The sequence below is a fragment of the Pseudoalteromonas sp. AOP31-A2-14 genome, assembly GCF_052378035.1.
Lineage (GTDB): Bacteria > Pseudomonadota > Gammaproteobacteria > Enterobacterales > Alteromonadaceae > Pseudoalteromonas.
Map to the genome: position 1 here is coordinate 115,343 of NZ_JBQSXI010000001.1, position 57,671 is coordinate 173,013.

Annotated in this window: 44 protein-coding genes, 2 pseudogenes and 1 riboswitch (2 of these 47 running past the window's edge); of the genes and pseudogenes, 23 read left to right on the forward strand and 23 right to left on the reverse strand. The window is 40.5% G+C overall.

From position 1 onward, the window contains the following. A protein-coding gene (locus ACT3S9_RS00510) for a UvrD-helicase domain-containing protein (RefSeq protein WP_444750629.1) crosses the window boundary here: on the reverse strand, positions 1–592 show its 5' end (the start). 821 nt of this gene lie to the left of the window's left edge; the window shows 592 of its 1,413 coding nt (coding positions 1–592); the start codon lies at positions 590–592; its stop codon lies off the left edge, out of view. 817 nt (positions 593–1,409) lie between these two features. Between ACT3S9_RS00510 and ACT3S9_RS00515 the strand changes: the two genes are divergently transcribed. Further along, positions 1,410–2,711 (forward strand): DEAD/DEAH box helicase, encoded by a 1,302-nt coding sequence (locus ACT3S9_RS00515; RefSeq protein WP_444750630.1) that lies wholly within the window; start codon positions 1,410–1,412, stop codon positions 2,709–2,711. A gap of 108 nt (positions 2,712–2,819) precedes the next feature. Here the strand turns inward: ACT3S9_RS00515 and ACT3S9_RS00520 are convergent, their stop codons facing one another. Beyond that, a complete protein-coding gene (locus ACT3S9_RS00520; protein WP_444750631.1) occupies positions 2,820–4,214 on the reverse strand; it encodes a 5-methyltetrahydrofolate--homocysteine methyltransferase in 1,395 nt (464 codons plus the stop codon). Between the two features lie 33 nt (positions 4,215–4,247). Next, the gene (locus ACT3S9_RS00525; RefSeq protein ID WP_444750632.1) at positions 4,248–6,641 is read right to left on the reverse strand and encodes a TonB-dependent receptor; all 2,394 of its coding nucleotides are present in this window, start codon (positions 6,639–6,641) and stop codon (positions 4,248–4,250) included. A gap of 88 nt (positions 6,642–6,729) precedes the next feature. Between ACT3S9_RS00525 and ACT3S9_RS00530 the strand changes: the two genes are divergently transcribed. From ACT3S9_RS00530 to ACT3S9_RS00555, 6 genes are read left to right on the forward strand one after another with little or no spacing between them, the layout of a single operon-like run. Then, positions 6,730–7,236 carry a ZrgA family zinc uptake protein gene (locus tag ACT3S9_RS00530; protein WP_444750633.1) on the forward strand — a complete coding sequence of 169 codons (507 nt, stop codon included), beginning with the start codon at positions 6,730–6,732 and terminating at the stop codon, positions 7,234–7,236. Beyond that, positions 7,233–7,688: a Fur family transcriptional regulator gene (locus ACT3S9_RS00535; RefSeq protein ID WP_444750634.1), complete on the forward strand. Its 456-nt coding sequence runs from the start codon at positions 7,233–7,235 to the stop codon at positions 7,686–7,688. Before ACT3S9_RS00530 ends, ACT3S9_RS00535 begins: the two co-directional genes overlap by 4 nt. Positions 7,689–7,724: 36 nt before the next feature. Then, positions 7,725–8,138, forward strand: coding sequence for a MerC domain-containing protein (locus ACT3S9_RS00540; RefSeq protein ID WP_444750635.1), 414 nt, complete (start codon positions 7,725–7,727; stop codon positions 8,136–8,138). Between the two features lie 11 nt (positions 8,139–8,149). Beyond that, positions 8,150–9,478: a dihydroorotase gene (locus tag ACT3S9_RS00545; protein ID WP_444750636.1), complete on the forward strand. Its 1,329-nt coding sequence runs from the start codon at positions 8,150–8,152 to the stop codon at positions 9,476–9,478. Positions 9,479–9,495: 17 nt separating this feature from the next. Continuing rightward, positions 9,496–10,410, forward strand: a complete 915-nt coding sequence (folE2, locus tag ACT3S9_RS00550) for a GTP cyclohydrolase FolE2 (protein ID WP_444751094.1) — start codon at positions 9,496–9,498, stop codon at positions 10,408–10,410. Between the two features lie 56 nt (positions 10,411–10,466). Then, positions 10,467–11,486: a CobW family GTP-binding protein gene (locus ACT3S9_RS00555; RefSeq protein WP_444750637.1), complete on the forward strand. Its 1,020-nt coding sequence runs from the start codon at positions 10,467–10,469 to the stop codon at positions 11,484–11,486. Positions 11,487–11,553: 67 nt separating this feature from the next. On the opposite strand, the gene ACT3S9_RS00560 is transcribed toward ACT3S9_RS00555, so the two are convergent. Together ACT3S9_RS00560 and ACT3S9_RS00565 are read right to left on the reverse strand one after the other, a co-directional pair. Beyond that, positions 11,554–11,766 carry a DUF3299 domain-containing protein gene (locus ACT3S9_RS00560; RefSeq protein ID WP_441834875.1) on the reverse strand — a complete coding sequence of 71 codons (213 nt, stop codon included), beginning with the start codon at positions 11,764–11,766 and terminating at the stop codon, positions 11,554–11,556. A 351-nt stretch (positions 11,767–12,117) separates the two neighbouring features. Further along, on the reverse strand, positions 12,118–12,363 hold the full coding sequence (locus ACT3S9_RS00565; protein WP_441834876.1) for a DUF3297 family protein: 246 nt from the start codon (positions 12,361–12,363) through the stop codon (positions 12,118–12,120). Positions 12,364–12,964: 601 nt separating this feature from the next. Between ACT3S9_RS00565 and ACT3S9_RS00570 the strand changes: the two genes are divergently transcribed. Further along, positions 12,965–15,043 (forward strand): TonB-dependent siderophore receptor, encoded by a 2,079-nt coding sequence (locus ACT3S9_RS00570; protein WP_444751095.1) that lies wholly within the window; start codon positions 12,965–12,967, stop codon positions 15,041–15,043. Continuing rightward, the gene (locus ACT3S9_RS00575) at positions 15,033–16,178 is read left to right on the forward strand and encodes a DUF1624 domain-containing protein (RefSeq protein WP_444750638.1); all 1,146 of its coding nucleotides are present in this window, start codon (positions 15,033–15,035) and stop codon (positions 16,176–16,178) included. The genes ACT3S9_RS00570 and ACT3S9_RS00575 overlap by 11 nt, the downstream gene beginning before the upstream one ends. Before the next feature lie 17 nt (positions 16,179–16,195). On the opposite strand, the gene nudB is transcribed toward ACT3S9_RS00575, so the two are convergent. The 11 genes and pseudogenes from nudB to ACT3S9_RS00630 form a co-directional block, all read right to left on the reverse strand. Beyond that, complete coding sequence (nudB, locus tag ACT3S9_RS00580) at positions 16,196–16,639, reverse strand: dihydroneopterin triphosphate diphosphatase (RefSeq protein WP_444750639.1); 444 nt, start codon at positions 16,637–16,639, stop codon at positions 16,196–16,198. Between the two features lie 130 nt (positions 16,640–16,769). After that, positions 16,770–18,620 carry a monovalent cation:proton antiporter-2 (CPA2) family protein gene (locus ACT3S9_RS00585; RefSeq protein WP_441834879.1) on the reverse strand — a complete coding sequence of 617 codons (1,851 nt, stop codon included), beginning with the start codon at positions 18,618–18,620 and terminating at the stop codon, positions 16,770–16,772. A 98-nt stretch (positions 18,621–18,718) separates the two neighbouring features. After that, entirely contained in the window at positions 18,719–19,687 is a 969-nt protein-coding gene (locus ACT3S9_RS00590) for an IS30 family transposase (protein WP_086959932.1), read from the reverse strand. Positions 19,688–19,776: 89 nt separating this feature from the next. Next, positions 19,777–20,715, reverse strand: coding sequence for a DUF4097 family beta strand repeat-containing protein (locus ACT3S9_RS00595; protein WP_441834880.1), 939 nt, complete (start codon positions 20,713–20,715; stop codon positions 19,777–19,779). Between the two features lie 207 nt (positions 20,716–20,922). Then, on the reverse strand, positions 20,923–23,451 hold the full coding sequence (locus tag ACT3S9_RS00600; RefSeq protein WP_441834881.1) for a TonB-dependent receptor plug domain-containing protein: 2,529 nt from the start codon (positions 23,449–23,451) through the stop codon (positions 20,923–20,925). 280 nt (positions 23,452–23,731) lie between these two features. Next, positions 23,732–24,577 (reverse strand): DUF4198 domain-containing protein, encoded by an 846-nt coding sequence (locus ACT3S9_RS00605; RefSeq protein WP_441834882.1) that lies wholly within the window; start codon positions 24,575–24,577, stop codon positions 23,732–23,734. Positions 24,578–24,611: 34 nt separating this feature from the next. Next, positions 24,612–25,115: a DUF2271 domain-containing protein gene (locus ACT3S9_RS00610; protein WP_441834883.1), complete on the reverse strand. Its 504-nt coding sequence runs from the start codon at positions 25,113–25,115 to the stop codon at positions 24,612–24,614. Then, positions 25,115–25,747, reverse strand: coding sequence for a PepSY-associated TM helix domain-containing protein (locus ACT3S9_RS00615; protein WP_441834884.1), 633 nt, complete (start codon positions 25,745–25,747; stop codon positions 25,115–25,117). The genes ACT3S9_RS00610 and ACT3S9_RS00615 overlap by 1 nt, the downstream gene beginning before the upstream one ends. A gap of 309 nt (positions 25,748–26,056) precedes the next feature. After that, positions 26,057–26,434, reverse strand: a pseudogene (locus tag ACT3S9_RS00620) (YbaN family protein); the annotation flags it as partial. Positions 26,435–26,840: 406 nt separating this feature from the next. Further along, on the reverse strand, positions 26,841–28,166 hold the full coding sequence (locus ACT3S9_RS00625) for a porin (protein WP_444750640.1): 1,326 nt from the start codon (positions 28,164–28,166) through the stop codon (positions 26,841–26,843). Between the two features lie 121 nt (positions 28,167–28,287). Then, the gene (locus ACT3S9_RS00630) at positions 28,288–28,785 is read right to left on the reverse strand and encodes a MarR family winged helix-turn-helix transcriptional regulator (RefSeq protein WP_441834886.1); all 498 of its coding nucleotides are present in this window, start codon (positions 28,783–28,785) and stop codon (positions 28,288–28,290) included. A 375-nt stretch (positions 28,786–29,160) separates the two neighbouring features. On the opposite strand from ACT3S9_RS00630, the gene ACT3S9_RS00635 reads away from it, so the two are divergent. Genes ACT3S9_RS00635 through ACT3S9_RS00645 form a run of 3 tightly spaced genes read left to right on the forward strand, consistent with a single transcriptional unit; the run spans position 29,161 to position 32,179 of the window. Further along, a complete protein-coding gene (locus ACT3S9_RS00635; RefSeq protein ID WP_444750641.1) occupies positions 29,161–30,015 on the forward strand; it encodes a D-hexose-6-phosphate mutarotase in 855 nt (284 codons plus the stop codon). Positions 30,016–30,069: 54 nt separating this feature from the next. After that, positions 30,070–30,654: a PH domain-containing protein gene (locus tag ACT3S9_RS00640; protein WP_441992826.1), complete on the forward strand. Its 585-nt coding sequence runs from the start codon at positions 30,070–30,072 to the stop codon at positions 30,652–30,654. Beyond that, complete coding sequence (locus ACT3S9_RS00645) at positions 30,647–32,179, forward strand: PH domain-containing protein (protein WP_444750642.1); 1,533 nt, start codon at positions 30,647–30,649, stop codon at positions 32,177–32,179. The genes ACT3S9_RS00640 and ACT3S9_RS00645 overlap by 8 nt, the downstream gene beginning before the upstream one ends. Before the next feature lie 323 nt (positions 32,180–32,502). Here the strand turns inward: ACT3S9_RS00645 and ACT3S9_RS00650 are convergent, their stop codons facing one another. Continuing rightward, on the reverse strand, positions 32,503–33,639 hold the full coding sequence (locus ACT3S9_RS00650) for a PepSY-associated TM helix domain-containing protein (RefSeq protein ID WP_444750643.1): 1,137 nt from the start codon (positions 33,637–33,639) through the stop codon (positions 32,503–32,505). A gap of 281 nt (positions 33,640–33,920) precedes the next feature. On the opposite strand from ACT3S9_RS00650, the gene ACT3S9_RS00655 reads away from it, so the two are divergent. The 5 genes from ACT3S9_RS00655 (at position 33,921) to ACT3S9_RS00675 (ending at position 42,672) form a co-directional block, all read left to right on the forward strand. Further along, complete coding sequence (locus tag ACT3S9_RS00655) at positions 33,921–34,535, forward strand: hypothetical protein (RefSeq protein ID WP_441834891.1); 615 nt, start codon at positions 33,921–33,923, stop codon at positions 34,533–34,535. 80 nt (positions 34,536–34,615) lie between these two features. Beyond that, a complete protein-coding gene (locus ACT3S9_RS00660) occupies positions 34,616–35,404 on the forward strand; it encodes a PhzF family phenazine biosynthesis protein (protein ID WP_444750644.1) in 789 nt (262 codons plus the stop codon). A gap of 330 nt (positions 35,405–35,734) precedes the next feature. After that, the gene (locus tag ACT3S9_RS00665) at positions 35,735–36,913 is read left to right on the forward strand and encodes an efflux RND transporter periplasmic adaptor subunit (RefSeq protein ID WP_444750645.1); all 1,179 of its coding nucleotides are present in this window, start codon (positions 35,735–35,737) and stop codon (positions 36,911–36,913) included. Between the two features lie 13 nt (positions 36,914–36,926). Then, the gene (locus ACT3S9_RS00670; RefSeq protein WP_444750646.1) at positions 36,927–40,109 is read left to right on the forward strand and encodes an efflux RND transporter permease subunit; all 3,183 of its coding nucleotides are present in this window, start codon (positions 36,927–36,929) and stop codon (positions 40,107–40,109) included. A 138-nt stretch (positions 40,110–40,247) separates the two neighbouring features. Then, positions 40,248–40,342, forward strand: a riboswitch (cyclic di-GMP riboswitch). Between the two features lie 254 nt (positions 40,343–40,596). Beyond that, positions 40,597–42,672, forward strand: coding sequence for a S9 family peptidase (locus ACT3S9_RS00675; RefSeq protein ID WP_441992820.1), 2,076 nt, complete (start codon positions 40,597–40,599; stop codon positions 42,670–42,672). Positions 42,673–42,757: 85 nt separating this feature from the next. On the opposite strand, the gene ACT3S9_RS00680 is transcribed toward ACT3S9_RS00675, so the two are convergent. Continuing rightward, a complete protein-coding gene (locus tag ACT3S9_RS00680; protein ID WP_441834896.1) occupies positions 42,758–43,231 on the reverse strand; it encodes a Dps family protein in 474 nt (157 codons plus the stop codon). Positions 43,232–43,545: 314 nt separating this feature from the next. Between ACT3S9_RS00680 and ACT3S9_RS00685 the strand changes: the two genes are divergently transcribed. After that, positions 43,546–44,514, forward strand: a complete 969-nt coding sequence (locus ACT3S9_RS00685) for an IS30 family transposase (RefSeq protein ID WP_086959932.1) — start codon at positions 43,546–43,548, stop codon at positions 44,512–44,514. A 66-nt stretch (positions 44,515–44,580) separates the two neighbouring features. On the opposite strand, the gene ACT3S9_RS00690 is transcribed toward ACT3S9_RS00685, so the two are convergent. The 3 genes from ACT3S9_RS00690 to ACT3S9_RS00700 form a co-directional block, all read right to left on the reverse strand. Continuing rightward, positions 44,581–45,183: a lipase family alpha/beta hydrolase gene (locus ACT3S9_RS00690; RefSeq protein WP_444750647.1), complete on the reverse strand. Its 603-nt coding sequence runs from the start codon at positions 45,181–45,183 to the stop codon at positions 44,581–44,583. 28 nt (positions 45,184–45,211) lie between these two features. Next, on the reverse strand, positions 45,212–45,748 hold the full coding sequence (locus ACT3S9_RS00695) for a YaeQ family protein (protein ID WP_444750648.1): 537 nt from the start codon (positions 45,746–45,748) through the stop codon (positions 45,212–45,214). A gap of 216 nt (positions 45,749–45,964) precedes the next feature. Then, the gene (locus tag ACT3S9_RS00700) at positions 45,965–46,339 is read right to left on the reverse strand and encodes a DUF4168 domain-containing protein (RefSeq protein ID WP_441836470.1); all 375 of its coding nucleotides are present in this window, start codon (positions 46,337–46,339) and stop codon (positions 45,965–45,967) included. Positions 46,340–46,507: 168 nt separating this feature from the next. On the opposite strand from ACT3S9_RS00700, the gene ACT3S9_RS00705 reads away from it, so the two are divergent. The 5 genes from ACT3S9_RS00705 to ACT3S9_RS00725 all read left to right on the forward strand — a co-directional run bounded on the left by ACT3S9_RS00705 (position 46,508) and on the right by ACT3S9_RS00725 (position 54,846). Then, positions 46,508–47,950 (forward strand): sensor histidine kinase, encoded by a 1,443-nt coding sequence (locus ACT3S9_RS00705; protein WP_444750649.1) that lies wholly within the window; start codon positions 46,508–46,510, stop codon positions 47,948–47,950. Continuing rightward, the gene (locus tag ACT3S9_RS00710; RefSeq protein WP_441993520.1) at positions 47,947–49,326 is read left to right on the forward strand and encodes a sigma-54-dependent transcriptional regulator; all 1,380 of its coding nucleotides are present in this window, start codon (positions 47,947–47,949) and stop codon (positions 49,324–49,326) included. The genes ACT3S9_RS00705 and ACT3S9_RS00710 overlap by 4 nt, the downstream gene beginning before the upstream one ends. 326 nt (positions 49,327–49,652) lie before the next feature. After that, positions 49,653–50,606: a ribosome biogenesis GTPase YlqF gene (ylqF, locus tag ACT3S9_RS00715; RefSeq protein WP_444750650.1), complete on the forward strand. Its 954-nt coding sequence runs from the start codon at positions 49,653–49,655 to the stop codon at positions 50,604–50,606. 1,122 nt (positions 50,607–51,728) lie between these two features. After that, the gene (gene fusA, locus ACT3S9_RS00720) at positions 51,729–53,813 is read left to right on the forward strand and encodes an elongation factor G (RefSeq protein ID WP_444750651.1); all 2,085 of its coding nucleotides are present in this window, start codon (positions 51,729–51,731) and stop codon (positions 53,811–53,813) included. A 271-nt stretch (positions 53,814–54,084) separates the two neighbouring features. After that, the gene (locus tag ACT3S9_RS00725; RefSeq protein ID WP_089367531.1) at positions 54,085–54,846 is read left to right on the forward strand and encodes an IS5 family transposase; all 762 of its coding nucleotides are present in this window, start codon (positions 54,085–54,087) and stop codon (positions 54,844–54,846) included. Between the two features lie 45 nt (positions 54,847–54,891). Here ACT3S9_RS00725 and ACT3S9_RS00730 read toward each other — a convergent pair. After that, a pseudogene (locus ACT3S9_RS00730) lies at positions 54,892–57,531 on the reverse strand (ExeM/NucH family extracellular endonuclease); the annotation flags it as partial. Positions 57,532–57,537: 6 nt separating this feature from the next. Beyond that, positions 57,538–57,671, reverse strand: the final stretch of a protein-coding gene (locus ACT3S9_RS00735) for an ISAs1 family transposase (RefSeq protein WP_008466968.1). Its footprint extends 1,003 nt past the window's final position; only the last 134 of its 1,137 coding nucleotides appear in the window; its start codon lies off the right edge, out of view; the stop codon is at positions 57,538–57,540.

The following is a 57,671-nucleotide window of genomic DNA, read 5'->3' on the forward strand; positions in this document are numbered from 1 at the left end:
CATCAAAATCAACCTTACCTTGCGCTAGCAACGCTTGATTATATTTTGTAAAAACTTCCCATATAGTTTCTCTATCTTTAGCTGTTACCCTATCCTTTGTGCCTCTTCCAGAGCGAACCGTTGAGATATATTCATCTTTAGAATCAATAAGCTTACCTTTCAACCATGAAATTTCATCCGTGAAAAAATCTAGGGATTTATTCAGAATTCGTGAATTTTCAGTGGTTTCAGGAATAGAACGGATTATTGGAGCCAATATTGACTGTATTTGATTATCGAAAAGTGTTTTCCCATACAAGTTTCTACCATTTTGGCGGATGAAAGCAAAAGCCCATTTATGAAAATTTATAATTTTCATACTAGAGTAATCATTTTTGTTAAGGCCGTGAGTTAGCGTAGACAAATAAGCTGATAGAGTCGTACCGAAAGTGAAAATAGCTACTTTACTAGGCTCAAACATGTCAGCATGGGTATCCATTAAATGGCATGCTCGGTAAACAGCTACTGTAGTTTTTCCACTACCCGCAGCCCCTTTAATTTGTATTGGGCCTTCGTGATTTAAAGTGAGAACTTTTCTTTGTTCACCAACCAATGTAATACGCTTTAACAATTTACCCTCCCCCCCTATTCTTAACCTGTTGATTATTATAAAGTATACAGTTCTAGTGTATAGTAACATCATTAGTTAACTATGTGATAAACTAATTTTTGGAACCCGCACCTTTAAATGATGCAAGCATCTGCTTTAAATAAATTATTCAGAACTTTCTCAAAATGGGCTCAACGGCAGCATCAATTTATAAGAGAAAGAACTCATTTATTTCGAATTTATAATCACCCTAGACTAAAACATAAAGATTAGGTTCTAAAATATAAAGAAAGGTAGGTAGTTTGCTAGTTTGCAAGAAAAATTTAATCTACTTTTTAAAGAGCAATTTGGATTTGTTTAAAAATATCAAACTTTATTATAATCATACACCTGTTAAAGATAAAAAGGCGCTTAATGCGCCTTTTTTAATGTTTGGTGATACTAATTAGCCAGAGAGCAGGTTTTAGCCTATAAAATCATCTTTCCGAGCATTATTATCCTTTTTTTTGAGCTTTGCTTCAGTATATTACTTTCTACCTTTTAAAAACTTTGTAACGGAATCTATCTCGGGAAATAATTTTGTTGTTGTAATACTAAAATTTCCATTTCAAATTCCTAAAATAGTCGGTGACTTAAAGTATACAGAGATTTTTGCGAACCTAATTATAAAAGAGCAGATGATTTACTCAAACTAGCTCGTAACTTTAGTTCTAACCGCGCAGCTGTTATCTAAACTACATTAAAATCACTAATCCCTACTTAACGGGCAATAAATACGCTAAAATTGCAGGCTATTTTTAGTAATGAGCCCGCACTTTTTATGACCTCAGCCGCAAACCCTAGCAATTTCAACGAACTTGGCCTTATTCCAGAGCTAATTGCTCGATTGTATGACCTTGAATACAAGCAACCTACCTCCATTCAGGCAAAAGCAATTCCAAGCATCTTGGCGGGCAGTGACTTAATTGCGGGGGCAAATACGGGCTCAGGTAAAACAGCGACGTTTGCGTTGCCTATGCTACAAAAGCTATTTGTAGAGCAAGGCGCTAAAAAAGCAGCGAGCAAAGGTAACTTTGTTTCAGGGCTTATTTTAGTGCCAACACGCGAGCTTGCTACGCAGGTAGCCGATAGCGTTAAATCGTATTCTGCTAACTTTAATGGCGCAATTAAAACGGTGGCGGTATTTGGTGGTGTGTCGGTTAATACACAAATGCAGGCTCTACGTGGCGGCGCGGATATTATCGTGGCAACGCCTGGGCGTTTGCTTGATTTAATCTCAAGTAATGCGATTAAGCTCAATAAAGTAAATACATTGGTGCTTGATGAAGCCGACCGACTATTGAGCCTTGGTTTTACTGAAGAACTTGCAGAGCTGTTAGCATTAATGCCTGCAAAAAAACAAACCATGTTGTTTTCAGCAACTTTCCCAGAGCAAGTTAAGCTATTAACACAAGATCTATTAAACGACCCTGTTGAAATACAAGTACAAAGTAAAGAGGAAAGTACTTTAGTACAGCGTGTATTTAGCGTAAATAAAGGCGAAAAGACCACCGTTTTAGCGCATTTAATTAAAGCGCATCAATGGCGCCAAGCGCTGATTTTTGTAAACGCTAAAAAAGACTGTGAGCACTTAGCTAGTAAGCTTGAAAAACGCGGTGTTAATGCACAAGTGTTCCATGGTGATAAAGGCCAAAGTGAGCGTACTCGCGTAATTGAAAAATTTAAAGCCGGCGAAATAGAAGTACTAATTGCCACCGATATTGCAGCCCGTGGTTTAGATATTGAAAAGTTGCCTGTGGTAATTAACTTTAACCTACCGCGCAGCCCTGCCGATTACATGCACCGCATTGGCCGAAGTGGCCGTGCTGGAGAAGTGGGCTTGGCATTATCACTCATTGATTATGATGACTTTCACCACTTTAAAATAATCGAGAAGAAAAACAAACTACGTTTAGAGCGTGAAGAAGTTAAGGGCTTTGCCGTAAACCAAGCAAACCTTGATGCAGCTGATGCGCTTAAAAACGATAAGCCAATGGCCAAGCCTGAAGGCACAGGTAAGAAAAAGAACAAGAAAAAAGCCAATCAAGAAGATGATGTATGGAGCGGCTGGCGCCGTAAATAGAGAGTCGCTAAAGCACAATAAAAACCCCGTAATTAGTTAAGCTAATTACGGGGTTTTTTCATTTTGTGGCGTTAGCCCAAAAAGTTAACAGTTAAACACGCTACGCGTTTAATGATCGTGTTCTTCTTCCTCTTCAGCAATACCTAACCAAGTGATAGCCGCTGGTGGGAATGTGAGTTCTAGTTCACCTTCAATCTCTAAGTCCTCGAGGTGTACTTGCACAACGTGTTGAGTAATTGGGTCGGCTACATAAGCAAACTGACCATTTTGTGCCACTGTCATACTAAAACTCATGCCTTCAGGCATCGTTGTTACGTCCTCTTCAGTGATGTCAACTTGACCTGCTAGTTCCCAATGTGTGTGCCCGTCATGCTCATGTGCTTCAAGTACGTTAAAAAAGCCTAGGCTGTCTAAAACTAAAAAGTGCTCGCCGTTGGCTGAGAAAGAGTAAGAAACAGCACTTGCGCCTTCGTCTAGTTGCCATTCCAGCTCTTCCATTTCAGCTTCCGCAGGGTTGATGCTTACGATTACCGCAGGGCCGCCACTGTGACCAGACGCAACACCAATAAAGGTTTCACTGTCTTCATGGCCATATAAAGTACCAATACGTAAGTCGCCAACTGCATCAATATTTGCTGCTTTTTCAGCGTGGTACTCGTCATCATGTTGGTGAGCTAAAAGTATGCCGTCACTACAACCAAAGGCAACATAGTCGTGGTTTTGTGCTGCGCCATGTAAATCAGGGCAAGTAAGCTCTAAAGTTTGTTCAAGCTCATATTCACCATCATGAAAATGATAAACACCCACTTGATCAGGTAGCACTGTTGAAGCTGATGTGGTTTCTGCATCATCGCGACGAATGGTTGATAGTAAATGCTCGCCGCGAGGCTCTGCAACACCGTGCATATTTATATCGTAGCTAATACCAGGTAGGGTATCAGTTGCGCTTGTGATGTCGTTATCTGTTAATACTTCAACAGATGCAACTGTGCCTGAATCTGCATCACCATCGTAAAATATAGCCAATTGACCATCATGAACCATAAGGTGGGTTGGGCGACTACCCGATGTAAGTTCATAACTGCTAAGTGCTGGACCTTGCTTATAATCATGCAGGTGTTCACCATGGTCTTCGCGCCATAAACCACCATCAATAAAACCTAGGTAATCTTGGCTACGGCTGGTAATTATTGCGTAACGAAAATCAGGAGATGCAGATAGTGTATTTGACTCATTGGTAAGAGAGAATGAATCTAGTAGTTCATTGCTATCTAAATCAAAGAAGTTTGCTGCGTTACTGTCACCAGCAAGTACGGCAAGTCTGCCCAATGAGTCAATTGCGTATTCATCATCGTGGTCATGATCATCGCCGTCGTCGTGATCATCTTCAGGTACCTCAATCGGATCTTTTTCAACAATCGTGGTTTCTGAATCGCCACAAGCCGTGATTAATGTGCTGCTAATTGCCAGTGCAATTAGTTTTAGTTTAAATAGTTTAGTCATGTTAATTTCCTTTATTTATAATTTTTTTAGCGTTTAAAAATAACCGCGTATACCTAGCGCAAAACTACGTCCTTGACGTGGTGCAATATCTTTCAAAAATGAACTGTGCACACGTGCTTCTGTATCGGTTAAGTTAGTGCCGTGCAGATATAGTGAAACATCTTGATTTATTACTGATAAGTCATAAGAAACACTCGCATCAAGCATGGTGTAACCGTCTGTGGCTGTTTCTTCAGGTGCTGTATTGTCTTGATCTTGGTAGCGAGTTACGTGCAGGTGTGCACTTAGTTTCTCTGTTTGATAACTAAGCTCGGTACCGAAGCGAAGTGGTGGAGTACGGGGTAAATCGCCACCATCTTTTAGGCGAGCACGAACGTAATCTGAGAATAAATCTACTTTAAACTCATCCGTTAACTGCCAAGCAAATTGCGCTTCAAAACCATGTAAAATTACGTCATCAGTTTTGAATAAATAAACAGGCAATTCAGATGAGTGGTCGTGTACGTCACCGTCTTCATCCCCATGACTATGGCCGCTTTCTGCATATAGCCCTGTGTCGACTTGGTAATAGTAGTTGTCTACTTGGTTATAGAAAGCGTTAAAAATAAAACCGATATCACCTTGAGTTTTGCGAAAGGTTAAATCAATATTATTAGCGGTTTCTAAATCAATAGTTTGGTCAGATAGCTCAAAATGACCATCATGAATATCAAAAAGTGCACCGACTTCATAACTGGCAGTACCAATATGAGCACCGAATGATAGCAACTCTGACGCTGATGGAGCACGCTCTGAACGAGATACAGATAACCCTAAGTTGTAGCTAGGCGCAAAGTCCCACACCACACCGGTTGATAGGCTGACAGGAGTGAACTCATGCTCTACGTCAAATACGCGAGTAGTGTCAGCATGCTCTTCATGATCGTGATCGTCAATTTCTTCGGTTTCGTCGTGTGCGTGAGCATCAACGCTAGGTAGTAGCACGTTGTCGGCATTTAGGGTCACATGTTCAACACGACCACCTAGTTGTAATAAAAAGTCACCGAAGTGCTTTTCTTCCATCAGCGCTATCGCAAAGCTTTGTGTTTGTGAAGGTGGAGTAAAGGCTTCTTCACCTTGTGCTTCAACATCGCTTTTTTTGTAATGGAAGCTTAAGCCACCATTCCATTCGTTAAATTGGTTATGTAATAAGTCAACGCGTAACTCATTGGTTTCATTCTTGAAAGTAGTACCAATTATGCCACTTTCAATTTCGGCATGTTCGTACTCGGTGTGGCCTACACGCGTGTTGATTTTATTCAACCATGCGTTGTCTAAGTTATACTCACTGAGTAGTTGAATTTTGGTTTGTTCTAAATCGGCATAGACGCTTTCTTCTGCGTCGCTATGTTCTTCTTCATCGCCATGAGTATGACCAGGGATACCGTATTGACGGTTAAATTGCTCAATAGCAATACCTACAAACCCTTCATCCATTAAATAGCTTGCACCTACGGTGAAGCCGTTAGATTCTTCACTACTGTTTTCAACCGTGTAGTCATCAGTGTGTTCTTCATGGTCGTCGTGGTCTATTTCGGCAGCTACAGGGATTTCATAGTCATCTGATTCACGCCAAAATGCATCAGCGTAAAAAGCAAATGAATCTGTGCCTGTGGTGGCATTAACCGAAGCCACTTTTTGATTATCAACAGAGTTATGCTCTAGATTCCATTCGCCACGCGTTGTGCTGTCTGTTGGTACACGGTTATCAACTATATTCACAACACCACCAATCGCGCCACTGCCGTAAAATAATGTTGCAGGGCCACGTAATACTTCGATTTGTTGTGCTGTTGATGCTTCTGAAGCGACTGAATGATCAGGGCCTACGCGTGAAACATCACTTACATCAAGGCCATTTTGAGTGATTAATACGCGAGGGCCACTTAAGCCACGAATAATAGGTGTACTGGCTACTTTGCCGTGAAAGTTGGTATTTACACCGGGTAGTTTTTCTAGGCTATCACCAAGTGTTGACGCTTGCTCGCGCCTTAATTGTTCGCCAGATAAAACACTAACAGGCGCGGCTGATTCCATTGCAGACATATGAATTGGGGTGGCTTCAATATCAATTACTTCGATAGGTGAGCGTACTAAAGTGAACGAAACTGATTTATTTTCATCGTTACCAATAGTGACGTCACTATGAAGATGTGCAAATCCAGGTGCAACAACATGGAGTTCTTTGATGCCACTCTCAAGATTAGTTATTATAAATTTACCACTTTTATCTGTGCTTACTTTTATATCTGAGCCTTCTACTTCCACTGTTGCGTTGGTGACAACTTTACCTTGGTTATTAACTACAGTGCCTTCAATTGATTTGGCAAGCGCACTTGCTGGTAATAAAGCTGCTATCAAAATTGCTAATTGAGATCTTCGTTTCATTTGACCACCTTGTAAATGTTATGTTGTATAATGTTTGATATGTTATACTATATCAATTGTGGTTGGCTAATGTTTATTGAGATCTGAGATGAATTTTAAAGGAAAGCATTATTTACAGTTAGAGTTATTGTTTTTTTCATTATTAAGTTTTGCTGCTTTTAGTCACCAGCATCAACATGTGTATGGTGAAGGTGAGTTATTTATAGTTCAGCAACAAAACCAGTGGCATATAGAATTAATGTTACCTGCGCAAGATGTGCTTGGTTTTGAGCATCAACCAGAAACACCAGAACAAATTCAACACGTTTCGGCTCTTACAGAGCGATTATTAAAAATAGATTCAGTTATTAATATTGATAGCGAGTGCACGCTAAGTCAAAGCGATTATGAGCTACCCAGTACAAGTGGCCATTTACATCACGATATTACTGTGGAGTATTTACTACACTGTAAAACGCCGATTAATCAACTGACTTTAACTATTTTTGAATGGATCTCTTCATTGCAAAAAGTAGATGTGCAATGGAGTCATAATAAGGGTCAAGGAGCGGTCGTACTTGAGCCAAATAAACCTAATTTAGATTGGTCAATGTGAATCAACAACAACTAAAAAAAATAATTCGCTTTGCTAGTAAAAAGTGTGAACGCGAAGGTAAAAAATTTACAGAAAAACGCCAGCACGTCCTGGAAATTTTACTGGGTGCTAATAAACCTTTATCGGCTTATGAGCTAACAGATTTATTTAACAAGAAAATGGATACACCTATTCTTGCTATGTCCGTTTACCGCATTTTAGATTTTTTAGAATCGGTTCATTTGGTTCATAGGTTAAAATCAGAGAATAAGTTTATGGCTTGCAGTCAAATAGTTGATGATGCCTTTCATTCGCTTCCAATGTTTTTAATTTGTAGTTCATGTAATCAAGTGACAGAAGTGAAAGATATTAACGACACTGTTAAGTCTTTATTTGAGGAGTTACAGAGCATTGGTTTTTCTGCATCTGATTCACAATTAGAAATCACAGGGCGATGTTATCAGTGTCGATGAATTAGTTAACTTATTGATGAACAAAAAGGTGAAGGAATGAAATCTAATCAAACACTCATGGATAGTTTTGCTATTGGGCTGTCTTTCATGTGCACGCTCCACTGCTTTGCTACTCCAATTATTTTAACGTTATTACCTACTTTGGGTGCTTCTTTTCTTGAGAATGAACAATTTCATTTATGGATGCTAGTTGCGGTGATTCCGAGCAGTTTGTTGGCATTGAGTTTGGGATGTAATAAGCATAAACAGGTTACTTATATTCTTGTGGGGGTTGTCGGTATGATATTTCTGATGGCGGCTGTTTTTGTTGATGAAAAGCTCCTTGGTACTCATGGGGAAAAAGCATTGACGTTAGTCGGCTCGGTACTTATTGCGGTAACGCATTGGTTAAATTACCGGCAATGTAAAATAGACGGTCCAGAAAACTGTCTATGTTCGAAAAAAGATTAGGAATAAATTAATTGCAAACAACATTAATCAAACAGGCTTACATAGTTAATGAGGGCAAATCACAAATTGCCGATGTACGAATTGTCGATGGTCGTATCGATAAGATAGCTACGGATATTTCAGCGCAAGCTAAAGATATGGTTATTGCCGCTGATGGCTGTTATTTATTACCCGGTATGATTGACGATCAGGTGCACTTTCGTGAACCTGGTTTAACGCATAAAGGTAACATAGCGAGTGAGTCGCGGGCGGCGGTTGCTGGTGGCATTACTAGTTTTATGGAAATGCCTAATGTGAGCCCATCAACTACGACCATTGAAGCATTGGAGCATAAGTTTGCGCTAGGGCGCGATAGATCTTTGGCAAATTATAGCTTTTATTTAGGTGCCACCGAAAACAATTTAGAACAGATAAAACGGCTCGATCCTACGCGTCACTGTGGGGTAAAAGTCTTTATGGGCGCATCGACTGGTGACTTATTGGTTGAGCATCCAGTTGCGTTAGATGAAATATTTAAACACAGTCCAACGCTTATTGTTACACACTGTGAAGATGGACGAGTGATAGCCAAAAACCTTGAAACCTTACAAGGGAAGACGCTAGAAATACAACATCATCCTATTATTCGTGATACGCAGGCCTGTTATGCTTCTTCATCTTATGCTGTCGGGCTTGCTAAAAAGCACCAGAGCCAATTGCATGTGCTACATATTACGACAGAAAAAGAGCTAAGCTTGTTTTCAACAGGTGACATTCGTAATAAACATATTACTGCCGAAGCCTGCGTTCATCATTTATGGTTTAGCGAAGAGGACTACGCGCAGCGCAAAAATCTGATTAAATGTAACCCTGCGATCAAAGCTAAAAGTGATCGTGATGCGTTGTTGCAAGGAGTGATCAATGGTCAAATTGATATTATTGCCACCGATCATGCGCCGCATACATGGGATGAAAAGCAGGTTCCTTATGGCCAAGCGCCTGCAGGCCTCCCCTTAGTTGAGCACGCATTACTTTCTCTACTTGAGCATGTGCAACAACAACGTTTAACCATAGAGCAAGTGGTTGAAAAAACGGCTCATAATCCTGCATTACGATACAACATTTCAGACCGAGGCTTTATTCGTGAAGGTTACTTCGCTGATTTAGTGTTAGTTGATATGAATGACTCAACACTCGCAAGCCATGAAACAGCCCGCTATAAATGTGGTTGGACGCCATTTGATGGTCACCGCTTCCTTGCAAAAATTAAGGCTACTTGGGTTAATGGCGAGCAAGTATTTGATGGTCAAAACCTAATTACAACAACTGGCATTGCTATGCCTTTGTTATTTAATCGCTAAGAATGAAAAGATAGATAATAAATATGAATTTACCTGATGTTACATCAAAACAACTTACAACGGCTTCGTTACCTTTAAAATGGGTGGGTATGGAAGGTATAGCTTTGCCAATAACACTTGCAGAGCAACCTAGTTCATCACTATCTGCTAAAGCGGATGTGTTTGTGAGTTTAGATAAGGCGGATGCTAAAGGCATTCATATGTCGCGGCTGTATTTGAGATTAAAAGAGTCATTAACCAATGAGCCACTTACAATGGGGGCGCTCACAGCTTTACTACAGACACTCGTTAGCTCACAAGAGGGCTTAAGTTTAGCTGCAAGACTGCAGTTAGATTTTGAATTAACTATACGAAAGCCAGCTTTGCTGAGCGGGCAATTTGGCTATCAAACTTACCCGATAAGTATTCGTTGTGAATATATCAATGAAAAAATGAATACAGAGCTGTCGTTAAGTATTCCTTATTCTAGCACTTGCCCTTGCTCTGCTGCGCTATCAAGACAAGCAATGAGTGACGCAATTGCCACACAATTTAGTGAAGAAGTCGTATCAAAAGAAGCATTGCTAGCGTGGGCTGCCTCGCAACAAGGGTCTGTTGCTACACCGCATAGTCAACGCTCATTTGCTTATTTAAAGTTACAATTACAGCATCGTGAGTTACCTGATTTTTCAGCGCTGATCAAAAACTTTGAAGACGTGATTGGTACGCCTGTACAAACAGCGGTGAAACGCGAAGACGAGCAAGCATTTGCAAAATTAAATGCCGAAAACCTGATGTTTTGTGAAGATGCTGCTCGGCGTTTGAAACAAGCGCTGGAAAACAACGAGAAAATATCGGATTATTGGTTTAAGGTTGAGCATCAAGAAAGTTTACATGCTCACAATGCGGTGGTTATTGATTATAAGTTTCCACAAGGCTACGACAAGTTATAATTATTAGTAATTATAACTTTGCATCATTTCTTCTCGTTAGGCTATAAGCTCTATTTATGAACTCAAGTACTAAACCATTACAACGCATTCCAACTAATATAATTACTGGTTTTTTAGGTGTGGGTAAAACAACGGCTATCTTGTCATTACTTAAACATAAACCAAGTAATGAACGTTGGGCTGTATTAGTCAATGAGTTTGGCGAAATCGGGATTGATGGTGACTTACTAGATAACTTAAATGGAAAAAGCGACGACGTATTTATAACAGAAGTGCCCGGTGGTTGTATGTGCTGTACAGCTGGGTTGCCTATGCAAGTTGCGCTAAACCAATTATTAAAGCAGGCCCAGCCTCACAGGTTATTAATTGAGCCTACAGGGCTTGGTCATCCAAAAGAAGTATTACAAACGTTAAGCTCTGCGCACTATCAAGATGTGTTAAGTATTCAAAATAATGTGACGCTGGTCGATGCCACCAAGCTCCACGATTCGCGCTACACAAGTCACGATACCTTTAATCAACAAATAGATATTGCCGATATTATTTTGGGTAATAAACAAGACCTTTATCAAGCAGGAGATAAAAGCCTACTGCAAGACTATGTCAAAGCACGCAAGGGTCAGCAAACTCCGGTGATTTTTACTGAGCAAGGTTTAATTGAACCTGTGCTGCTAAATGGTGACTCAAAGACGGCGTGGCCTCATGATGCCCACCACGAGCACCACGAGCACCAAAGTCATACTTTAGATACGAACAGCGTCGCCATCCCCGCATCTGGCATGCTAATGGTTGAAAATAAAGGCGAAGGTTACCAAGCTATTGGTTGGCGCTTTGCGCCAGATAAAGTTTTTAACAGAGACACGCTGTACACTTGGTTAAGTGGCTTACAAGTAGAGCGTGTGAAGGCTGTTATGCTCACAGAGCAAGGTGCATTCAGTTACAACTTTACAGCAGATACCTTAACAGAGTTACCGTTAGAGGAAGTGGCTGAAAGCCGCCTCGAAATAATCGCCACCCAAACAGATGGTAATTGGCAGGCGCAATTAATGGCATGCCTTGTTACTCATTCTTCGTAAGGTTTTACACTGTTTAGCTGTAGGCGGTGCGCTTAACTAGCCACGTTGTTTTCAATGCTTTCAATTATTAACGTACTCTCCAACCAAAGCGGTTCATATTTGATTCGACCAGCGGTGCTGGCATATAAAAACATACGCGAAAGTAAGGAACTTTAAAAAATTTAGTGACATTTTGCTTTGCATTTGATGCTAAAGGTAAGATGATCTCTGGGATGCGAATGGCTTTTTGATCAAATACTTCTATCGTCGTTATTGGGTTTATTAACCATGTTGTTTGCATCTATGGTGCACGCAAAGCTGAAATTGCAGTATTAATACTTGTTGGTGTTAGCCCGCTAGTTACTTTTAGTTTAATTTTGGTCGAGGCGTTGCGTTAGTGATTATTCTTGTAGCAAGTGTGGGGTCAGTACTACTGCTTAGTGCAAGTTTAATGATGTCAGGTGATTAGTTAGCAACAGAATTTGGTTTATTTGTGACTGGAAGTTTATTTACTAGGCACATATTGCTGATGACAGGGTTAATAACTGTGGCTGCGGTAATAACTGCACTTTTACCAGCATGTGCAGCCTATAAAAGTGCGTTGCATACCTCATTGTCTGCTAGATAAAAGCGGCGACAATGAGGTGAGTGTTTATTTATAAAACACGTCAACAGTGCCTTTTACTTTCATTAGTAAAGGCTGACCACGGCGGTCTAGTGCTTTTGGTGCGGCTACTTTGATCCAGCTCTCGCTGATGCAATACTCTTCAACGTCAAAACGTTCTTTGCCGTTTAAGGTGACACCAATTTCATGTTCAAATATTTCTTCAACATAAAACTTGCTGCGTGGATTGATAGATAATTGGTCTGGTAACTCAGGTTTATTTGTATCAGTCATAATTGTGATCTGCATTGAATAGATTGTGCGCTATTGTAGGCAATACAGGCTCTGGGCTCAATAGCGCTAAAGCATAAATGTTTAATCGCAGGTTTGTTCTTGCTTAGGCCAGCGCCAAGCGAGTATTAACTAGCGAGTTACTTTATATAGCTGTTTGCTAGAGCGTGTTGGCTCGATGCTATTAATCTCAATATCTTTAACTTGCCCATTGGTCGATATATTAAAACGACTAATCACACAATCTTTCTCTTCTACACTTAGTAACTCTCGAGCGGATTGGCGATTAGGTATTCTTTGTAATCGGTGCTAGCTACCTTGCGGATCTAAAAATTTTACTTGAATGTCAGCGAGAGGACGCTGAGCAGAGATGCTGTTAGTTTGGCCGTGAATTAATTGCGATGTTATTAGCAATAAAAAAGTGAGTAATGTTTTTATTTTAATTATTGGTCTTTTCTTAACCTTATTGCCATTTTAAGTGCTTACTTCAGTAAAATAAATAAGGAATTAGGCTAAAAATTAAATGTTACAACATATCAATGGCGTGTCGGTTTGTTATATTATAACAATAAATATTGATTACCTGATAAGTTATAAATTGATTATGAAATACTCTGCATTATCTTTAGCCGTTGCGGCAATCTCATTTGGATCTGTTGCTACAGAGTCAGATATAGAAACAATTACTATTGAACACAAACTAGCCTTTAGAGGTGATATTCCGCTTAAAGAGCTTCCACAGTCTATTACTACTTTAGATCAAGATTTGATGATTGATAATGGTATTACTAAGTTTCGAGATGCGTTGGATTTCTCTGCCAGTATCTCTCGTAAAAATAACGGCGGTGCACTGTGGGATAGCTATTCAATTCGTGGTTTATCAGGTAATGAGAATATGCCGTCGGGTTACTTAATTAATGGCTTTAGTGGTGGCAAAGGGTTTGCGGGTCCACGTGACGTGTCAAATATCGACTACATTGAAGTATTGAAAGGTCCTGGGTCGGCTCTATATGGTCGTTCTGAGCCTGGCGGCACAATAAACATTATTACCAAAAAGCCGCAGTTTTATCAACAAGGTCAATTAAAAGCTGAGCTTGGTAGTGACAATCATAAACGTGTACAAGGTGATTACACTAACGGCCTTACAGATGATATCGCTTTTAGAATCAACGGTGCATGGCAAGATAGCGACAGTTTTAGAGATTACGTACACCACGATAAGTTTGTGATAACACCTTCGCTTTATTATCAAATTAACGATGAATCATCATTAACGTACGAATTTGAATATGTTGATCAGCAACAAATGTATGACCGCGGTATCGTGGTTCTTAACGATAATTTTGATACCGTGCCTGAAGATCGCTTTTTAGGTAATCCAAACGATGGCCCTACTAAGGTTCATTCTCGGGGTCATCAGCTAAGCTATGATTATGATTTTAGTAGTAATTGGACATTATTGCTGGGTGCAAACTACCGTACAGCAACACTAAATGGTTTTTCTTCTGACGCGGAACTTTCGCCATCACGCCAATCATTGTTTGATGATGGCCATACCTTAACACGTCAACATCGCTATCGAGATTATGAGTCTGAAGATTTAAGCTTGCGCTTTGAGCTCAGTGGTCACTTTGAATTAGCGGGGATCACTAATCATGTTTTGCTGGGCGCTGATGCTTATGACTACGAACTACGCACGGGGCTGTATCGTTATCGTGGCGGTAATGGCACATATACTATTGATATCTATGAGCCAAATTACAGCACTGAGCAAGGCCCTGATGTTGAGATGCAATATGAAAACAACGAACAGCAAAATGCGTATGGCATCTATTTACAAGATCAATTAGATATTACTGAACGCTTTAAAGTAATGGTGGGTTTGCGTTTTGATGAAATCGAACAAGACATTCTTGAAACCAAATCTGGTGTCGCCTCAAATAGTAAAGAAAACCGTGTCAGTCCGCGTTTTGGTATGGTGTATGAACTAAACGATGCAATTAACTTTTACACCAGTTATTCAGAAGGCTTTTTGCCATTAAGCGGTACTGATGCGCAAGGTGAACCATTTGGCTTTGAAGAAAGTGACTCATTTGAAGTTGGTTTGAAATTTGGCTTTGATGACATCAGCGGTACGATTGCACTGTTTGATGCTAACAAAAGCAATATGCTAGTGGCCGATCCTGTTAATGTTGGTTATTCCGCACCGGTTGGTAAAGCAAACAGTAAAGGTGTGGAAGTTGATGTAATTGGCAGTTTAGGAACTAATACTGAATACTCAGTCTCTTATGCTTACGTAAAAGCTGAAACAGCGAACGATGTCGTTAATGCTGATTGGTTGGTGCCAATTCCCAAAGGTAGCCCATTAGTTAACGTACCGGAGAATAATTTTTCGTTTTCATTAAATCATGACGCCCGCGTATTTGAGCAAGAGATTAAAGTAGGTGGCCATTATCAATATATTTCAGACCGACTTGGCGATCCTGCGGATTTAACATTTCGTCTACCAAGTTACCAATTAGTGGGTTTATTTGCTAAATGGCAAGCAACCGAGCGTACGGTAGTGTCACTCAATGTTGATAATGTCTTTGATGAAAGTTATATCGCCAGTAGTTACAACGCTTTATGGGCTTACCCTGGTGCACCAACAGAATTCAAGCTTGGTTTAATGTATGACTTCTGAGCAAGTTAAAAGTCGTATTCACAGCATCGATATAATGCGTGGTGTGGTGATATTACTAATGCTTGTTGACCATGTTCGTGAGCGATTCTTTTTGCACATGCAGGTTTCTGATCCTATGGATGTAGACGCAACAAGCCCTGGGCTTTTTTGGAGTCGTTTTGCGGCGCATTTTTGTGCGCCTGCCTTTATATTTTTGACCGGCCTTTCGGCGTGGTTATATAGCCATCCAGCGAATGGTGCTACGCGTTCAGCACGTAGCTTTTTAATTAAACGGGGGGTGTTTTTAATCGCCCTTGAAGTCACTGTTATTTGTTTTTCCTGGATGGGCTACTTTCACACTATTTGGCTGCAAGTGATGTGGGCAATCGGTTTATGCATGCTTATGCTTGCGCTACTAATTAATTTGCCGCAACGGGTGTTATTGGGGTTAGGTTTACTGATTGTATTTGGCCATAACTTACTAACACCAATCAGCTTTAGTCCAGATGAGTGGGGTTATACACTTTGGACTATACTGCACGATCGTGGTTACATCTCGCAAGGTGGATTAATCGATGTAAAAATTAGTTACCCAGTGCTGCCTTGGATTGGGGTGATATTACTTGGTTATTGCGCAGGCCCTTTATATGCAGCTAGTCGCGATAGTGGTGATAGAAAACAATGGTTAGTCGGTTTAGGTTTAACTTGTGTTGCACTGTTTGCCGTTTTGCGTGGCTTTAATATTTATGGTGAAACGTTGCCTTGGCAACAGTTTACAAGCCCCTCAGAGACCTTAATGTCGGTATTTAATGTTACTAAGTATCCACCATCATTAAGTTTTTTACTTATAACGATCGCAATGATGTTTTTTGGTCTCTGGCTATTTGAAAGACCATTAAATCGATTTTTAAATGCACTGCGCATTTATGGCTCTGTGCCTATGTTTTTCTATATAGTGCACCTTTATGCGTTGCTCGTGTTATACGCTATTGGGCATGCTGTGTATGGTGCTAATCAGGCTAGTTATTTTGGTGTTGATCACATTGGTTGGATTTGGCTAATTGCGGCTTCATTAGCGCTAGGTTTATATTGGCCAACTAAGTGGTTTAGTCAGTACAAGCGAACAACCCAAAAGCCGTGGTTAAAGTATTTGTAGTTTCTACTTTAAGGTGATTATAAGTTAAGTATTTCATCACGATTGCTGGGTGACCACGCTTTTTCTGCGGCTTGCTGTTGGGTGAGCCATATAAAGTCGGTGTGTTCATTAGGGTCTAATAGGGGGGCTGTATCGTCTGGCACACAGATGCTAAAGACATGCTCGGTATTTATTAGTGCACCGTCTTGGTATCGGTACCGCCACTGTTCACGAATAGCATATTGATTGGTTTTATGATGCTCGCGTATGGTTATGCCTAATGCGCGGGCATCAATACCTGTTTCTTCTAAAAGCTCCCGGTATGCTGTTTCTAGTGGCTTCTCACCTTCGTCAATTCCACCAGTAACCGATTGCCAAAAATTTGCGTCATCAGCACGTTGGATCAGTAAAAAATCTTTACTCTTTTTATAAATAACCACTAATACAGAATAAGGCTGACGAAGAGTCGCATTTTCAGTCAAGATAAATACCCAATAACTTAGTTGTCGATAGTTTAGCGCAGCACTGGGTTAGAAACTAGAAGTGCTGGCTTTATGTTTAACAAATACTCTTAATACGACAATGCAGCTAAGTTACAGTAATAATTTAACGCTAAGTATTTTTACTGCGCTCCTCGCAATCACTGCTATCGCAGGTATTTAAGTCGCTCTGAGCTTGTTTATCTTGTTGTAGAACTTGTTTTAAATCTTCCATGCGTTGGCGAACCGCTACGCCGTAGCTGGCATCGTCTCCCCATAATGCAGCAAGCTGCAGTACTGCAGCACGGTCGTGGTCTCTAAACAGCTTACCTGCTCGCTCTGCATCTTGCTTAGTGTTGCCTAGTAACTCGAGTGTTTCTACGGCAAGGTTAATAGCTGAGTCGACTGTTTCGCGGTTAAACGCATCTACTTTTAAATTAAGTAATTGATACGCATGGCGGCGATCGATTGCGCGAGCAACAATTTTAAGCTGCGGATAGTTTTTATGTGCAAGTTTAATTATCTCAATGGTTTTATCGGGATTATCAATTGCAATTACCAGCATTTGCGCGGTGTCTGCGCCTGCGGCTTCAAGGAGTTCTTGGCGTGCGGCATCGCCATAAAATACGTTTTTGCCAAAACGGCGTAGTAACTCTATTTGACTAGGGCTGTGATCAAGTACGGTAATTTCGTACCCTTGCGCGTGCAGTAAACGGCCTATAATTTGACCAAAACGGCCGTAGCCCGCAATAATTACGTGCTTAGCGGTGCTAATTTTTTCTGGATTATCAAACTCAGGCATAGCACTGCTGCTGCGTTTTTGTATTTGTTCATAAACCATAAGTAGTAACGGCGCTATTAACATTGATACCGCCACAACTAAGGTAACAAGGCTGGTTTGCTCGGGCGTTAAAATACTGAGCGTAGTGGTTACGCTTAACAGTACAAAGGCAAACTCACCGCCTTGGGCCAGCGCTAGGGCAAATAGTAACTGCTGTCTTCGGTTAATTTTAAAGGTAACAGCAAGGGTAAATAAAATGCAGGCTTTAACTACAATGAGTAAAACCACTAAGCCTATAACGGTAATAAATTCGTTAAATAGCAGTTCAAAGTTAATTGATGCGCCAACAGTTATAAAAAACAATCCTAATAGTAAGCCTTTAAAGGGTTCTATGTCGGCTTCTAATTCGTGTCTAAACTCGCTTTCGGCAAGTACAACGCCGGCTAAAAAAGTACCCAGTGCAGGTGATAACCCAATACTTTGCATAACTAGCGCAATAGCGACCACTAAAAACAGTGCAAAAATAGTAAATATTTCGCGCATGTGCGTTTGGGCGATGTATCTAAATAACGGCGCCGATACATATTTTCCGCTGGCAATAATAGCGGCAATAACCGCAACCGATATACATACTTGTTGCCATACAGACCAGCTTGCAATAATTGAATCGCTGATTTCTTTTGAGCTGGTTTGCGGGGCAAATGCGAGCAGTGGCAGTAGGGCTAAAATAGGAATAATTGCGATGTCTTGAAACAATAATACTGAAAACGCGTTTTGTCCGGCTTCTTGCTTTAGCCAGCCTTTTTCTTCAAGGCTTTGCAGTACAATAGCGGTAGAGGAGAGCGCCAGCATTAAACCAATAGCGAGTGCGGTTTGCCAATGCATGGCAAAAACCCAATAACAAAATGCAAAAATAGCTGCGGCGGTCAGTACCACCTGCAAGCCGCCAAGCCCTAAAATAGAGTGGCGTAATGTCCATAAACGCGAAGGTTGTAGTTCAAGGCCGACTAAAAACAGCATCATTACTACGCCAAATTCGGCGAAGTGCATTACATCAGTTTGATCGCCCACAATACCCAGCGTATAAGGGCCAATGAGTATTCCGGCAATTAAATAACCTAACACTGAGCCAAGTCCGATTCGTTTTGCAATAGGAACAGCGACGATGGCTGCTGCTAAGTAAATTAAAGCAATTTCTAACACGCATTTATCCTAGGTCTATTTATGCTCAAGGTATTTGAGCATAAATAGAATGACTTAGGTTTTTATAAATTCTTGAATTCAAGTATTAAGTGCAATCATTATGCAGCCACCAGAACTTCTGATTGCCCCGTAAATAATTCATGAGGGGTTTTATACCCTCTTGTTTTTCTTGGCCGATGGTTGAGCTTATCAACTGCCGCCTGTATCTCTGCTTCACTTAGCGCCATAAAGTCAGTTCCCTTGGGGAAGAAGCGTCTAAGTAAGCCGTTGGTATTCTCATTTATGCCCCGCTCCCATGATGAATAGGGATGAGCGAAATACACATCAGCTTCTAATTTTTGTGCAACATGCTCATGGTGAGCAAACTCTTTTCCATTATCTAACGTCACGGTAATAACCTTACCTTTATATGGTGTCATACACGTGATCAGCGCATCGGCTGTTATTTTCGCATGCTTGCTTTCAATTCTGTGAACGACTGTATATAACGTTTTACGTTCAACCATTGTGACAAGCGCATTTTTACGCCCTTTACCTATCACTGTATCGCCCTCCCAATCACCAATCCTAGACTTTGAATCCACAATACTTGGGCGTTCATCAATGCTGACTCGATTAACTATCTGTCCACGTTTATCATAGCTTCCATAGCGTTTTTTATACTTTTTACATGCACGAGTGAGTGTCTTATGTAGCTTGCCACCACGAGCCTTGTCTCTGTAAATATATTGATAAATTGTTTCATGATGTAAAACGACCTGTTTCTCTAAAGCTAAGCGGCCTGCCACTTGCTCAGGGGAAAGTCCGTCATGCAACAATTTATTAATCCAGTGAGTGACGTCCTCTGTTAACTTACTTGCTTTGAAAGATGACTTACGTCTTTGTTCAGCAAAGTTATTGGCTTGGTTAGGCCGATAGCCTTTAAGTCCTTTATTGCGTTTTAGCTCTCTAGAAATAGATGACGGTGAACGAGTTAGTTCTTCAGCTATCTGCTTTTGGTTATTTCCTGCTTTTATTAACGCGTAAATCTGGTATCTTTCTTCTTGTGTCAGCTGTTTATATTTCATTAAAGCAATTTCCTTTGGCGAGAAAATGGCCGAATTATAACAGCTGGCCATCTAATCTGAGAAATTGCACTTATTATCCGAATTTAGGATTACAATAATTCATGTGGCTTAAAATACGTTATTTTTAGCTCATACTTGTCAGCTACTTTTACTGAACCGCTAATGTTATCGATACTTACATCACCCGAGCCCGACTCAGTAATAGCCAGCCCCTTTGCATGATTAACGCGAATATCTCCCGAGCTGTCTTCAATTGTTACGTTTGAGCCAATATGCTCAATAAGCATGTCGCCAGAGCTGTCATCAACATTAACAGCTCCGTTTATATGGCTTATTACTATATCACCCGAGCCATCTTCAACGTCTAGCGAGCCGCTTACGTTGCTCACGTGCATTTCGCCCGAACCATCTTCAATAGTTGCATTGCCGCTTACGTTGTTTATATGAATACTGCCAGAGCCGTCGGTTAATTCTAAATTACCCACGATGTTTTCAAGGTTTATTTCACCTGAGCCATCGTCAACAGTTAGGCTTTTAGCGCCGCTTATAGTTAAATCACCCGAGCCGTCTTTTACATTCATATTGCTTTGCATAGCACTTATTACAATATCGCCAGAGCCATCATCAATATCTAAATTTAGATTATTTGGCACAGTAACAACTAAATCAATATGTGGAGATTGGCCACTGTAAAAGCTAATGCCATTACGGCTTTTATTTTGGGCAACAAGCTTTGCCTGTTTACCGTCTTGCTCGAGCGTTAGTTCGTATTCGTCTTCAATGTCGGCTGTGTAAATAGTGGCGTTAACACTAATGCTGGTGGCTGTTTGCGAGCCTTTTATTTCAAGGCTACCAGCGCCGCTTAACACATTTAAATACTCAAGATTATTATTTGGTAATGTAAGTTGTTGTGTTTGTTTTACGCTAGCCACACTTGGCGATATGTGAAATACACAGCCGCTTAATAATAAAATACCGCCAATAAGTGACAGTGGTTTTGTAATGCGAGGTACTATTGATGAACTCATGTTTAATCCTTTTATCTTTATTGTTTGAATTTAGTCTGAGCACAATAGAGCAAAAAAGAGACCAGTTATAAGCTGTTGTTTTTGTTTAGGTTGTGTGTTTGTTAAAAACGTAGGTTTACTAATAAGTAGTTAAATACACTAAAAAATAATTAAAAAAGGATGCACATGGCATCCTTTTTTAATTGCTTACGTTAATTAACCTGAGTGTTAAAAGCTGTAAGTAATGTTACCGTACAAGAAACGCCCGTCTAGTCCGTAAGGTGCATACGGGCTGTATGGGAATATTTGGCCAAAATCAGAGTAGCCAATATTATCTACCGTTGCTTGCGGGTACTGATCGAACAGGTTGTTTGCACCTAAAGCAAATTTCCATGTGGTGTCTGGACGGTAGGCCACTTCGAGGTCGGTGATCCATTTAGGATCTAGGTATTCGTCGCCAGCTGCGGTGGTTGAAATATCAGCCACTTCACCGTAGCGTGTTGCGCGAAGGGTTGTTTGCCATTCGTTAAAGTTCCACACTGCTGATAGGTTCCATTTGCTATCTGGTGTGCCTTCTTCAAAACGGCCGACTTCACGGCGTGAAAATACTACGTAGTCTTCGCCTAGAGAGTTAAGCTGTGCTGGGTTGTCGTTTACGTGCGTTACTTCGGTGTCGTTAAAGTTAGCGGCTACGTTTAAACGTAAATCACCTAAGCTGTCTAACTCTAAGTTGTAAGTGGCAACGATATCTACACCTTGTGTACGTGAGTCAATCGCGTTGGTAAAGTAACGTACGCTTTCTGTGTTTAGCTCGCCGGCATTTTGTAGTATTTCTACTACGGCATCGCCTTCTAGATTTTCAGACAATACAATACGGTCATCAATATCAATGCGGTACGCATCAACAGTTAAGCTAAAGCTGCCTTGGGTGTAAATAAAGCCCGCTGTTAGGTTTACCGATTCCTCTGCATCAAGTGGCTCTGCGCCTAGTGCTTGTGCAGCGGCTGAGTCAGTTGGAAATAAACCTACTTCAAACGGTTCGTTGTTTTCAAGCACGGTAGAAATTTGCTGGTATGAGCTTTGTGCAAGCGATGGTGCACGGAAACCTGTGCTAATTGCACCGCGTAGAGATAGGTTTTCGTTTATGCTGTAACGCGAAGCAAGTTTAGAGGTAAACGTATCACCAAAGTCGGTGTAGTCTTCGTAACGACCGGCTAAAACTACGTTCCAATCTTCTGTTAGGTAAGTATCAAACTCTACAAATACCGCTACATTATGGCGGCTTTCGTCGGTTACGCTTTCTGGGCTAAAACCTGCAAGTACTTGCGCGCCACCGGCTGCAATTGGGTTGCCGTTGCTATCAAGCGCTGTAATGTAAGAAGCTTCTTCGCCTTGTTCAATTTTGTAGCTTTCGTGGCGATACTCTGTACCTGCAGTAAAAAATACGTCATCTGGTAAGCCTAAATCTAACGTAGTATTGGCTGTGGCGTTAACTAAAAGCTGATCGTAAACCAGTGCGCCGTTGTCAAACTCGGTTGGGCTGTTTGCACCTAGTGATGTATTAATACTGTTTACAACACCAAAGCCAAAGTCGTTACGGCCATAGTTGGTACTTACATCCCATGTCCAGTCGCCAGTTTCGCCTTTTAGGCCAAGTGCTAATGAGTAATCTTGGACGTTGGTTTCAATTTGCGGTAAAAAGCCGTCTGGGTAAACTTCTAACACGTTGCGGCTGTCTTTTGCACGGCGGTAAAAACCACCTGAATTACCTTCGCGTTTTGAGTAACTACCAAATGAGTAAAGGTTATAGCCGTTATCAAAGTCGTAACCCATGTTATAAAACAGTGCGTAGTCTTCAAGGTCTGCTTTACCAAAGCGGTGATTGTAACGGTCGAAGGTAAATTCGCGTGGGTCTAAGCTGCCATCTTCAAGGCGGTCGTATTGCTCGCGTGGGTCAAAGCCTGAGCGCTGCGTAGAGTCGTTATCGCGGTATTCAATAGATACGTTTACAAAGCCGTTATCTAAAAGCTCAAATCCTGAGTTTGCGCTAATTGTGCGTGTTGCACCGTCGTTTACTTCGCGGTCGGCGCCAGTATTAAATGCAAGGTTACCATTTGCGTCGGCGTAAGTGCTTTCTAGGTTAGGTACACCTGCCATTTGGGTGTCGTATTCGCCGTAGGTTACGCTTACGCTGCCGCCTTCGGTGGCATCTTTAAGTACAATGTTAATTACACCGGCAATTGCATCAGAACCATATTGCGCTGCTGCGCCATCACGTAATACTTCTACACGTTTAATGGCTGATGTTGGGATCATGTTTAAATCAACCGCCGTAGAGCCACGACCAACTGTGCCACCTAAGTTTAATAAGGCGCCTGAGTGGCGGCGCTTACCATTGATAAGCACTAAGGTGTGATCGGGTGCTAAACCACGTAAAACAGCAGGTTTTGCGTGGTCGGTGCCATCTGCAAGTGTTGCACTTGGGTAGTTAAAACTAGGTACTTGGTTTGCAAGTACTTGGCTTATTTCTAGCTGACCGGTGCTTTGCATATCACCGCTGGTAATAATATCTACAGGTACTGAGCTCTCGGCAATACTGCGTAAGCTACGGCGAGTACCTGTTACTGAAATCACTTCAATGTTTTTTTCGGCTTGAACATCTTGCTCTACAGCGAATACAGAAGAATAGGGTGCACTAAGCACAGAAGAAACGGCTAAGCTCAGTGCTACTTTTTTGGCTGATAATGGCTTTAACATGATGTTGATTCCCTTGAGGGCTGCTGACTATTGATTTTAAAAAGGAGCGCATAATATAAAAGGCGCTACCTGTATGCAAAGATAAAAACTGTCTAAGATATGCTAAGTTGTTAACACAGGAGGCCAAGCTTTACGTGTGTTAAAGACGTTTAGATCGCTGCAGTTACATTTTTGTGTCGAATAGTTACGAATTCAAGGTAATTATAATGAAAAGTTATTAATAAGTAAAAAGGCCAAGCGAGTGCTTGGCCTTTGTTTATTTTATAAATTGCGCAAAAAATTATTCAGGCGCTACTTCAAGTGTTGTAAATAAAGCATAACGACCTGCATCGACGCCTTCTTCGTCACTATCAAAATCTGATGATGTTTCGATTAAGTACAACCCCGGTTTTTTCCACGTTGCGGTGAAAAAGCCGTTTTTGTCTGTAGTTACTTTTACTTCGCCACGTACGTTTCGGTAGCGCGTATCGCCTTTTAAAATACTTACTTCGATGCCTGCCTCTGCTGGTTTACCATCTTGTAAAAGCTGAAATTTAGCGGCTTCGCCTGCAAATAAGTCATTTGGATGTGTTGGACCGCTTAACTCCAACCCTTTACCTAGCATCGCTGGTTTTGATGTGCCATTACGGCTAACAAAGGTATCGACAGTTGAAATCATCTTTGTTGTTTTAATTTGAGTTGCATCGCTTGGTAGTTTCGCTTCTGATTTTTTACCAAATACACGTTTACGTTTGCCTTGAGTATTTTTATAAAAGGTCATGTAACGCGGTGTTTGGGTCATAGCAATGTGGTAAGTGCCTTCTTTATTAAGGCTTACTGCAGCTGAGCTTTTACGTTTTAAGTAATATGCACGAATGGTGTCGCTTACAGGCTCGCCATTTGGTGCAAGCGCCATTAATAACGTATCGTCGTACTCTGCGCCTTTTTCCTTTGGTTTAAAGGCTTTGTCTGGTGCAAATATTTGGTTTGAAATACTTGCGTCAATCATTACGTAATGGGCTTTGTCGCCAGATAATGACGTGTGCGAAGGTAACAACCAGCGAGCATGTGCACTTGCAGATGTAGACACAAGCGCTGATAAACTAAGTGCGCCGATTAATGCAGTTTTTAATAAATTAATTTTCATTGTATTTCCTTAAATTCAAATGATTAAGTAGCAGCTACTTAGTGCTTACTGTGACGAAACTTGTCGAAAATTCTTTTTTACCATCAATTGTTAGCTTGCCTGATTTAGTTAAATCAAGCTCAACGCGAGTGTAGTCACGGCCGCCTTCTTCACGAACTACTTCAATATTTAAAAGGTATTTACCCGGTGCTACGGCGTTGTCCTCTAAATCTTTGCCATTCCAATCAATTGTATAAGTACCAGCGCGCTTAGTGGCGCCACTTATGCCGTCAAAGTTAATATCGGTTTTACCCGCTTTACGCCACCATTGGCGTAAGTCTTTAAACCATTCAGCTTCTTCTACCCATAATGCAATTGTCGTTACATGCTTGCGCTTGGGGGTTTCAAGCCAAACAGCCACGTATGGGCGGTGGTAAGGCTGAACATCAAGCTCAGGTAAGGTGAGTTCAACTTCAAGTTCAGCTGCTTCAGCATTTGATTGAAATAAGGCCGCTGTAAATAATACAACAGCGGCAAATAAGGTGTTTAGTTTTAACATTAAGACACTCCTTTTAGTTGCGGAACCCAGCATAAATAAATGACTGCAGGCGTTGCGACCCCAAGCACAGTTAGCCATATTCCTACTAAGCGTTTTTTTCTGTTTTGAAATAAAATGATCATGCCGGTGATGGCAAATAAAATCATTAACGCGGCCGATATATCAATTACCCAACTCCATGCTTCGCCAGTGTGGCGGCCTTTATGCAAGTCGCTGATTAAACTCAATACACCCCCTGTTTGGTATTCAAGATTGAGCTCGCCACTTATAAAATCAACTTCAGCAAATGCAAACCCTGCTGGTAGTGGATAGTCGAGCATCACGAGTGCGTCTTGTTTTTCCCAATCAATACTTTTTGGGTGATTTAAGCCGTACTGATTGGCTAGGTATACTTCAATATCAGTAAATACATTGGCTAAATTATCAGGGGTAAGCTGCGCTTTATTAACTAAATTTGCAGGTAATGGTTGGCTTAGTTGGCCGTTATCTTTATCACCTTTAAGCCAGTCAACATGGTTTAGTACTATGCCACTTACACAAAATAAAATAAGTAGAAACAGTAAAGCGGTTGATAGGTAGATATGCAGTGCGCGACTAAGGCTATAAAAAGCACGTTTATTAAATAATGGCATAAACAAATAGGGTTATATTTTTTGTTTATGGTAATCATTTGTATTAGCTATAGCAACTAAATTCACGTTCCTTTATTTGGGATTGGTAGTAGGTGGAAAAATAGTGTTAGTGGGTAGGGAGCTTTTAATCGTGGGATTTGGTAACCAAGCTAATTGAATAAGTAGTTGCAACTGAGTTTATGTTCCGGTTTAGTTTGGCTTATACAATACAATAGCTAATACAATGCTATGAATAAGTATGGCCATAAATAGGGCGAGTACTTTAGTTTGGCGATGGTTATTCATACCCTTACGAGCTTGATTTACCGTAGTTGGCCGCGATATTAAATAAACCATCACACTAACTTCAATCACTCCAACAATATATAAAACCCACCCGGGAGGACTTGTTAGGGTTAATACTATAAAGCCACCTAGCATGCCGCTAGCTGCGAACAATTTGGCTTTTAAAGGAACTACTTTATATTCATGCCAATAGCGCAAGGATGCGCCATAACGAGGGTGGTTAAGTAGCCAGGCAGCAAGCTTTGGTGATGAGCGCGTAAAGCAGCCCAGTGCTAAAATAAAAAATATGGTGGTGGGCATAATAGGTAAAAAAATGCCAATAATACCCAGGGCTACAAGTACTAAGCCTATAGCTTGATAAACTATATTTTTATAAGTGGCAATTATTGCTTTATAACTCATGGATAGACTTAGGCCTGGTAAAGTTGAAAGCGGGTAAAGGCTTGGCGTGTATCGTAGAGCAGTGCTTATTTACTCATCACGAAGTTCAATACAAGATACTATTAATTGTACTAGATGACGCTTCGCACTACCACGTTCAGTTTTGGGTTCAGTTAAATAGCGTGCACCAACCTCGCCGTATCGACAGGAGTATTCGACTTTATATTTTTAATAAAGTTGAGTTTAAGGTCTTGGTTTAATTTATAAAATTAAATTTACAATCTGTGTGAAATTACTGTTGTAAAAGTAATCTCAAAAAAATAAACACGCCTTAGGCTGGGGAAGGTTTAATGATAGTAGGTAGTACTTGCTAGATAAGGAAAGAGGCAGAGCCCCTTTCCTTATCTAAATAAGTAAGTCGCAGTAGCTAGAAATAATAACCTACGTTAATATTAAAGCGACGTTCGGTTTCGCCACTATCACCAGCAACAGAACCACCCACAAAGGGTTGGTTTTTAGCAAGTACATAATCCACATAAGTGAATAGTCCGCCAGCGGCTATAGAAACACCCGTTACGTTCATCCATGTATCATCGGTGTTATCCGATTTATCATAAATAATGCCGTAGTCGTTATAAAATTGCAGCTTTGTTACTGGACCCCATTCTACTGGCACGCTATAAGCAACGTTGGCGTTGGTCATGGTTGCTTGTGAGGCGATGCTATCGAAAAATGAATAAGCACCAACGGCCATGCGGTTGGTGTTGTCGATATTGTAATCGTACTCACTGTGTTGCAGTTGTAAGTTCCATGCGCCAATCGTGCTATTTAAGTGCATAGCCCAGGCATTGTAATCACCTGCACGGTCTACGCCATCATGTAAGCCACCGGCAAGCGCCGAGAAGCCCACTTCGGTTTTGCCGCCATCATGTTCAAAGTGATAACCGTAACGGCCTGAAAAGGTATTGTATTCACCAATTGGGTTACCGCCTTGAGCGCTTGGGTCGGCATAAATTCCTTCATCGGCGCTTCTAAAGCCAATTACATCATACGAGTAACGATCGCTGCGGTTGTCTACATAGCCATCAACGCCGCCTTGCTCATCATTTTTGAAAAAGCCTAAATCAAGCTGCCAATTGTCGGCAATTTTACGTTTGAATAGCACGCCCATATCATGGTCGTCTTCAAGGCCGATATAATAGCCGGTGCTAAAAAAGTAGTTGTGTGAATTATATGGCCAGTTACCAAACGGCACTTTAGTAATACCCGCTTGTACCTGCCAATCATCAGCAAAGTCGTAAGCTGCATAAGCATATTTAACGGCAGTCATATATTCAAAAAAGCGAATTTCAGCATTGAGCGAAACATCGCCGACATCGCCGGAGAAGTTTAATCGGAAAATATCAAAATCAAAATCGCCACCGCGATCTTGGCTACCTTCTTCATATGAAGTGTTGCTATAATTGGTTCGTATTGCGCCACCAATTTTAATGCCTTGAGGTTTTTTTTCTGGCTCAACAGCAGCCGCTGTTTTTTGCTCTTCAACTTTTTGTTGCTTTGCTATTTGCTGATCAATAGTTTGCTGCTGTTGAGTGGTTTTTTGCTCTGCGGCATCCAGCTTTTGTTGGAGTTGCTGCATTTGCTGTTGTAGTTGATTTAACTGGGTTTTCATGTCATCAATATCTGATGCGTAAGAAAAACTAGAAGTTACGCCCAGCATGACAGAGAAGGCTAACTTTGAAGGTTTAAGCATGAATCATCGCTAAAGTGAATATAGGTACTTACAAGGATAGATTAAATTACCTTTTAACCCAAGTCGCGATATTAAATTAGGGAGGTAAACCATTAAATTTCAATCATTAATGTGAGTTTATTTAGCTATCTGATACTTTTGGGTCGCTTTGCTTTATAAGGGTCCCTACGGCAAGGAATGGCGAAGCATCAATTTTATCGGCATCCATCATTGCAGCAATACGTTGCATTGAAGAAAGTAGTTGGCTTTGCTCCCATTCATCGAGCGCTGTAAATTTATTAATAAAGTGCTCTTGCAGTGGTTGCGGTGCTTTAGCTAGTAGTTCTTTACCGCTTTCGGTTAAATATAAACTAACACGGCGTTTATCTAACTGGCTGCGAACGCGGTTAACTAAATTACGATTTTCAAGTCTATCAAGAATATTAGTGACAGTCGCAGGGCTTAAATTAACATTTAGGGCTACTCGACTGGCGGTTATACCGTCATTTTGAGCTACTTCATGCATAATAAGTAACTGTGGGCCGGTTAATCCTGAGGTTTTATTTAGCTGTTTAGAATGAAGATCTATGGCACGGATAACACGGCGTAAAGCCACTAACAACTCGTCGTATTTTTGCATTTTTAATCTCACTGGTAGGGCGTTTAATAGTCTTGCGACTAGTACAATAAGCAAATGTTACAGATCAAATAAATAGAGTTCAAATAACTTGTGTTTATAAAGAATATAATGGGCACTGTTTACTGCAATAAAATTATTTAGAGTAGAAAGTATTTCACAGATATCAACAAGTTTTTAATTAAATTTTTTAACATTCACTTTGATAGAATAAGGGGGGGGTTGTAGGGCTCAGCATAAAAAGTAACGAAATAATATTTACTAACTGACTGAGTATTGGGTAAGGTGTACTCACTGCTGAGGGCATATTGACCTTTCAAGGTTAATTTTGCGATAGGGCTTAGTGCTCTTAGACTTTTCATTATTATGGGACGTATTATGAAATTATCTCCATCTGTAAGTATTGAGCAAGCTGACTCAGGCTTAGAATATATTAATGTTGCCAGTGAGTTGTGTAGCGCTAAAATTTTCCTGCAAGGAGCTCAGCTCACCGAGTTTACACCTAAAGATAGAAAGCCATTAATTTGGGTTTCCAGCAAGGAAGACTTCCAAGAAGGTAAGAGTGTACGCGGTGGGATTCCTATTTGTTGGCCTTGGTTTGGAGCTAATGCAAAAAACTCTGATTGGCCAACTCATGGTGTAGCACGTATAAGCCTGTGGCGCGCAGATGAAGTAACAGAGCAAGATAACGAAATACGCGTGAGTTTAATCTTACCTATGGCAGAAGTAGATGATACGTACTGGTCACATAAGTCTACATTAAAAGTTGAATTTGTTTTAACTAACAAATTAGAAGTACGTTTAACTACCACCAATTTAAGTAATCAAGTCATTAGCTTTACCCAAGCACTACATACCTACTTTCCAACTCCAGCGATTGAAGAAACACACATAGACGGTTTACAAGGAGCGCAATATATTGAGTTTGGAGAAGGTCCGTTTGAGCAACATGAACTTGTCGGTTTTGTTCGTGAAACAGATATGGTGTATACCCAAGCACCAGATACGCAGCGCATTATAACACCCGATGGTATAATTGAAGTTGGCCGTGAAAACTCCACCTCTTGTGTGCTTTGGAACCCGTGGATCGATAAATCAAAGCGTTTATCAAATTTTGCTGATGACGAATATCAAACCATGCTATGCCTAGAAGCAGCAAACGTAATGGATGATGTGGTACAAATTGCTCCTAATGAAAGTCATACTTTAGCGACCACTATTTCCTGGATTTAAACTTTAAAGGAAACCTAAGAAAGCGTTATCACGTTGGTTTTACAAGGATAAAGCGTGTTCGAAAATAATCAGTTACAGTCATTACCTAAACACCAATATATTGCATTTAAACCGCTTGCAGACAAAGCCTTGTTGCATGCTCAGCTCAATTGGTTGATATTTTATGTGCCGCTGATGGCGGTATTTGCGGCGATATGCTTTTTTAACCAAGATTTTGCCGATAAAGCGCAGCTATTCCTATCGATTGGTTTACCCATATTGTTGGTTATTTCACTGCTTTATAATGTGCTGAGTGTGCGCTTAAAAGGTGTAGCGATGCGTGAACATGATATTGCTTATCGCAAAGGGATGATTTGGCAGCAGGTTACTATTTTACCGTTTTCAAGGGTGCAGCATACTGAAATTCATCGCGGACCAATTGAACGCAAGCTCGGGTTGGCAAGTTTACGTTTATACAGTGCAGGAGGTGTCAGCGCCGATCTGAATATTAGTGGTTTAAGCCATGATGACTGTAAAGATATTCGCCAATATGTGCAGCAATACAATGAAGGTGACCAGAAACAAAGCCAACAGCAACGTGGTCATAGTCAATTAGTGAAAGCAGCATCGACTTTGAGTGATGAAACGAATAATGGATAAACTACATTGGCAACGTGTGTCGCCATGGGCGCTGGTTTATTTTGTACTGCATTTTAGTTTTCGTTTTGTTAAAGACGCTATATTAAATCTGCTACCCATTACCGTTGTATTTGTCACTCAAGTACAAGATAAGTGGTTTTGGGGCTCTCTTGCTCTTGCCGTAGCTGTGGTGGTGTTGCTGGTTTATTCTTGCGCCTATTATATAAACTTTAAATTTTGTATTTCAGATGAACACGAAATACTTCTTAACAAAGGCGTATTTAAAAAAGAACGACTTACCTTAAAATTTCTTCGTGTGCAAAACGTTAATATTGCCGAACCTTTTTATTTTAAACCGCTCAAGTTAGTTAATTGTATATTCGATGCCGCAGGCAGTGCCAGTCAAGAGGCCGTGTTGCCGGGTGTAACAAATCAGTATGCTGAGCAATTACGCGAACGGGTTCTGGCTTTTAAAGAAGCAAAACAAAATCAACAATCGCCTGCGGACTTTGATGAGCAAAAAATTCACGATACAGCTATTACCTCAGAGCAAAGTTTAACCCTGAGTAATAAGGAAATCGCAAAGTTTGGCTTGATATCTAACATGGCTATTTTGGCGTTAGCCGCTTTAGCGCCATTTATAAATGTCTTGTTTGATCTTTTAGAGCGAACGGTTATTTATCGTGTAGAGGCCTTTTATCAGCAGCAGGCGGGTGAATGGATTGATGCCGCATTTGTTGCTGATATTACATTGTTCATTGTTATAGTGGCTATAGCGGTGATGCTCTCGGTCGTGATGTCGTTAATTCGTTTTTATAATTATCAGCTTTATTTTCAAAGCGGCAAATTCAAACGCATTGCCGGGCTTTTAGAGCGCCACCAGTTATCAGTGAGTATTGATAAAGTACAATCAATCATGATCAAACAAAACTTAGTGGCACGGTTGTTAAAGCGTTATACCGTACAGTGCGCACAAGCAACCGGTGGCGTGTATGCAGCGGGTGCTAAAAATAAGCAAAGTTTAGTGATGCCAGTACTTGATACACAACAAGTTAACCAAGTTTGCCAGTGGCTTCACCCTTGGTTTGATATACAAGAATTAGTATTTAAGCGTGTTGAAAAAGCACTGCTGATAAAAAACCTATTCTTTTATGCAGCGTTGCCTAGCCTAACTATTTTTCTGTTATGTATTTTTAATCAAAATGTTAGTTTCACTTATCCGATAGTGAGTTTAGCTTTATTTAGCGTACTTGTATGGCTTTCGTATCGGCGTTACGGTTATTGCTTTGTGCCGTATCAAGGTCGTTATTATGGGGTTTTTCGTAGTGGCTTGTTAGGTGTGCAGTATCGCGTTTTTGAGCTTTATAAAGCGCAAAGTACACGTAGTATTAGTACGTACTTTATGCGTAAACGAGGCTTGAAAAGCTTGTCGATACAACTTGCATCGGGTACGGCTACACTGCCTTATATAAAAGCAGAAGTAGCAAATGAAGTGATCGACTTTGTTTTGTTTCAAGCTGAGAGTGAAACTCGGAACTGGATGTAACAAAATAAACATAAGTAGTTGTCAATTGCATTTATCTGTTTTGAAATCACTTTATACTCAGTGCCATCTCATCTTTTATTGCTGAGCAATAAGGATGTTGTGATGGTGCTTACACTCAGCTTAGCTACATTTTTGTATATTATTGCTCATGTTTTATGTGCGCTGCCACAATAAAAAGTTACAAATATATGCTCGCTGTGGAGCCGTTATTGGTAGCTTGATCAACGTTAGCTATGTATGGCGCTGGCTAAGGTTTTATTATTCGTTGTAATAAGGTGCTTTAATTGTCAAAAGAGGCTCAAGTTATTTGAGCCTCTTAAATTTTATGTGTTAGCGGGTGATTGACGTTTTTGTACACGGTTGCGCTGTGACAGTTTTTTACGTTTACGACGGGTAAACCATAAGTAAAAGCCAGTACCGGCTAACCATACTGGGCTCAGACCAATAACGCACCATAGAATTTTGCTAATAAGCCCAGCAAAGTAACCAAAATGTAGCTTTCTAAAGCTATCGATGACTTTCCAGCCGATACCTACTTCACGAATATCCCAGTTAGCCATGTGCTCACCAGTTTGCTTGTTGTACGTTACAGTATTTGCGTACTCACTCGCCAGCGGGTTACTACTATTAACTTCACCAAATAAAGTAATATTTTCATCCGGCTCTAAAGGCATCACTAAAAAGGTGCCATTAAAAGTAGCAATTTGTTTTTTACTATCATCCAAAATAGTTTGAAAATTAATAGTGTCGCTATGCAGGTTTTCAGTCAGGATAAAGTGTTCTTCTTCAGCATGTTCAACCACTTCGTGATACCACACCGCCCAATTAAAGTAACCACCCGTAATCGCCAAAATCAAGATAATAGGCGAGCCAATCACTCCCGTCATTTTATGAATATCGCTTAGCACAATTTGCAGTGTTGCCTTCCATCGCACTGAAAATAACCGTTGCCAAAATTTACGATAAATAATCAGCCCAGTAATACCTAATATCAGCAGGAATATCGAAAAGAAAAACCCTAATACAGTGCCTGTTTGCCCAGGCAAGCTTTTTAGATCGTTGAGCAAAAAGGTGTAATGTAGTTCTAAAAACCAATCAGTAAAGTAATGACTAGTGCCAACCGGCTGCGATAATATTTCACCGGAGTACTGGTCAATATGGAATTTATACCAAGTGTCTGTGCCACGTTCGATAAGATAAACACGATCAGCCGTATCGTCGTTAAAAACTTCCCAGCTACCAATAACAAATGTAGGAAACGCTTTTTCGGTCGTTGTTATTAGGTTATCAAGGGGTTGTCGTTGTTTACTACTATCAACCACAAAGTGGCTATCGGGCATCAGTAAACCATCAATTTCGCTTTTGAAAACCAACACACTGCCAGTAATACTAATAACAATAAGCGGGATCAGTGCGCACAGAGCGATCCAGCTGTGAACTTTAAAAAGTGTTTTTCTCATAACTAGCTGATAGATTATTTATAATTTTTCATATGATAACAATTATCATATTTATTTCAATTTTAATGAAAAAATACTTATGTTTTAGCTTAAGTTGACACTGTATAGCTTTGTTTCCACCTTGAATATGCTTTTATTTTGTATCTAGTTGCTTATTAATTAGCAGACACTACAATGCTGCGGCTCAAGCAAAACATATAAAATCAAAAGTTTACATTTATTATTTGTTTTGTTTAACAATTTCTAACTTATTAATTAATTACCAACGAGCGAGGTTTGTCTTGGCGCATTATCTGCCGATTTTATCATCATTTATTTTAGTGTTTAGTTTTTTACCATTACTCAATAAAATTCGTAGAAATCGCAGTGTGTCGGGGGTGTCATTACTGATGATGAGCTTTGGTGTGGCGCAAAGTATTTATTTTATTGCTTTTAACGTCTTTTTTGAGCGTTACTACATGGTATTACCCTTTGTAGTGACGGGTAGTTTAAGTGGCTTGATTTTATACTACTTTGCTCGTTATAACGCTAAACGCCGCGAGCTAACTCTGCTTGTTGCTATGTTAGGTTTTTCAATGTTGCCATTTGCGTTGTTAGCTAACCCTGTGCTTGAAACGGCAACCTTATTAAATTGGCTTACTTTTGTGGGCTTGGTGATGAGCTCGGTGCGGGTTATGCCGCAAACCTATAAAACCTTAAAAAGTGGTGACATTAGTAACTTAAGCGCTGGTTATTTTAGTTTGCAATTTATTGCCGGCATTTGCGGGCTATTTGCAGAGCTTGCTATGGCAACACCAAGCACTTCGCATATATTAACGTTTGTGATGATTTTACTCACTAATGCAGCGCAGCTGGGGTGTATTCAATACTATAAACTTCGTCCTTCTATGGTTTAATATTATCTAAAAATTTAATATTATTTTTGCTTTGTTTGTGGCAGCTTACGGATCTCATCAACTAATTAATTGAGCAAGCGATGCAATTAACCATCCACCAAGTCGACGCGTTTACCAGTGAGTTATTTAAAGGTAATTATGCCGCCGTGATCGATTTAAATAATTGGCTCAGTGATGAGTTAATGCTAAAAATTGGCGCAGAAAATAACGTATCTGAAACTGCTTTCACTTGTCGTCAAGCCGATGGCAGTTTTGCAATTCGTTGGTTTTCACCATTAATGGAAATAGACTTTTGTGGCCATGCCACGCTTGCTGCTGCCTTTGTATTATGTGAACAATATAATTTAACAAATGTTAAATTTCAGGCCACTGCGGTGGGTGAATTGCTCATTAATAAACATGATGATGGCAGCTTTGCGATGACTTTTCCAAAGCAAGTCCCTTGGAAGGTTGAAAATATCCCATCTGAATTACTTGATGGCTTATCTATACAACCTTTAAAGGTATTGAAAAACCAGCAAGCTTACTTTGCTATTTATGAAAGTGAGCAAGATATATATGATCTGAAAACCGATTCCAACTTACTGAAAAGATTATCTCCTCTCGACGTTGTCGCGACTGCAAAAAGCAGCCAATACGATTTTATATCTCGTTATTTTTGGCCAGCCAGTGGCGGTGATGAAGACTACGTTACCGGTTCAATTCATACCGGCCTTGCCCCTTACTGGGCGCATCAGCTCGCAAAGAAATCGTTAAGTGCTTATCAAGCGTCACGTCGCGGTGGTCATATTCAATCTGATGTAGGCGAGCATACGGTGACCCTAACCGGACATGCAGTGCGTTATATGCAAGGCACTATTTACCTTTAATAAAAAATTAATGATTATCTCCCTTGTTAAATCAGTCACGCAGTATAAATCTCTTTCAAGCCAACTCCTTAGGGGGGCAGGCACTTACTCTGCGTTGCTCTTTCTTAAAAGGAACTGCCATTATTACAACTAACGCTTAGGCATTAAGCCCCAGTGAAGCGCTGAGCTTTGCATCTAGCGGGGATATCAGCTTGGCATAGTCTAATCCACCTATAAAGTAATCTATTTCTCTAAATATGTCGTATTTGTAACAGTTGCTTACAAATGTCACGTTAATGTTTCATTTAGCTCTGTTATTATGCCTCTAGTAAAAAATTAAGAGTATTGATTATGCGGACAAATATTTTGAAGTGGATATTGCCTTTTGTTGTATTAGGCTTTGGTGTAGCTGGTTTTATGGGGATTAATGCAATAGCACAAGAGCCCAGTGAAAAAGAAGTTGTTGATACACGCCCTACAGTAAGGATCGAAGCCGTCTCCGCCAATGATCATCAAGTTGTTATAAATAGCTACGGTGAGGTAAAACCGTTTGAAAACACGCGTTTGTCGGCGCAAGTATCTGGTGAGGTTGTGAGCTGGCATCCTAACTTTGTGGCTGGTGGTATAGTTGCCCGCGGAGAAACCTTATTTAGTATTGAAAAAGATAACTATGAAGCGGCGCTACTTCAAGCTCAAGCGGAACTTGCACAAGCGCAATCTCTCCTTATTGAAGAACAAGCATACGCCAAAGTAGCCGAGGATGAAGCTAAGCGCTTTCCTAGTAAAGAGCGTACCGCGCTATTTTTACGTGAACCCCAAGTATTGAGCGCACAAGCGTCGGTTAAATCGGCGCTTGCCAGTATTAAACGTGCAAAGCGTGATTTAGACAATTGCGAAGTAACCGCCCCGTACGATGCACTGATAGTTAGCCGTGATATAGGCACTGGGCAGTACATTAATATGGGGGCGCAAATTGCTGAGCTTAATAATATCGAATCCGCTGAGGTGATCGTCCCTATAGCTGGCTTTGATAGTGTATTTTTACCTGAACGCGTTAAAGGTATTACGGCAACCGTGACTAAAACGGGCATTCATGGCTTTAGCCGTGAAGCAAAAATAGACCGTGATTTAGGGGTTGTTGATAACGCCACACGTATGAGTAGTTTAGTCGTTCGTATTGAGGATCCGTATGGTTTAGCTAAGCCACGACCGGCAATTAAATTTGGCAGTTATGTACAGGTGAGCTTTGCAGGCGCATTGCTAGAAAATATTTATCGCTTACCGCAAGAGCTCGTTAATAATCAAACTGTGTGGATTGTTAATCAAGATCAGCAATTAGAGCCTCGTAAAGTAAAGGTTATCCGCGAAGAAGGGGAGTACTTTTACGTTAGCGATGGGTTAGAAGCTGATGATAAGCTTGTAACCACACTGCCAGAATACCCGCAAAAAGGCATGGCTGTTAAAGTTGTCGGTATGCAAGATAGTGCTAGAGTTGCGGCACCTGACAGTGCTGTAACTGAAAAATTATAAGGTAGGTAACGATATGAGTAACACCGAACTACCTAACCAAGATGCGACTAATAATAAACAAAGCGGCATAATTGCTTACTTTGCAAATAACTCTGTGGCCGCTAATTTGATGATGTTTTTTATCATCGTGATGGGGATTATTAGCTTTTTCACTATTCAGCGACAGATGTTTCCAAATATTGAAATTAATTATATTACTATTACTGCGAACTACCCAGGCGCTTCCCCACAAGAAATAGAAGAAAGTATTTTAATTAAGGTCGAAGAGTCTTTAAAAGATATTACCGAAATTGAAAAAGGAGTGTATCGCGCTTTTCGCAATCGCGGCAGTGCTCAACTTGAGATCAGCACTGACGCAGAACTTACTGATGTACTTGATAAAGTTAAACTTCGTGTTGACAGTATTGCGACTTTTCCTGCAGGAATGGAGCCCGTTACGATAAGTCAGATAGAGTTTCGCCAAGATGTTATAGGTATGACATTAGTCGCTGATTTACCACTAACTGAACTTAAGCATATAGCTAATCAAGTTGAAGATGAATTATTACAGCTTTCAAATGTATCGTTGGTAGTAAACGATGTTCCCCTTGATGAAATTGCCATTGAAATCGAACCTGATACCTTACGACAATACAACCTAACGTTGACTGATGTAGCTGATGCAGTACGTCGTTATTCGGCTAACTTTTCAGCAGGACAATTAAAAACAGACTCGGGAGTTATTTCTGTTCGGGTTGAGAACCAGCTTTATTCAGGTGAGGAATTTCGCCAAATTCCAGTTAAAATAGGTGAAAATGGCGCAAAAGTACTATTGCAAGATATCGCCGTAATTAAAGATCAGTTCACTGAGGGTGAACGCTATTTTAAATTTAACGGTGAAAATGCGGTTTATATGTCGGTTAAGGCAACGGAAGAGCAAAGTATTATTCCGGTTGCGGATTCAGTTAAGGCATTTATTGAGCAAAAAAATAAGCAGCTACCGCCAGGTGTCCGGTTAGAACCATTAATGGATATGACTTACTACCTTAACGCGCGCTTGGATATGATGGTAACTAACCTATTCCAAGGGGCTATTTTGGTTGCCATTATGTTATCCATATTCCTGCGCTTTAAACTTGCTTTATGGGTAATGATTGGTCTGCCTGTATGCTTTTTAGGCGCAATGATGATGATGCCGATGTTTGGAGTCACCATTAATATTCTATCACTGTTTGCCTTTATTATGGTACTGGGGATAGTGGTGGACGACGCCATTGTCATCGGCGAAAGTGCTTACACCGAAATAGAGAAAAAAGGCGGTGGTGTCGTCAATGTCGTTAATGGTGCTAAAAAAGTGGCTACTCCTGCTACCTTTGGCGTATTAACAACAATCGCGGTATTTGCCCCATTTACGTTTTCGGATGGCCCTGAAGGTGCTTTCTTCTACGGTATTGCTGTAGTCGTTATGCTGTGCTTAGTATTTAGCTTAATAGAATCGAAACTTATATTACCGGCACATATTGCGCATACGCACTTTGCACCAATTAAGGATAATAGTTGGCGAGCTCGTTTTAATAGGCATTTTTTCGGCTTTGTGAACGGCCCATATAAACGTTTTATAGTACGCTGCGTAGAGTGGCGTTGGGTCGTCATGTTTATATTTATAGCGCTATTAATTGTCACGTTTGGACTTATTTCATCTAACCAAGTGCGTACTGGTTTTATGCCAAAAATACCGCATGATTTTCCACAAATAAATTTAGAGATGAACGATAATGTCTCTGATCAGCAAACCATTGACGCTATTCGTGAAATAGAAGCCATGGTAATCGCTATTGATAAAGACACCGAACGTGAATATGGCCAAAAGCTAATCAGAGACGTACTAGTATTTAACCAAGAGCGTACTGAAGCGATGTTACTTGCGCCATTAGTTGAAGAAGACTTACGTCCTTATAATGCGTTTGAATTATCACGGCGCTGGCGTGAAGTAATGCCTGATATTGCAGGTGTAAAATCACTCACTATTTATGATGATGTTAATAGCGGCGGTGGTGGCGGTGGAGTCAGCAATGATGGCGAATTTGGTTACCTATTATTTGGCTCTGATATTGATACCTTAAATGATGCAGGTCGGCGTTTTATTCAGCTATTACAACAGCAAGAAGGCTTATTTGATATTAGCTCGACGATTGATCCTGCTAGCAAAGAAGTACAAATGAGCTTAAAGCCCGTTGCCTATGATTTAGGGCTAGATTTAGCTGCAATTGCTAATCAAGTTGGCGCAAGCTTTTATGGGGGCGAAGCGCAACGCGTTATTCGCGGCGGCGAAGAAGTACGAGTAATGGTACGTTACCCCAAATTGACTCGTGAAGCATTTTCGTCATTAAAACACGCTGTAATTACGACACCACAAGAGCAAGAAGTATTACTGGGTGATGTGGTTGAGTTGACTGAAAAAGCAGGCATTAGCTATGTTCGCCGCGAAGGTGGCTATCGTACAGTGTATGTATACGGCAACATCGATGAAGAAGTCATTGAACCAAATGAGGTCATTAAGCAAGTTAAAGAAAAGTTATTGCCACAGCTTAAAGAAGAATTTCCAAGCGTTAAATCAGAGCTAGGTGGTGCAATTGAAGAGCAACAAGCCCAGGCGAATGATCAAGTTATGTTTTTTGCTGCGGGCATGATTATGGTTTATATATTACTCGCTGTTCCGCTAAAAAGTTATGCACAACCATTAATTGTAATGTCGGTTATCCCATTTAGCTTAACGGGTGCTATTTGGGGGCATTTTTGGTTTGATTTAGATATAACCTTAATGTCTGGGTTTGGCTTAATTGCAGCAGCCGGGGTGGTGATAAACGACTCTTTAGTTATGACTGATTTTGTCAATCAAGCGCGCCGTGAGGGCGTAGCGATTAAAGATGCTGTTATTGAAGCGGGTTGTGCGCGCTTTAGGCCTATTTTATTAACCTCAATTACCACCTTTGCAGGTGTATTACCAATTATGTTTGAAACGAGTCTACAGGCTAAATTTGTTATCCCAATGGCGGTCGCGCTTGGTTTTGCGGTGATGTTTGCTACTTTGATTACACTGCTTTTAGTGCCGTGCTTATATATGATATTAACCGATGTGGGCGGAGTATTTAAAAAAGGTTTTGCAAAAGTTAAAGGCATATTCTCAGCTAAAAAGAACGCGCCAGCAAACAGCTAGTTTGTTGGAAAAAAGCGAATAATAGACTCGGTTAAAAAGCCAGTGCCATCGCACTGGCTTTTTTAAGTGTTAAGTATTGGTTTTTTATGGCGATTACATTCTTTTGTTTGATTTGTAATAATGGCCAAATTATACTTCAGCTAGTTTTGGCAAACTAGCTGAAAGGTTAGGACGCAAAGTTTCCGGTCTAAGGCTTTATGTAACAGTAAAGCTAAGATAACGGAGCCGCTGTACAACGAGTTTTTCTTCGTGTTGTATATCAATCGTCCTACTAATAAAGGTCTTTATTTTTACTTACTAAAAGTATTACAGCCTAAAACAGGCCATAGATCGTTGTAGACCTTGGCTTGGCAACAAGTTTTGCATTAACTGTTTCCCCCTAATGCTATTTTAGCATTGTTTTGGCCCACTCACTTGAGTGGGCTTTTTTCTGCGTATTTAAAATTATGATAAACTCAGTTAATCATAATTTTAAATTGGTTTATCTGTGGCTCAAACAAACTTATTGTCTTTACTTGAAAACTCCCCTGTTGCGCGAAAAAAACAGCACACATTATCAACACATCAGCAATCTCGGATAGATAACTACTATTGGATGCGTGACGATAATCGCCAAGACCAAGAGATACTAACGCACTTAAAAGCTGAAAATGATTATTGTGAAGCTCAACTCGCGGCTATTTCACCGCTAAAAGAACAAATTTTTACTGAGTTAAAAGGGCGTATCGTTAAAGACGATAATACCGTGCCAGTTAAAGACGGCCAATATTGGTACCACAGCGAAGTGCGCGGTGATGATGAATATGCGCGCCACTACCGCAGTACTAATATGCAGGCATCTGATAAAGCATTACTACTTGATGTAAATGCCCAAGCCGAAGGCTTTGAATTTTATGAGCTTGGCGATATAGCGGTTAGCCCTAATGAGCAACTGTTGGCTTATTCTGATGATACTGACGGCAGACGAATTTACACTGTAAAATTTAAGCATATTAATGATGATAAACAGCTTGCAGACGTGCTTGAAAACACGGAAGGCGAAGTGGTGTGGGGTAATGACAATAAAACTGTTTTTTATGTCAAAAAAGATGCTCAAACCTTATTGGGCTTTCAAGTGTATCGCCATATATTGGGCACTGAACAAGCAAAAGACGTATTAGTATATGAAGAGCACGATCGCAGCTTTTACATGGGGTTAGGTAAAAGTCGCGACGAAAGCTTAATTATTATTGATTTGGCTAGCACGCAAACTAACGACACTTGGGTGCTTGATGCTAATCAACCGTTAGGTAAATTTAAACAGTTAATAGCGCGCGAAGACGATCACGAATTTGATATTGATAAGCTGGGCGATACTTATTATATAGTGAGTAATTGGCAGGCCAAAAACTTTAAATTAATGACGGCAACAGCACAAACAATTCATAATAAAGCTCAGTGGCAAACCCATACTGAACACCGTGAAAATGTGCTACTTGAAGGAGTCGAGATATTTAACGACTACCTAGTACTTACCGAGCGCGAGCAAGGCCAAATTCGCTTTGTGGTGGTTAATAAAGATCAGCAACGTTTAGTACTTAAATTTGAAGATCCTTGCTATTACGCTGCTATTGCAGTTAACCCTGAGCCGAATGCCCGCTTTGCGCGGATTTACTACTCAAGCTTAACTACGCCAGGTTCACTATATGAGGTTGACTTAAGTAATGGCGCTAAGAAACTATTAAAACAGCAACAAGTATTGGGTGATTTTAACAGCCTAAATTACGCCTCAGAACGCATGTTTGTGACCGCCCGTGATGGCGAGGAAGTACCCGTATCACTTGTTTATCGTAAAGATTGCTTTAAAAAAGATGGCACCAATCCGCTATTACAATATGGCTATGGTGCGTACGGTATTACTATTGATCCGAGCTTTTCGGGCAGCTCCCTAAGCTTGCTCGACCGCGGCTTTGTATATGCAATAGCTCATGTCAGAGGCTCTGAAATGCTGGGTAGGCAATGGTATGAAAACGGCAAAATGCAGCATAAACAAAATAGCTTTAGTGACTTTATTGATGTTACAAAAGCATTAGTGAACCAAAACTACGTAGCAAAAGATAAGGTATTTGCATCTGGTGGCAGTGCGGGTGGCTTATTAATGGGCGCAGTGGTTAACCAAGCACCCGAGCTATATTTAGGGGTTGGCTGCCATGTGCCATTTTTGGATGTACTAACCACCATGCTTGATGAATCAATTCCGCTTACCACTAATGAATATGACGAGTGGGGGAATCCTAACGACGCTGAATATTATAATGTTATTTCTAACTATTCACCGTATGACAATATTAAAGCCCAAGCCTACCCTAATATTTTAGTGACTACCGGTTTACACGACTCGCAAGTGCAATACTGGGAGCCGATGAAGTGGGTGGCGAAAATGCGCGAATATAAAACGGACGATAATATTTTAGTGTTTAAAACGGATATGGATGCTGGCCACGGCGGCGCATCAGGAAGGTTCAAAAGCTTAGAAGAAAAAGCCCTCGAAATGGCATTTTTTATCGCATTATTGCAAAGCTAAGTTAGACATATAAAAACATCGCCATAATAATGTAGGCGATGTTTTTATTAATTTTAGTTTAATGTTGCAGTGTCAGGCCTGTGGCTTAATCTAGGTAAGCCTTTAGCATCCACACTAGCTTTTCTTGTTCTTTAATATAATCGCTCATTAATGCCGAAGTACCTTCATCGGCCGCCTCGCCAGCTTGCACTAAAATATCACGCTGCATTTGTATTAGTGTACTGTAGCCTGCTAGTAGGTTTTCAACAGCAGCCGTGCCATCACTGATATTTTTAGCTTCTTGTATTTCACTTGCTTTTAAGTATTCAGAAAATGCATGGATAGGTGCACCATCTAACGTTAAAATACGCTCAGCTACTTCATCTACTTTTTCAAGCAGTAGGTTATAAATCTCTTCAAACTTAACGTGCAACTCAAAAAAGTTACGACCTTTGATATTCCAATGGAAGCCGCGCGCATTCATATATTGAATTTGATAACTGCTTAATAAGGTATTGAGTGACTTTACGATATCTTCACTTTTAGCACTGTTAAGACCAATAGCGTTTACCTGTGACATATTTCTCTCCTTAAATAACCGTTAAGATGTTTACATTTAGTATTGTCTATTAATTCACTTTCGTAAAATGGTTAAAACAAATTAGGGTGATAGTTTTAATCAATCACCCTATATTAGATGGGGTCCGCTTTGTAAAAAACCACTATTAGAGGTGTAGGTAATAAAAAAATCATATAAAGTATGATCTAACGCAACATTAGCTACTCGTTTTGCATATGATTGTAGTCCTAAATTCGGATAATAAGTGCAATTTCTCAGATTAGATGGCCAGCTGTTATAATTCGGCCATTTTCTCGCCAAAGGAAATTGCTTTAATGAAATATAAACAGCTGACACAAGAAGAAAGATACCAGATTTACGCGTTAATAAAAGCAGGAAATAACCAAAAGCAGATAGCTGAAGAACTAACTCGTTCACCGTCATCTATTTCTAGAGAGCTAAAACGCAATAAAGGACTTAAAGGCTATCGGCCTAACCAAGCCAATAACTTTGCTGAACAAAGACGTAAGTCATCTTTCAAAGCAAGTAAGTTAACAGAGGACGTCACTCACTGGATTAATAAATTGTTGCATGACGGACTTTCCCCTGAGCAAGTGGCAGGCCGCTTAGCTTTAGAGAAACAGGTCGTTTTACATCATGAAACAATTTATCAATATATTTACAGAGACAAGGCTCGTGGTGGCAAGCTACATAAGACACTCACTCGTGCATGTAAAAAGTATAAAAAACGCTATGGAAGCTATGATAAACGTGGACAGATAGTTAATCGAGTCAGCATTGATGAACGCCCAAGTATTGTGGATTCAAAGTCTAGGATTGGTGATTGGGAGGGCGATACAGTGATAGGTAAAGGGCGTAAAAATGCGCTTGTCACAATGGTTGAACGTAAAACGTTATATACAGTCGTTCACAGAATTGAAAGCAAGCATGCGAAAATAACAGCCGATGCGCTGATCACGTGTATGACACCATATAAAGGTAAGGTTATTACCGTGACGTTAGATAATGGAAAAGAGTTTGCTCACCATGAGCATGTTGCACAAAAATTAGAAGCTGATGTGTATTTCGCTCATCCCTATTCATCATGGGAGCGGGGCATAAATGAGAATACCAACGGCTTACTTAGACGCTTCTTCCCCAAGGGAACTGACTTTATGGCGCTAAGTGAAGCAGAGATACAGGCGGCAGTTGATAAGCTCAACCATCGGCCAAGAAAAACAAGAGGGTATAAAACCCCTCATGAATTATTTACGGGGCAATCAGAAGTTCTGGTGGCTGCATAATGATTGCACTTAATACTTGAATTCAAGAGTTATTACGGTGTGGATCGTAGTAAGTTAAGGCGGTGACTACTTTTTAAGTAGTAATTCAGTAATGTAATTCATTACTTGTCGTGAATAAATCATACTGGTGTGGCTTAAGTGAAATACCTTGTGTTCAGCCATACCATTAATTTTTGTTTCGTTAAGGAGTACCGTACCATCTGATTGACTGCCTTTGGCGATTAAAGGCATAAGGCCAATAGGTAAGTCGCCCGCAATACTGTATAACTTAGCGTTAAAAGGCCAGTCACCATTTTCGGAAAGTAAAAAATCGACACTATTTTTTAAAAATACATCAAAGCCTTTTTGCTGCATTTTTTGCGCAATATGGCTGCCTTTATGTGGTGTACCTAAAGTAATTACTTTTTCAACATTTTGGCTTTGGAGTGAGCCTTCAGCAAGGTATGCTCGCGCCACAAGCCCTCCCATTGAATGGCACACAAGGGCAGTGCTTTTATTATCTATAAAAGTATCAAGCTGTTCAAAAATAGCTGCGCGATCAGGATACAGTGTACTATAAGTAAGATTGAGGATATTCATCCCAGACTTTTCGAGTTGTGAACATAAAGGGCGCATTACAAAGCCCGACATATACAAACCATGTAATACCACAACTTGTTTAACAGTCATATACCCTCTTAATTTAGTGAATCTAGCATTACATTAATTGTACAGGTTTTATTTCAATATTAGCTGAATCAGAGCTTACCCATACATCACCATCCTGGATAGTAATAGTTAGTGATATATTACGGTCAACTAACTCTGCTAGTGATTGTGTTGCAGCAAAGTCTAAACTAAAAATGCTCAAATTTTTAAAGTCGTGCAGTTTTTGTTGATATTTTTTCCACCAAACTGCCTGGTTATTTTCACCATAAGTATACAGCACTACATTTTTAGATTTATTACAGGCTTTTTTAACGCGTTTTTCATCAGGTAAACCTAGCTCAACCCATAGTTCTATTTCATTGCTATAATTTTTATGCCAAATTTCAGGCTCATCGTCAGCAGATAAGCCTTTAGTAAACTCAAGCCCTTCACACACATTTAGTGCATAAGCAAGTAAACGTACCATTAAGCGTTGTGCGTTTTCAGATGAATGCTGCGCCAACGTTAAATTAAAGTCTTGGTAAAGGTGGCGGTCCATATCGCTTAGCGATAATTGCGCTTTGATGATAGTAGATTTAAGAGCCATAGCGACCTACTTGAAAAAAATTTGCGTCAGTATAGCGCAATTTTCTTTGCAGATTATGCTTTTAAATAGATAACTATAGTAAGAAGGAAAAGGGATGAAATAAAGAAAGCTTAATCGTATTTATAGCTCGTGACTGAGCATATTAAGCTTTTATACAAATAGGCGCGTGTTAATGCATATAATCTGCATCAACACACGCTGCACTTTTAACGTTAATTATTCGCTATCACGTGACATACTTAGTATGCGGTCACGTAATTGCTCATCTTGTTGCGCTTGTTGTGCAATAACGCTGTATTCTTCAACACTTAAACCGGATTTTTTTACCGCTTCAAGCATTTCACTTTGTGCTTGTTGCTGAATTTCCTGCGCTTTCTCGGTATCTTCAACGCCCTGAAATTTAGCTTCGTACTTGCTATTTATTTGACTGATTGAGTCCATAGCCATACTGAATTTTAATAATTTAGCGTCACTCATCTCAACCGATTGCTGTTGCATTTGTTGTGGCGCACCTGAGTTGGCATTGGCCATACCTGCAGCAGTAGATAAAGATAATGCGGCGATACATAGTGCAATAGTGTTCTTTTTCATAGATGTTACTCCTTTTAGTTGAGTTCATTAATAGGGTGCGAAGAGTGTGCCAACTTGTATGTTTTAGTTAAGCTGTTGATTTTAATGTTTTTGTTGTTTGCTTTATATAGTGTAACTTTATTGCAGTAAGGTTGTTGTGTATACTATTGACACACATTAGGAGGGGTTGTGACAAATTTAACCAGTTTTCGCCATTTGCATCGTGGTAGCTTGCAACGTAGCTTATTGTTTTTTGTTGTATTACCTATGTTATTACTAGCCGGGTTAGCCATTCGTTTTGGCTTGACGTTCACCAATGAGTTAGTCACAACGAGTATGCGTACAGATTTAGAGCTAATAGGGCGTGCCATACGTATACCTATTAGCGACGCGTTATTAAATCAAGATACAGATGCTATCAATGCGCATTTGGAGTCGGTATTTACTATTGGTCGAGTATATGGTGCTTCGATTTACGACGTTGATGGTCGATTAGTGGCTGCCACTGGAGTGATTGAGCGTGATTTAACCGATAGTCAACTCGCCTCAGAAGTCGTGAGTACCGGCCAGCAGCAGGATGGTTATCGCTCAGTATCAGGACAATCCTTATTTTCTCATTTTTTACCAATTATTAATCGAAGTGGTCAAATTCACGGCTTATTACAAATTAGCCGTAAGGCTAGTGACTTTGAAAAATCACTGGCAAAATTGTCTACTTTAGCTTGGCTAAGTTGGCTGGCTTTGGCGTTACTCAGTTTATTAATAATGTGGCGTGGCCATAAACGAGTGATTGGCCATCCAATTAATGAACTAGTCACCAGTATGCGCCGTGTTGCCAGCGGCGATAGACGTTACCGGGCGCCACCACAGGGACCTATTGAGCTACAAGAGGTAGCTAAAGGGTTGAATCATATGCTTGATGAAATCAATACCACAGAACGGCAACTTAAAGAGCAAGAAACTATGGCTGCAATTGGCCAGGTGGTCAGTGGTGTGGCCCATGAATTAGGTGCCCCATTGAGTGTCATTGATGGTCGTGCACAACGGTTATTGCGCCAGCATCCAGATGCCGATAGTCAACGGCAATTAAAGGCTATTCGTGGGCAAGTTTTACGCCTTAATCACATGGTAAAGCAACTACAAGCATTCGCACATACGCCCATAGCAAGTTGGCAGCGTATTGCTTTATTATCACTGCTGCAGCAAGCTATTCAAAGTATTAGTTATGAGTTACAAGATGAAGAAAAACTACCCGAAATACAACTTCCTTGCCCTGAAATTATTCTCCATGTAGATATACCTAGACTGGAACTAGCGATTGTTAACGTGTTAAGAAATGCGAGTCAAGCCGCCACAAGCCAAGTTGTGATTATATCGGAAAAACAACAAAATGAACTCTATATTCGTATTCAAGATGATGGCACTGGTTTAACAAAAGGCCTTACTAGTGAGCAAATGATGAACCCTTTCGTATCAACTAAACCACAGGGTAAAGGCACGGGCCTGGGGCTGGCTATTGTCCAGCAAATAATGCAGGAGCATCATGGGACGGTTAACTTAAAAAATAACCCCGCTGGTGGCTGCGAAGTAACCTTAACTTTACCTCTTACTGAGCAGGATATTCATCAATGAGCAGCTTTTCACCTTACCGAGTAGCTATAGTGGAAGATGATCCCGATTTACTCGAATTATTACAAGAAGAGCTAGTCAGCCAAGGTTATAAAGTGACAGCATATGGTTGTGCCGAAGATTTCCTTGGTAGTCTTGAAGAGCTGATGTTTGATCTAGTTATCAGCGATATACGACTTCCAGGTATTGATGGTATGCAGTTGTTGCAGCGCTTAAAGCAGCAAGCAGAGCCACCCGCATTACTGCTCATTACTGCTTTTGGTACTGTTCGCCAAGCGGTTAACGCCTTAAAACTGGGGGCCGATGACTTTTTGACAAAACCGCTTGATTTAGAACATTTGGCTTTGTCGGTGCAGCGTTTATTAGCGCATAAAGCGTTGCGTACAGAAGTACAACAACTTAGGCAGCGTCAAGAAGATGGTCCAGCTGGTTTGGTTGGTAAAAGTCGGGCTATGCGCCGCTTGTATCAACAAATAACACAAGTTGCGACTGCGCAGGGGGCGGTACTTATTTTAGGAGAAAGTGGTACAGGGAAAGAGCTAGTTGCACGGGCAATACATCAGCAAAGTCCTCGCAGCGAGCAACCTTTCATTGCTGTTAACTGTGCAGGGATCCCTGCCGAACTAATGGAAAGTGAGTTTTTTGGTCACGCAGCAGGTGCCTTTACCGGTGCACGTCAGCAACGTTCTGGATTATTTAAAGAAGCCGATGGTGGTACATTATTACTTGATGAAATTGCAGAAATGCCATTACTATTACAGGCTAAATTATTACGTGTACTGCAAGAGGGCACTATTCGCCCTGTGGGGAGCGATCAGGAGTTGCGAATAGATGTGCGCATTCTTGCTTCGACACATCAAAATTTAGAGTTGGGTGTTGTTGCAGGCACTTTTCGTGAAGATTTATTTTACCGCCTAGAAACCTTCAATTTATCGGTGCCGCCACTACGTGATCGAGGTGATGATTTAGAATCACTAGCGATGTTTTATTTACAGCAATTACAGCAAAAGCAGCCACGTGATGTACAGGGGTTAAGTCAAGATGGTCTGGATTGTTTATATCGTTACCCGTTCCCAGGTAATGTTCGAGAGTTGCAAAATGCGCTAGAGCGAGCTTACACCTTTGCCACTGGTCGAAATATTGAACCAGTAGACTTGCCTGCACGAATTCATAGTTATCAACCTGAGATAAGTGTAAGTGATCAGCAGATAACCACTCGCTGGCCAACCTTACAGCAGTTACAGCAAAGTTATGTACAGCAAGTGTTGCAGCATACCCAAGGTAACAAGCAGCAAGCCTCTCAGTTACTCGGGGTCACTCGGCGCACCTTATATCGTTGGTTAGAGCAAGCAGAGCCTGAAAGCCGCAGTGACGAATAATTTGGCTTCTACTATTTTTCGGGGGGATTACCGGGGGGAATTCGTATTTTATAGGGCTCATATAAATGCAAGTGCGATGTTTAATGCGCAATGAGCAATGAGAGTGTAGTTAACTGGATAGCCGGTAGCTATCTTTCGTTTGAGGCTTAAATAACATTAATTAAAATCGAATCTTCATGATCAGACTTATTTATACGAGAATTTAAGCCCTATTCTGTAGTAAACTTACCAGCATAAACGAAAAGTACAAAAGCATAGTTTTACTTTTAGTACCCCATATTTTACCACATGGCCTACGGCCTGAAATTAAAGGTCATATAAATCAAATGAGTAGAGCAGGAATGCAGTGGTTCCCTGGGCACATGAACAAAGCCCGTAACGAAATTAAAGAAATAATGCCGCAAATGGATGTGATCATCGAAGTGCTAGATGCGCGCATTCCTTACAGTAGTGAAAACCCGATGGTGGCGACTTTACGTGAAGGTAAGCCTGTCATTAAAATTTTGAACAAAGCTGATTTAGCCGATCCGAAAATGACGCAAACGTGGAAAGACTATTTTGAGCAAGAAAATGCTGTTAAAGCTATTGCGTTTGGTAATGATAAGGCCGCTGAAGTTCACCGGATTAATGAGCTTTGTAAAAAATTAGTACCGCATAAAGTCGGCGCTGATAAGCAAATAAAAGCGATGATCATGGGGATTCCTAACGTGGGTAAATCTACGTTAATTAATGTATTAGCTGGACGCATTGTAGCAAAAACAGGCAACGAGCCTGCGGTCACTAAAGCGCAGCAACGTATTAAGCTTGAAGATGGCATTATGCTTTACGATACACCGGGTATGCTGTGGCCTAAAGTAGAAAACGAAAATTCGGGTTATCGTCTTGGTGCTACGGGGGCAATACGTGATACGGCGCTTGATTATGAAGAAGTGGCAAGCTACGCCGCTGAGTATTTATTACATGCTTACCCAGAGCTTTTAAAAGTACGTTATAAATTCGATGATCTACCTGAAAGTGATTGGGAGTTTGTTGAAATGGCGGGTAAAAAGCGCGGCTGTATTCGTAGCGGTAATCAAATTGATACCTATAAAATGTCAGAAATTCTTATCAATGAATTACGTGATGGTATTATTGGCCGTATCACCATGGAAACGCCTGCTATGCGTGAGGAAGAAGAAGTAATGGTTGCAGGCCTTCGCGCTGCTGCTGAAGCTAAAAAAGCAGCTAAAGAAGAAGAGAAAAAACAACGCCGAGCGCGAGCGCGAAAAAACCGCCGCTAATTTTTAGTTAGGCTCAGGTTATTTAAAGTAATTGAGCTAGTTTAATTATAAGCATAAAAAAAGCCCGTAAGGGCTTTTTTAGTTTCATATCTACCGTCACCGATATGAGCAATGTAGCAAGTAAAATAGTAGGGCGGCTACCCGTTATCAACATCAAGGGGCGTTGTGATTAATAACAGGTAACCATCGCTTTAACGTGGGCTACACGTTGTTTCAGGGTCGAGAAACAAATTCAGTTTATTCCATAACAAGCCGCTGTGCTTTATCGTCTTGTTGATATTGATTATCAGTTAGATTTAGTTTTGTGTCAACACTAAATACAAATAATTCCTATTTATTTTAAAGCTGTTTATATAGATATATGGAAAACAATTAGTTAGCACTTAATGTTGGGCTGTAATTTTTATTAGAGTGCCTATGCTGAGGTTTAATAATAATTAAAAGGAAGCCGTTATGTTTTTTATTTGGTTAATAAGCCTTTGGCAAGTGTGTATTTAAGCGTTTTATTTGCTGTAGCAAGTTGGGCAGATAAGCGTAAATCATTACTTTTAAATACTTAATTTATGGTCTTTCGCTAGGTGTTTACTGTACTTTTTAGGTTGCTAATAATGGTTGGTGGCTCGCATCTACTTAAATAGACACTGCTTTGTATTTGGCTGGCAAGTTTACTGTCGTATCGCACATGTTTTTCGTCAGCACGATTTTAGTTACGCCGACAATGTCCGACAGGCGCTAACGAAGTAACTCAATCGATGGTCGATATCTTATTCAAACTCCAGTAAAAATTCACTGGAATGCTTATCAAAAGAGGGATTAGTTAACCTTAGAAAAATATTTGATGCTTTTAATGAGTATCAAAAAAACCTATTTACACAGGAAATGGGCTGCTTAGGGCCGTGAGTTGTTTTACAGCAATACATTCTTAGGTGAGTTAGTTGGTTTTCATTTCGTAATAATTACCTTATAAATAAAGCTTATACGCTTTAAAGTGATGCTTTGTAATAGCTGTAACAAATATTTTATAGAATTGATTGCATTTTAAGCGACTTCTATGGTGATGTTCGTTGTAAGTGGTGTTATACTCCCGCCGAATAATTTTTCGACTTTATTAAGAGTAAAATAATGGCAGATTTATCGAAGTACAGAAACATTGGTATTTTCGCGCACGTTGATGCGGGTAAAACCACTACCACTGAGCGTATCCTAAAGCTAACAGGTACTATCCATAAAAGTGGTGAAACTCATGATGGTGAGTCTACTACAGATTTCATGGATCAAGAAGCTGAGCGCGGTATTACTATCCAGTCAGCGGCAGTGAGCTGTTTCTGGAAAGATCACCGCTTTAACGTTATCGATACTCCTGGGCACGTTGACTTCACCGTTGAAGTTTACCGTTCACTTAAAGTATTAGATGGCGGCATCGGTGTATTCTGTGGTTCTGGTGGTGTTGAGCCGCAATCAGAAACTAACTGGCGTTATGCGAACGAATCAGGCGTTGCACGTGTTATTTTCGTAAATAAATTAGACCGTATGGGTGCTGATTTTTACCGTGTAACTGAGCAAGTACAAAAAGTACTTGGTGCAACTCCACTTGTGATGACGTTACCTATCGGTATCGAAGATGAATTCGTAGGTGTTGTAGATGTTTTAACTAAACAAGCATACGTTTGGGATGAAACAGGTCTTCCTGAAAACTACGAAGTACAAGACGTTCCAGCAGACATGGTAGACAAAGTAAATGAATACCATGAAATGCTTGTTGAAACTGCTGTAGAGCAAGACGACGACTTAATGGAAGCGTACATGGAAGGTGAAGAGCCTTCACTAGAAGATATCAAGCGTTGTATCCGTAAAGGTACTCGTGATCTTGCGTTCTTCCCTACGTACTGTGGTTCAGCTTTTAAAAACAAAGGTATGCAACTAATCCTTGATGCTGTTATTGATTACTTACCGGCTCCTACAGAAGTTGATCCTCAACCTCTTATGGATGAAGAAGGTAATGAAAATGGCGAGTTTGCAGTAGTATCTACTGACGAACCATTCAAAGCGTTAGCATTCAAAATCATGGATGACCGTTTTGGTGCATTAACGTTCGTACGTATCTACTCTGGTAAGCTTAACAAGGGTGACACCATCCTTAACGCATTTACGGGTAAAACTGAGCGTGTTGGCCGTATGGTTGAGATGCAAGCAGACGAACGTAAAGAGCTTACTTCAGCTCAAGCGGGCGACATCATCGCTATCGTTGGTATGAAGAATGTGCAAACTGGTCATACTCTTTGTGATCCTAAAAACAAAGTAACCCTAGAGCCTATGGTTTTCCCAACGCCAGTAATCTCGATTGCAGTACAGCCTAAAGATAAAGGCGGTACTGAGAAAATGGGTATTGCTATCGGTAAAATGGTTGCTGAAGATCCATCTTTCCAAGTTGAGACTGATGAAGATTCAGGCGAAACTATCCTTAAAGGCATGGGTGAGCTTCACTTAGATATCAAAGTAGATATCCTTAAGCGTACTTACGGTGTAGACCTTGTTGTTGGTCAACCACAGGTTGCTTACCGTGAAACGATCACTCGTGAAATCGAAGATAGCTACACGCATAAGAAACAATCTGGTGGTTCTGGTCAGTTCGGTAAAATCGATTACCGTATTAAGCCTGGCGAAATTGCTTCAGGCTTCACGTTTAAATCATCAGTTGTTGGTGGTAACGTACCTAAAGAGTTCTGGCCTGCAGTTGAGAAAGGCTTTAAGTCAATGATGAGCGAAGGTGTTCTTGCTGGCTTCCCAGTACTTGACGTTGAAATTGAGCTTTTTGATGGTGGCTTCCACGCAGTGGATTCATCAGCAATCGCATTCGAAATCGCAGCTAGAGGCGCTTTCCGTCAATCTATCCCGAAAGCGGGCGCACAACTTCTTGAGCCAGTCATGAAGGTTGACGTGTTCACGCCGGAAGATCACGTAGGTGACGTAATCGGTGACCTTAACCGTCGTCGTGGTATGATGAAAGACCAAGAAGCTGGTCTAACGGGCGTTCGCATTAAAGCTGACGTACCATTATCAGAAATGTTCGGTTATATCGGTACTCTACGTACAATGACATCAGGTCGTGGTCAGTTCTCTATGGAGTTCTCACACTACGCACCATGTCCACAAAACGTGGCAGAAACTGTAATCGCTGCAGAAAAAGAGAAAAAAGCAGCTAAGTAATTAGCTCTTTTACTCCGAAAAAAACCCGCACTAGTTGCGGGTTTTTTAATGTCTTTCATTTATATTTGTTTACTGTATTTAACCTAGCTATGTTTTCTTTAGATAAAGCTTACAGTTAATATTAAATAACTGCCTTTTCACTATTATGTGATAACTATAAATAAAAATTACTACAACATTCTAGGGCGTGTTGATCTTTGTGGTATGAAAAACAAACAGCATGAAGATAAGGTATAATTGAATTCGCCAGAAAACTTTACACCGAACCTACATGCCAAGATTAATGTTAACAGACGGGACATGGAATGTCTTATCAAAAGTAATGTACTTAAGTGGTCGAATTTATAATAAGCCCAACCATAGAAAAACGCTCGAAGGCATACTGTATAAGATGCGCACAGGTATTCCATGGCGAGATTTACCTTCTGATTTTGGCCGTTGGAGTGCTATCTACAGACGGTTTAATTTATGGTCCAAAAAAGGGATTTTGAATGAACTGTTTCGCGCATTATCTCGTGATGCGGACATGGATTGGGTCTTCATTGATGGCAGTATTGTCAGGGCTCATCAACATAGTTGCGGTGCAAGAACTGCTGACAATGAATCAATTGGAAAGAGCCGAGGTGGAAATTCTACGAAAATTCATCTTGCAGTCGATAGCGGAGGGTTGCCTGTTTATTATGAATTATCCTGTGGGAATACGCATGATATCGTCCATGCAGAGTCACTCGTAGCTAATTGCCCAACAAGTAATATGGTTGTCGCAGATAAAGGCTACGACAGTGAAAAACTGAGAGCGTTTGTTCGTGATAATAACGCTACACCCGTTATTCCACGTAAGGGCAACAGTTTAGTAGGCAATGAAGATATTGACTGGTGCATGTACAAATATCGGCACTTGGTTGAGAATGCATTTGGCCGTATTAAGCAATATAGAGGGATAGCCACGCGGTATGAAAAGCTTGAACGAAATTATCATTCAATGCTCGCTTTAGCATTTACTATGATGTGGCTACCAATGTGGGCTGATTGATATATGTACTACAAAGATCAACAGCCCCTAGTCAATATTTTTTTGTTATGCTTTTTTACGGCGTAACAGTGTTAACGGTAATGCTAATAAAGTTAACCAAAACAATGAGCCAGAATCTCCATTACTTGGTTCATCACTATGAATATTAATATAGATAAGTTGCGCGTTTGATAGGTTACCAGCACTGTCTTTAGCTTGTACCATTAATGTTATTTTCCTTTCAAGTTCAAAATCTAAATCGTCTGCAACGATTAATCGTCCTTGTTCATCAATAGTTATTGCATTGTGGCCAGATACTATAAAGCCCACAACAGGTGTGTACTGTGCATCAGCATCAGAAAATCTTAATTGGCCAATGACTGTACCTATTGGACTATTTTCGCTGATGTTAAAGTTCTGCTCAGGATCTAGCTCCGGAGCTTGTGGCTCAGGAATAGGTTCAGCAGCGGGTGTAGATTGAATATCAATAATTACGGGATCATGATCCGAAGCACGATATGCGTTATCTGCGTACAAGCTAGCAACTTGTGAATCAGATTGAAACTCCACATTGTAATCAAGACTAATAGGCTCGTCGGCATTGATATGCCAATATTTTGCGGCAACTACTTTAGCAAGTAAGCTCTCGCTTGCTACAGCATGATCAAGGCTACCAATACGTCCTGAGAAGCTATACGAGTATCCTTTAGTATCGCCATCTAGCTCAGCAACTACGTTTTTATAGCCTTTATCAGCAAATGCGCGAATTGGATCTTCCATAGCATAAGCATTCATATCACCGACTAAAATAATGTCATCATCTTCAATACCAGTAGGCTTGTTATCTAACCAGTCTGCGAATGCATTAGCTCCTACAACTCGAATTTCATTCCAACATGCTTGACCATCACCTAAATCAGCATTGTTACCGTCTGCGCTACCACAACTTCCTTTTGACTTTAGATGCGCTACAGCAACAGTAAATACTTCTTCAGAATCAATTGATTTGAAACTTTGTGCGATAGGAGCTCGATTACTATAGTCAAATGGGTATTGGGTTGTGATTGCAGCCGTGCCGTATTGCACTACTTTATTAGCACGGTAAATGAGTGCAGTTGTTATTTCATCAGTGCCAATTTTATCTACATTGAAATCAACAAATGCGTATTCATTATGACTATCTTCATTATTTAACGCATTAACTAGGCTCGCAATAGCGCTATTTGCACCAAAGCCATCATTTTCGATTTCCATTAAACCGATCACATCAGCGTCTATTGCTACAATAGCACTAACAATCTTGGCTTCTTGACGAATAAGCTCTGCTTCACTGCTTGCACCACGGCTGGTTGGAAATCCTGCACCTTGGCCATCGCCGTTAAAGTAGTTAAGTACATTAAAGCTTGCGATACGAAGGTCAGCATCAGTATGTAGCTCTGGAGCCTCGGTACGTGGGTTAGTGGCGACAAAGCTCGGTTGTAGTGTTGGGTGAATACGGTAGCGATCAAAGCTGTATCCCATAACACCCGTAATGGCATTTACTGTATCACCAAGGCGCAGAGTGTTATATGCATCTAAACCTGCGTTAGGGTATGAAACTGGATCAAGGTTTTGCTTTGTTGAGCCATCATCGAGTAAAATTTGCTTTTTGAGATTTTCGGCTTCAATAGTATTAGCTGCATCACCAGGCAGAGCAATTTGAGTACCTTGGTATAGGCGCTCAGTTGCAAGACCTACTTCCCCGTAACGGCCTAAACCATAGTTGTTCGTTACCATTAATGGTTGCTCTAGACTAACAAGCATGCCTTCATAGGCTTCTAAATCAGCTACATCTGTAACAGGTAATGCTATTTTAGTTGCTGTAGTTGTTAGGCTTGTAGCGCATACTTCCACTTGGCTAACATCACCAATTTGTGTGGCGTTAAAGTACTCAGCGACACTTCCTTTAACGCGTATGTGGTCACCAATATCGACAGCTGTATCAGCAAAGTAAACAAACACTCCTTCAGACGTTAAAGGGTTTGTATCTATGTCAGCATCTAGCGATGTAATAAAGAAACCACCTAATTGTTCAGTGCCTTGAAAATCAGCAGTTACAATGCCTTCAAGCTCAACTTCAGTATTTAATAATGTGCTATCACCACCTTCACCTTGAATTACATTGATCAGGGTTTTAGTTGTGCCACACTCTAGAGGTGCAACTGGCTCGGGTTCCGGTGTTGGTTCTGTTTCTTCATCATAAAGGCCAATATTTGAAAAGTCATCTTGATCAAATTGCTCCCATTCTTCACTTGGGTTGAAAGTATCTGTAGCAGTACTTCGTCCAGCTGTAATATCAGCTTTGCGACGTAGTGTTTTATTCACTGTTGATACGCCACCTTCAGACCATGATGAGCCAGGATCAAAGCCGAGCTGTCCAAAACTATCGACAATAATGCCATCCTTAGTAAGTACGAGTGCGTCGTTACCATTGAAGTAAGTTACAGTTGATTCAATACTCGCTTTCCCTTTGAGTTCGTCTCCAGAGCCTGCATTTACAATAACAAAAGTGCCATCAGCAGCTAAGCTACCTGTTAAATCAAGGGTATTATTTGGACTTGCTAGATCGGGATTTCCGTTTGAATAAAGAGACAGGTTATAACCATCAAGTGAAAGCTCGCCACTCGACGTATTGTAAAGTTCGATTGCTTTATTATTAGAACTACCTCACGGCTAGCGCATTTTAATCCCAGACTCTAGCAGGGTTGAGCGGTAATCATCGTCTAGCCCTGCCATTTTCTTTTTCCTCGCCATACTTGCTGACTTAGATGCATCTTGTTTAAAAAGCGCCATGGCTATCTTTCGCA

Bases quoted from the DNA above. Each gene is read 5' to 3' on its own strand.
- ACT3S9_RS00645 (WP_444750642.1), top strand. From the start codon at position 30,647: ATGGATAAACTACATTGGCAACGTGTGTCGCCATGGGCGCTGGTTTAT.
- ACT3S9_RS00690 (WP_444750647.1), bottom strand. From the start codon at position 45,183: ATGACTGTTAAACAAGTTGTGGTATTACATGGTTTGTATATGTCGGGC.
- ACT3S9_RS00595 (WP_441834880.1), bottom strand. From the start codon at position 20,715: ATGAGTTCATCAATAGTACCTCGCATTACAAAACCACTGTCACTTATT.
- ACT3S9_RS00700 (WP_441836470.1), bottom strand. From the start codon at position 46,339: ATGAAAAAGAACACTATTGCACTATGTATCGCCGCATTATCTTTATCT.
- ACT3S9_RS00695 (WP_444750648.1), bottom strand. From the start codon at position 45,748: ATGGCTCTTAAATCTACTATCATCAAAGCGCAATTATCGCTAAGCGAT.
- ACT3S9_RS00725 (WP_089367531.1), top strand. From the start codon at position 54,085: ATGCCAAGATTAATGTTAACAGACGGGACATGGAATGTCTTATCAAAA.
- ACT3S9_RS00650 (WP_444750643.1), bottom strand. From the start codon at position 33,639: ATGAGAAAAACACTTTTTAAAGTTCACAGCTGGATCGCTCTGTGCGCA.
- ACT3S9_RS00570 (WP_444751095.1), top strand. From the start codon at position 12,965: ATGAAATACTCTGCATTATCTTTAGCCGTTGCGGCAATCTCATTTGGA.
- ACT3S9_RS00600 (WP_441834881.1), bottom strand. From the start codon at position 23,451: ATGTTAAAGCCATTATCAGCCAAAAAAGTAGCACTGAGCTTAGCCGTT.
- ACT3S9_RS00565 (WP_441834876.1), bottom strand. From the start codon at position 12,363: ATGACTGATACAAATAAACCTGAGTTACCAGACCAATTATCTATCAAT.
- ACT3S9_RS00555 (WP_444750637.1), top strand. From the start codon at position 10,467: ATGAACTCAAGTACTAAACCATTACAACGCATTCCAACTAATATAATT.
- ACT3S9_RS00540 (WP_444750635.1), top strand. From the start codon at position 7,725: ATGAAATCTAATCAAACACTCATGGATAGTTTTGCTATTGGGCTGTCT.
- ACT3S9_RS00520 (WP_444750631.1), bottom strand. From the start codon at position 4,214: ATGACTAAACTATTTAAACTAAAACTAATTGCACTGGCAATTAGCAGC.
- ACT3S9_RS00560 (WP_441834875.1), bottom strand. From the start codon at position 11,766: ATGCAAACAACATGGTTAATAAACCCAATAACGACGATAGAAGTATTT.
- ACT3S9_RS00680 (WP_441834896.1), bottom strand. From the start codon at position 43,231: ATGTCACAGGTAAACGCTATTGGTCTTAACAGTGCTAAAAGTGAAGAT.
- ACT3S9_RS00685 (WP_086959932.1), top strand. From the start codon at position 43,546: ATGAAATATAAACAGCTGACACAAGAAGAAAGATACCAGATTTACGCG.
- ACT3S9_RS00530 (WP_444750633.1), top strand. From the start codon at position 6,730: ATGAATTTTAAAGGAAAGCATTATTTACAGTTAGAGTTATTGTTTTTT.
- ACT3S9_RS00605 (WP_441834882.1), bottom strand. From the start codon at position 24,577: ATGAAAATTAATTTATTAAAAACTGCATTAATCGGCGCACTTAGTTTA.
- ACT3S9_RS00665 (WP_444750645.1), top strand. From the start codon at position 35,735: ATGCGGACAAATATTTTGAAGTGGATATTGCCTTTTGTTGTATTAGGC.
- fusA (WP_444750651.1), top strand. From the start codon at position 51,729: ATGGCAGATTTATCGAAGTACAGAAACATTGGTATTTTCGCGCACGTT.
- ACT3S9_RS00515 (WP_444750630.1), top strand. From the start codon at position 1,410: ATGACCTCAGCCGCAAACCCTAGCAATTTCAACGAACTTGGCCTTATT.
- ACT3S9_RS00630 (WP_441834886.1), bottom strand. From the start codon at position 28,785: ATGCAAAAATACGACGAGTTGTTAGTGGCTTTACGCCGTGTTATCCGT.
- ACT3S9_RS00660 (WP_444750644.1), top strand. From the start codon at position 34,616: ATGCAATTAACCATCCACCAAGTCGACGCGTTTACCAGTGAGTTATTT.
- ylqF (WP_444750650.1), top strand. From the start codon at position 49,653: ATGAGTAGAGCAGGAATGCAGTGGTTCCCTGGGCACATGAACAAAGCC.
- ACT3S9_RS00615 (WP_441834884.1), bottom strand. From the start codon at position 25,747: ATGCCATTATTTAATAAACGTGCTTTTTATAGCCTTAGTCGCGCACTG.
- ACT3S9_RS00525 (WP_444750632.1), bottom strand. From the start codon at position 6,641: ATGAAACGAAGATCTCAATTAGCAATTTTGATAGCAGCTTTATTACCA.
- ACT3S9_RS00670 (WP_444750646.1), top strand. From the start codon at position 36,927: ATGAGTAACACCGAACTACCTAACCAAGATGCGACTAATAATAAACAA.
- ACT3S9_RS00590 (WP_086959932.1), bottom strand. From the start codon at position 19,687: ATGAAATATAAACAGCTGACACAAGAAGAAAGATACCAGATTTACGCG.
- ACT3S9_RS00610 (WP_441834883.1), bottom strand. From the start codon at position 25,115: ATGTTAAAACTAAACACCTTATTTGCCGCTGTTGTATTATTTACAGCG.
- ACT3S9_RS00635 (WP_444750641.1), top strand. From the start codon at position 29,161: ATGAAATTATCTCCATCTGTAAGTATTGAGCAAGCTGACTCAGGCTTA.
- ACT3S9_RS00625 (WP_444750640.1), bottom strand. From the start codon at position 28,166: ATGCTTAAACCTTCAAAGTTAGCCTTCTCTGTCATGCTGGGCGTAACT.
- ACT3S9_RS00575 (WP_444750638.1), top strand. From the start codon at position 15,033: ATGACTTCTGAGCAAGTTAAAAGTCGTATTCACAGCATCGATATAATG.
- ACT3S9_RS00710 (WP_441993520.1), top strand. From the start codon at position 47,947: ATGAGCAGCTTTTCACCTTACCGAGTAGCTATAGTGGAAGATGATCCC.